This is a genomic window from Scytonema hankhaensis NUACC26, from assembly GCF_045865695.1.
GTDB lineage: Bacteria > Cyanobacteriota > Cyanobacteriia > Cyanobacteriales > Nostocaceae > Scytonema.
On sequence record NZ_BAACAP010000241.1, the window covers coordinates 1 to 57671 of the forward strand.

Consider the following 57671-nt stretch of genomic DNA (forward strand, 5'->3'; position numbering starts at 1 on the left):
GGCGCCTTCGGGACGCCGACGACCCGAGCGGCGTGGCGGGGCAGGCCCTCGACGTACCTCGTCTGCACGGAGGACCGCAGCACCTCCCTCGCCCTGCAGCGCTTCCACGCTGGTCGGGCCACCCGCTCGATCGACCTTGCTGCCGGCCACCACCCGTTTCTGTCCCGCCCCGACCTCGTGACCGAAGAGCTCATCCGAGTGCTACGCACCGATTGACGGCACGACGACGATCGGCGAGCCAGCGACCGGCACCTTCGCGCTTCGTCGCTGAGCATTCTGCTGACGGCAGATCCAGCGCCCCGATCTTCGGCTCCCTACTCGCGCTTGGAAATTAATTGAATGGAAACCATCTAAGTATTGGACTTTGTCCAAAGTCCAATCACTTACTAGGTGCAATATTCCCAACCTGATGACCGTGTGGCGAACTCTACATTATATATAGTGGTTGCAAAGGCACGACTAACTGTCGAAAAAACGAACTACAAGTGTCCCTTGCACCATTTGAGTTTGAGGGTTGAACGTCACACTAAAGTCAGTTCGAGTTTGATTACCCGCTCCAAGTTCTCCTGGGTAGCCGAAGTTAAGTTTCAAGCTATAAAATTCTTGGAGAGTAACCTATTGAAGGGATTGAAGCCACAAGTTGCAAGAATGTATTTACAGTTTTACCTCTCTAGATACTTCTTAATACAGTGAACCGAACCAAGATTTTGTGCAAAGGGGTGAAAGTCGGTCAATTCGTAGACCTTGAAACCAAGTTCTTCCCATATGCGCTTGTTTTCCGCATCAATAGGAACTAAGTCTGCCCAATCACCATGACCATAGGTTGGTAGCCATACAGAATTACCACTATTTGGAGCTATTTCTATCAAGCAGTTATTAGCAGTAGCAAAATACCAGGTACGAACTTTAATATCAGGTAGATCTACATAGGTAAGCGGCATGGGATTGCGAATCACTTCAAAGCCCAGATTTTGTAGAGTGTTAGCAACATCATCAAAAATTTCCCCTAGAGCATGGTCTACAGACTCTTGCCCTAAAATTTTATCGGCATAAGTGGGCGACCCTACCAATAACCGGTATTTGCCAGAAGGGCTGCGTCCTGCTAGCGAAATAAACATATCGATGTGAAATATTGGCTGTTTCTCTCCAGTTCCTGTATATATCTCCTCAGTCCATTCCTCACCGTCGATAGTAATCGGACGTGTTTGTGGTTGAGGAACTGGTAATTCCGTACCTACGTAAATGAGCTTGCGATTGGAGTCGAAGGTTTTAATGTATAAATGTTTAACAAATTCATCAATATTTTGAACGTCTTCGGGGACTACAATATTCTCTGCTTCTTCGATGAGTTTCTTGGTCTCTTCTGGATAATCTGTACCGATGAACACAGAATCATCCCCAATCAGTACATTTCCACCTTGGAAATAGAGAGGAGATTGAATGCTTTGCAGATGGGTTGCTTCTGCTACTAACTCAGCAATTGCTGCATCACCCGATCTGCTAAAGACGTGAGGTTCAACCAAGAAAGACGTACCTTCTGCTGTTGATATATCTTGGACAACAACATAAGGATCTTCCGCCCAAACAAGAAAATTCAAAAAATCAGGTGCTTCTACTATGGTTGAGCGCTCGGAAGCATTGGTGGAATTCAGGGCTTCTAGTAAATCGTTAATGACACTTGGATGAGTGAGGATAGTAAATCGAGTTGTTTTGGGTAACTTACGGAACAAATCTTCGTAAACCTGCTTGTAGCTAAACTCTCCACTCGCATAAGCAGGATAACAAAAAAGAATATGCTTGAGTGTACCGTGAGCGGTGGAAACAATTTTTGGTTCGCGAGGTCCTGGTTTAGTTATCTTAGCAAGTAAAGTCGTTTGAACTGATGCACTTCTAGAGGTCGCACCTAAATCTACATCAGACTGATTGCGTCGTGCCAGAGTTGCAGGTAGTGGCAGAGGATTTTTCCGTATGGGGTTGTTTGTAGCCATAAGTATTTTTTAGGAGTTGTCAATTCCAAATTTTCTTGCTCAACTAGCAAACATTGCTACGGAGAAATTTTAGACCACTACGTAAAGTTCTATTTGTAATGTAAGATTCTCTTAAGATAAAGATAATCAGCCCTTTCCTACATCTGTAGGAAAAATTATTGTGCTGGTGTTTAAGAAAATGAACTCAAACACTCATTCCTTGAAGATTGTAAGTAACGATAAAGACGATTGACTGCATTGATATAAGCATAAGCTGATGCAACAACAATGTCTGTATCGGATGACTGCCCAGAGAAAATACGGTCTTGATGACGTAAGCGAACAGTAACGGTTCCTAAAGCATCTATTCCTTCTGTCACGGATTGAACAGAAAACTCAATGAGTTGACTAGATATCTGTATCATACGAGCGATCGCTTTATACACCGCATCCACTGGTCCGGTACCCACTGCCGCATCTGTCAAAATTTCTCCACTTGGAGTCACAATTGTGATAGTTGCCGTTGGGCAAGTGCAATCTCCACAAGTCACTTGTACGTGTTCTAACTGAAAACCGCTCTCGACTTGAATTTGGGTTTCGTCTCGCACAATTGCCTCTATATCCCAATCGGACATTTCTTTTTTCTTATCAGCAACTTCTTTAAACCTGATGAAGGCTTTGTTAAAGTCTGCTTCATTTAGGTCAAACCCCAATTCTTGCAGCTTGCTTCGGAAGGCGTTGCGCCCTGAATGCTTACCTAAGACGATCCGATTTTCTGGCAATCCAATATCAGCAGCATCCATGATTTCGTAAGTTTCTCGATGCTTAATCACACCATCTTGATGAACTCCCGATTCATGAGCGAAGGCATTAGCTCCAACAATCGCCTTATTGGGCTGTACTGTAATACCTGTCAATTGAGAAACCAAGCATGAGGTTTTATAAATTTCTTGAGTTTTGATATTAACAAGAGGTGCAGTGCTCTCCACAGGACGACCCAAGTAGGGATTGTAATAGGGTTTGCGAACCTGCAAAGCCATGACAATCTCTTCTAATGCAGCATTACCCGCACGTTCTCCAATACCATTAATGGTGCATTCGACCTGACGCACTCCATTTTCAATTGCAGCGAGTGCATTGGCTGTGGCTAAACCTAAATCGTTTTGAGTGTGAACGGAAAGAATCGCCTGTTCTATATTGGGTACATTCTTCCGAATCCCCTGAATCAACTTTTCCATTTCTTTTGGCGTGCAGATGCCAACGGTATCGGGGATATTAATTGTCGTAGCACCTGCAGCAATTGCTCTTGCCAAGACTTGGTACAAAAACTCTGGATCGGTACGGCTTGCATCCATGGGTGAAAATTCTACATCTTGCACAAAGGATTTGGCATAAGCAACCATTTCTTCTGCTATTGCCAGTACTTGGTTGCGAGTCTTTTTCAACTGGTATTGGAGATGAATATCTGATGTGGACAGAAAAACATGAATTCTGGGATGAGCAGCCAGTTGCAATGCTTCTGCTGCAGCTTTAATATCCTCACGAATGGCTCTTGCCAAACTACAAATGATTGGTCCACCTGGTATCCCAACTTGTTCGGCTATGGTTCTGACAGCTTCAAAATCACCAGGACTTGCGATCGCAAACCCAGCTTCAATGACATCAACTCCTAGAAGAGCTAGTTGGTGAGCGATCGCTAACTTCTCTTCTACATTCAGTGTAGCTCCAGGTGATTGTTCTCCATCTCTAAGAGTGGTATCGAAGATAACGATTCGGTCTGTGGAGGAAATACTCATAACTAGCTCCAAGAGTCTTTACTTTGTATATTGTATACAGAAAATCGTATACAATATACATTATGCATGAAAAAAGTTATGAATTTAAACGACCTAGCAGCCAACGTGCTGCAACAACAACGCAGTACCCCAGATTTAATTGCCAACACCTTACGAGAAGCGATTTTACGAGGAATTCTTCAGGAAGGGCAATCTCTCAGACAAGATGAAATCGCTACGCAATTTGGAGTTAGCCGCATCCCCGTAAGAGAAGCGTTGCGACAACTAGAGGCAGAAGGATTAGTCACGTTTCATCTCAATCGAGGAGCGATGGTATCAGTCTTGTCACCCAATGAAGTGCAGGAAATTTGCGAGATTCGTTCCGCTTTAGAAGTGACAGCCATTCAACTTGCGATTCCCAATTTAAGTGAATCCGATTTAGAAAAAGCAGGTATGATTTTGGATGAAATCAATCGAATTACAGATACCACTGACTGGGCAAAGCAAAATTGGGAATTTCATGCAGCACTCTACACCCAAGCAAATCGACCGCGATTACTGAAAATAATTCAAAATTTACACACCAATCTTTTCCGCTATGCCCACCGTCAGATGGGACAAGATTATTTAGAGCGCACCCAAAAGGAACACTATCAACTTCTAGATGCTTGTCGGCAAAAAGATACAAAAGCTGCTGTTAGGATATTAAAACGACATATTGATACAGCTGCAAATCAGTTACAGTCTTCGATATAGTCTAGTTATTTTAATTGTCTTGCATTGCAAGGCATACTAAAAGTAGTGAGCATAATTATAATCCCGAATCATGAGGAAAGAAAATATTACTTTCCGCCTTGAGAGTGACAAGCGTGTTATTTTAGATACTATTGCAGCTGGTCTTGACCGCGATCGAACTTACGTGCTGAACGAAGCCGTTGACCTTTATCTTGAGGTTTACCAGTGGCAGATAGCAGAGATTAAGGCAGGGGTTGCCGAAGCTGACGCCGGAGACTATGCTACTGACGAAGAGGTTCAAGCTGTTTTTGCAAAGCTGACCAAGATATTTTCTAACATTTCTGAGTAACTGTTAACGGAAAAGTATCAGGTAGTTTCTTCGGCAATAAACTCATGCTGACAATGGAAACTTCCTTGCAATTTAATTATAGTCTTCAGTACGATTCGGTTATTTGTCATTTGTTGCTAATCTCTGTAATACAAACTTTTAGGCTATAATCAAGTTGGAAATATCTCAATAACATAGCTATGTCAACCAAAACACTCGATCTTAAAGAATTACAAATGAGTGTGACAGAATTACTCTCATTGATTCAAGCTGACCAAGAGATAATCATTACTGAGGGGAACACACCTGTTGCTCTGTTAACAGTACTTAACCCTGTAAATAAAATTCCTTCAGAGTCAGGAAAAACACCTCAACCAGGATTAAATTTAGGTGCAATGAGAATGAGTAATGATTTTGACCAACCATTATCAGATGATTTTTGGTTACAAAATTCATGAAGTTACTATTAGATACACATACGTTTATTTGGTGGGATAGCGAACCCTCAAAAATCTCGAAAAAAGCATTAGAGTTGTTAATACCCACATTCCGCAGATGTGAATTATATTACTGATATTTTTAAAAAATCAAAGACAAATAAATTTTATCAGTCTAATCTTTTGGGTTTGATTTTCACTTTTCATTCAAATAAACAGACATAATAAACAATTTAATTTCACTCTGATTAAAAAATAGATTCACTTCTTCAATCAACTGACTTATTTATCCTAAATTCAGCCAGATAAATAAGAGCAAAGCTCATGGTGTTCTTCGCCCAAAAATTCGGGTTATTAAAAAATATCTCTATCCTTTTATTGAAAATCAGCCAATTCAAATCATTAGATAATATTGGCTATAAAATGAGCCTAAGTGATTCAGAATTTTTCGACGCTGCTCTGTTAAATTACTCATTTGCTTCTGTCCATTTATCATGAGCAAATGTACTGACTGAAATAGCTGAAATACCCACCTCATTGTCGGCTTATTTGTTAATTTATTTACCTGATTCCTGATACGATCGCCGGATGTTGCTAATTCTTGTCTCAACTTTCTTTGTGCTAGATTATAGACTAATAAACACAGTCCCATTATCATTGCTATTGCTTCTACTCTTTCTGGAGTTTTGACATATACACTCTTAGTAAAAAACAATGGGTCTTTTAAAAATCTAAATCCTCTTTCATGGCATTGTTGCGCTTTGTATTCCTCTAGCATCTCCTCATTACTTAATTCATTTTTATCTAATATATTCGTTGCTAAAATAAATCTTCCAGCTTTAATCTTCTCCGTTTCAATCACTTCTATTCTCGTTTCTATTTGACCTTTAACTTGATATTTTATTTGGATTGTTTCTGTCGATTTTTTTGGTCTTCCCACTTTGGTATACTCTGGTTGTTCTGAGAATTCAATTTCTTTTATTTGGTGATATTTCCATGAATTTGATAGCTTTTCTATCGCCTTAAGCGCGTCGGCTTTACAAGCAAACTCCTGTCTAGACAGTTGACGTAGAGACGATTCTGCTTTTTCTTTCTGCTTTTCTACTTGTTTATTTACCTGCTGAATACTTGATTTTTTTCTCAACTCACTTTCTATGATTAGCCATCTTTGCTTAATGTTTCCATATTCCGCTTCTCTTTCAACTATTCTATATCCTGATATTCGACTATCTGTCCATTCATTTGGTTCAATCTCTAAGATTTTATTTGGCGCTGATTTTATACTCAATGGGACTCTAGTTATCCATTTCAATCCTTTCATTGCTGACGCATTGTCCCCAGAGAGAGGGGAAGGTTTCAAGCCCCTTTATTAATAGAGGGGTATTAGGTCATATCCCAAATAAACCTTCCCCTCTCTCTACGTGTAAGACCCCCGTGACAGATTATCTGCTGTGTATAATGCACTATCTGCTATACATATTCCATCAAATTTCCATTGCTTTTTAAATTCTTTTAATCTTTCTACAAATCCACTTTTATCATCTACGTTTCCCGAGTCTATTTTTAAATATAATGGAATATCTCCATCTCCTGTTACAATCATGTCAACAATAAATTGTTTTAGGTCTGGTCTCTTATCTCTTGAGTATCCATGAACAATTTCTATTGGTTTCATCTCTGTCTCTAGTTCTTTTTTATTTAATTCTGCTTCTTGATTGATTTCATTTATTTCCTCCCCTTCTTTTTTGTACTCTCCCTCTACACACATTGAAGTCCCATCTAAATGAACACTATTCATTTCTACTTGGAACTTATGAGCAGCTTTTATAGCGATCGTTGTAAATAATTTGGTTGTCCCCGCTTCGTAATATTTGTCCAATGCTCTCCCTAATCTGTCATCATTTAAATGCTCTGGTAATACTCCCGTTCCTATTAGATGTTCGGTTGCTTTGCCTGTAAAAAATTCTTGAAATAGATATAATGGGGCGCTCAAAAATCCTAATCCATTCAAAATCATCGCTTTCATTACTTGTCCTGGACTTAAGGTTTCTTTTTCTTTTATTCCTACTTTTTTATTCACTTCTTCTACCAATTCCATCTCGTCTATTATTCCTGCTATTATTCCTAAATGGTCTATATTTAAGACTTTTATTGCTTCAATTGGCTCATTCATCGTTTTTTTCACATAGCTACCTAACTCTATTATTTTATACGAAAAAAGCCTGTAATAATTACTAGTCAATCATTACAAGCTTTTATTTTTTAAATTCATAATTACTAAATCCGCTTGAATCTGTGCGGAATGTGGGGTTTAAGCTGCTGACGAGTCGCCATTTGATAGCAGTACATTCACTGAATAACAATTATATTATGTACTTTCTGGTAGAGAATTGGCTAAAAATCTAAACTCAAGCACTTACGATAAATGTAGAACCCATCTTTACTAGCTAATGAGTACATACAGCATTTTGAGCCAAACCGAACGCCAACGAGTGAGTGATGGAGAGTTTATCTCTATCTTGAGCGGTTGCGAATCCTCTCCCTGGCAACTGGTGCTAATATTGCCACAATTAGGAGATTTCGACAGCCTTGAGTATGCTTGGTGGTTGCAGCGAGATGCCAAACGCCTTCAAGCACAAGGGATAGCAATTCGAGCCGTGGGAATTGGCGATCGCACTTCCGGTCAGCGATTCTGTAGTTATACTGGATTTCCAGCAGATTGTTTGTTTGTAGATCCCACCGCTCAACTGCATCAAACGCTCAACCTGTATTCAGGTTTATCTCTCAGACTACCTGGTTTATCGCCCGGAGCGAACGCTTGGCTCAACCTGATGTTGATGTGTGCGGGAATTGGGAGCCCTTGTACTCTGGCGGAAGTGTTTCGCGGATATAAGGGCGACGCAAAAGCACCTCAGTTAATTGGCGATGAAGAAATCGTTCGGGCTGCTCCTTTACCTCCACTGAAAGGTTCATTCTTCAAATGGGTGGGTGGTAAAGGTTTTCAACGTCCGTTTGAGCTAGCAACTTTGCGATTGCGAAATATGGGAGAAGTGCTGACTAACTGGAAGACATATGTTCCCAATCCTGCCTATCTTACCCAACGAGGAGCAACTTTCTTGTTTAACGATCGCGGAGAATTGCTTTACGAGCATCGCGATCGCGCTATCCTTGGCTTTGCTGCTGATATGAGTCATCCCCTGTCTTTTCTCCAGAGTTTGCCGATGAAAACAGGAGAAAAACTATAGCAAACGATTGGGAGGAGAATATGCGCGCGTTACAGGAAATACAAGTTTTCTCTGCCGTTATTAAAGATTATTGTCTAGAGGAATTTCTTATTGAAACATCTGCTCAAGTATGTATTCCATATTTTTCACTCGCTTGGGAAAATATGACTTTTCACAAAATATCTGCTTGTGGAAGCTTTTTTGATGGTACTTATACTCTCCAAAAAGACACTTATAATGATTGGATTTTAATCAACACTCAATCTGACTTATTAACTCCATTTATTACCAATCACCAAGTCACGCTGATTTCTCTAGAAAAAGCTGACCTAATGTTCAACAATCCTGATAATAGATGGTATGTTTTCCATACCTTAACTCGTCCGGGATTTGCTCCAGATTTTTCTCAGGCTTTGATTCAAATCACCGCCTATTGTCCAGCCGGTCCTCCGCAGTATGGTAGTCTACTTTATCTAGAAAGAAATAACGAACAATGGCAAGTTAAGTCATCTTATGGTCTTTATAATCAGTAATCTTTTTGATTACCTGTTGGTATTAAAACTTTCGGGATAAATGCTGATTTTTCAAAAAAGATAGAAGAATCTTATAAAAAAATATACATAAGTTGACCATTGAAAGTTGGAGGTTATTTGAAGAGTTATAAGCGCTTGCTTCGGTCACTCTTTGGAAATGAACCCAGCAACTTCAATAGCGATCGCATAAATCATTATTTTGTTGGCTATATATTTCTTCATAAAAACACACATTTTATGTTATAAATAACCATAGCGTCCAAAATAAATTTCAAAATAGCAGCGATGAAAGTCAAGTACGCTATTAATCTCAGTAAAGGGCTAACTTTCCCTTTTATTCTAGGGCTGATGTTTTTCTATCAAAACTTCACGTTAGGACCTTATGTCTACTTAGCGTTACACGGTACTTATGGATTTCTTTGGTTACTCAAAGACCTCATTTATCCAGATAAGCAATGGGAGCAACAAATTCCTGTAACCTCAGGTATTTTTTCCTTTATACTAGTGTGTTTGTACTGGATAGCACCATTTATTCTGATTAGCAGTGGCAGTACACCATCACTACCTTTAGTAGCGATCGCCATATCCCTCAATATTTTAGGTGTGTTTTTACATTTTGCAAGTGATGCTCAGAAATACTTTACTCTTAAGTATCAGCGCGGACTCATCACAGAAGGCTTTTTTGCTCGCTGTCGCAATACTAATTATTTAGGAGAAATATTTATCTATAGCTCTTTTGCCATACTAACTCAACATTGGCTCCCATCCTTGATTCTTGGAAGTTTTATCGGCGGAATTTTCATTCCAAATATGCTGAAGAAAGACAAGTCTCTTTCTCGTTATCCTGAGTTCGCTGAGTACAAAAATCAATCGGGGCTAATATTTCCAAAGTTGTTTGGTTCTACAACTCCCAAACAAGAGGACTCTACAGCACAAACATAATAACTTATCTTACAATAAATAATCCTGTGTGTAGACACTGAAAGTCAGATCGAGATAGTATCGTGCGATCGCGTTAAAAGGGTAATCTAAAATGCTTTATTTGGCTCAAGTCAATTTTGGTGCTAATGTAGCAAGCTTAATAGGTTTCGCATATATACTTCTTAGTCTAGTTTATTTGATTTTTATGATAGTTTGGCTCGTTTCACGTGCCAGGAGACTCAATAGCTCGTCTTTAGTTCTTTATATTATTCAATTGATATTTATACCGATTATTTTGCTATTATCAGGATTCATTTTAATTTTTCAAGGTTGGCGATTAGACCCCATTCTTCAGTTCTCACAACTTTTATTAACTCTATTAATTCTTTATTTAGTTGTGAAAGATATTTTTATAAATGCAATTTATAAGAACAGATGACCAACTCTAGCATTTCCCAGTTTGCCGAGGCACAAACTTATCAGCGTCCATCTGCTACAGACTGCGATTAATTCTTTCCTTCCTGTACCTTAACCTTACGAAAACGGGAATTACTTCTGCCGTGGCTGGTTGAAAAAACATGGCAGCCACGGTCAAAAGCCCTAAAGTGGTAAGAGAGGTTTCTCGTTGTACCTTAGAACAGCGACAAAAATGCTATCGTATAAAAACCTTCTTACAATGTGGAGATTAAAAAGGTTTTTGGGTGAAATACGTGCAGACTGAAGTCTTAGAAACAGTAGTAACATTTGCAACAGAAAAAACTTTGCCTTCACTCAAGGCTCTTGCAGATGCTCATCGTCGTGAGATAGGTTTTGTCAATAGAGCAACCCTGGCAAAAGCAATTGCTCACCAAGAAATTTTATGCACATCTTTTGGCTTTTTACATTTTCATCATAGACGTGACAGAATATCAACGCTTTACCACCTTTGTGTTTGCCCTTCCCAACGCGGAAAAGGAGTGGGTAAACAGCTAGTTAACGAATGGGAAAAATATAGTAGAAAATGTGGAATGACAACTCTACGCCTTAAGTGTCCATTAGATTTAAATGCCAATGGTTTTTACTACAAAATGGGATTTACTCGGATAGATATTGAACCTGGAGCAAAACGCAGTTTGGTAATTTGGGAAAAAAAATTACTGTACCGCAAATCATTACCTCCTCAATTTGTAGCTGCTATTACTGCAAGCGGTTCAGAGTTAAAGCGTCTTTTCGAGTTATGGAAATCAGGAGGTGACTTAGACCGCAATCCATTTCGACATATTATCTCTTCACCGATTGCTTGCCGTCCATCTACAATTAAGTTTTTGAAGCAAGAAAAAAACCAAGGAAATATAAAAACTGTTTGGTTAGATTGCGGAGCTTATCAAGTTCAGCAAGGAAAAAGAACTTATGATGAACTTCTCACGTTTCTAGATAAGTTTTATCGAGAACATCTTTGGGCAGATGGATACGTATTGCCTGACATTGTACCTCTAACTACAGATTCTGATAAGATTGTAGAGTCTAAGGTCTGTGACACACTGTTCTATTGCGAAAGATTTTTTAAACAAATGCCAAGCTATGTGCAAGAGCGAGCTATCGCACCCGTACATGGGCGTAACGTTAATCAAATCAATCGTTGTGTAGAAACTTATGCCAAACTTGGTATTCAACGGATTGGCTTTGGCTCTTGGGGAACTTCTGGGCCTAACGGTAGTGTCAATATGCTTTCACGAGACAGTTTAGCTTTGTTTCAGGACGTTTACAATATAGCCAAAGAAAACAAGATGGATGTTCACTGTTTTGGTATTGGTGGCCCAAACAGCTTTAATCGTCTCCACCGAAATAATTTAGTGCCTGATTCTCTTGATAGTACAACTTGGTGGAAAGCAGGAGGTTTTGGTAGCATATTTTTCCCTAACACATCTCAAATTCAAATTACTCAGAGACGGGGTATTGAAACTACCAAAGAAGGTTTGGAAAAACTGAAACGAGACACGCAGCATTCGTGTTATTTTTGTGAAAGTATTGAACAGCTAAGAACAAGCCGAAATCATCGGATTATGCACAACTTAGCAGCTTGGTTGGATACATTAGAACGCGCTCAATGACAAAAAGATTAACTCTCCATTTACAACAAAATACAACTTTAGAAAGAGTAGTAGCTATTCTCGAATTTTTAAATAGTTCTGAAACCGATTTCGAACAATTAGCGACTAAGTGTCAACTAGGTGTAAATGTTCTACAAAAAAATGTTTTTCCATTTTTACGCAACCTTTCTATTCTTGACAAAAAAAATCCTCCTAGCTTGACTACGACGGGAAAAATAGCAGCAGGAATTCAACAGTCAAGCCCTTCTATGCTTGGGGATTTTTTACATTTATTACTATATCAACTACATCTAGAAAAACCTGAAAAACGGTTTTCATGGGCTTATGCTACGGTTGTACAAAAACTCTGGTTACGAAAAGAAGTAGTCCTATCACCTGTAGAAAAAAAGATGTTAGTTGGAGAAGTGATTGAAACAGCAGCTTCTAAGTTTAAACTATCTACAAGTGAAATTGCCTTTAGCGATAGTAGTGTTACTGGTGCTCTTAACTGGTTGCGATCGCTATCACCAGCTGTCATTGAACCACAGGAAAAATACGAGAACTTCAGCCGTCGATATTTCTGTGCTGCTCCACTTTTAGTAAAAGCGGTGGACATAACTTATAAACAACTGCAACGAACCTACGGAGTTAAGATTTTCTTACGCGCAGAGGTTCAAGAACGTCTTTGTCAGATGCTGATACTAGATCCTAGTGGATTGGATGGAGCTTTGGACAATGCTAAACGTACCTATGATTATGAGCAAGGAAGCTTTTTTAATTGGGGTTATGAAGGTGGTTACGGGCAATGGGTAATGCTGACAAAATCTCCATTATGGAATGAGTTGTTATAGTTAAGTATTTAAAATATGTTTATACTAAGAGTTTTTGTTTAATAAAAATTCTATTTCTAGTTAAGCAATTATACATAAATATAAGTTATAATAAATACAGATTATAACTTGTAAAACTATGGTAGACTAAGTTGCTTGCTGTTAATGAGTACCAAGTCAGTCAGATTTTGGTTAAGCTTAACCAGAGTCTCTACTAACTTGGAATTGAAAGTGTAAATCAGTAAGAGACACTTCGCACGATTGCTCTGTTTATCTTGGCTACATTTAGAGAGTAACTATTTATGAAACGGCTATTAGAACAACTGGACTCGATTGAGGCAATTATCGATACAGTTAGCCCATCTCAGATAGAAGACGACCCGCAAGACGTAGCCAGTCGTTATGATTTATACGCTAGAAGTTACGATCCACTTGACCGAGTAACGATTCTTCGAGACCGTTTAATTGCTGAAATTCATAAAGGAAAGCCTGTAAATGGCTATCTAAGTGCTGATTATGGTTATGGTAAGACCGCAACGCTCATTTATTTGTGGCATGAGTGTCAGCAACATAAGATTTTAGCAGTACCACCATTCAAGTTTAAGGAATTGGGAAACCTGATGGTTGCCACTTACGGTTGGATGAAAGCTTGTGGTTTGCCCGACGAAGTAGCTGCTCAATTAGAAAAGCTATACAGCAAATACAATTTGAAGTCTTTAGGACTTCAAGCGGCAGAGATAGCACGCAAGTACAAGGTATCTGAAGACAAAGCTCTCAAAATTGTTCAAGAATTAAAGCCTGATACTACAAGTACTGATACCATTTTAAATTTTTGGCAGGAGAGCATTCCTATTCTCCGGCAGGTGGATTGGGTTGGTTTAGCAGTTTTTGCTGACGAAAGTCAGGAATTTTTACGAGCAGAAGAGGGTTCTAGTGCTCGAATTCAGATTCTAAGCGATTTAGTCAAAGGAATGCGGGCTTTAGGTTCTACACCTATAGCGTTAATTCTAAGTATGCCTACAACTCCTACAGAATCAGCCATTGAGGAGCAAGCAAGTGATATTATCCACCGCATGAAGGAACAAAAAGTCTCCTTGAGATTAGTTGATGTGTATAACTATGAATTTCCTGCTAGACTTTGGTATTCTTTGTGTGAAAAGTTTTTAGACGATAAATTAGAAATTGATGAGTTAGCACATCCGGCATTGATTGAAAGTTTAGTGCAGCTGTGCGATCGCAAAGACCTAACCTGTGGCCCTCGTGCGCTGATCGAAGTATTCAAACGCTTAGTTCAGTTTCGTCGGGAAAAAGGACGTGCATATACTCCGTTGGATTTGATTCAGGATTATCTAAATGGAAAAGTGCAGTTTTATGGTGCTCAACAACATAAAATTAACAATGCAATCGATAGCTTAGAGCAGTTACCATCAATTCAAAAACACCCTAAAGGGCGAGATGTCATAAAACTTCTAGCTTTATTTCCAACCGGGGTTTCTCATAACGTTGCTGAGGAATTTGGACTGTTAGATAGTCTCAAAGAACTAGCAGACAACGATGATTTGTACGGATATCACATTACGCGACCCACTGAACATAGTTTTGCTTTAGATGCGCTCAGTAAGCCAACTAATCCCACAATCATCGATCAAATTCTCAATCGATTTCGTCAACAGTGGTTTGGAGAATGGGATAGTGCCAAAAAAGAAGAAATGGCAACAAAAATTTTTAAATCTGAAATTATTACTTCTCTTTTTCCCGTTTCTAGATCTGGTCAAAAAACTAATTGGGTTTGGCGTACTAAGGATAAATGGAAACAGGATAGATTTGGGATTTATAATTTCTTAATAGGTGCTCCTGAGAAGTACAGCGCTGAATTCCCTAACCGTTCTTTAGTCATTAGTATTGGTAATGAAAAAACAAAGTTGATGAGATTTATTCCACCAGAAAAGACTCAATTAGATTGGCGGTTTTATTTAAGTTACGAGCGAGAAGCAATTGCTGAACCACAAAAACTAACTTCAATTACGGGTACAGGTCAAGTAGACTTTTATATTCAACTAGGTCGCAGCTTTAAACAAGAATATCCTACAGCCTTCGGCTTACTTACTAAAGTTATATCTGCCAAACATTGTTCAGCTTGTACTCTACTTTCCTTATCTTATTTCATTCAGGATTGGCTGGGTAGCAATCCTGAGGTTAGCAAAGCAGATCGAGCTAGATTAGAACATCATCGTCAGGAATGCCACCAGTTTGCTATGGGATTGTTGTTTCCTGCAATTCAACCAGATACTTGGATTATTGAAAGTTTAGAGGGTTTAAATAGTACAGCAACTAAATTGATAGAATCTGTGTTTTATCAGAAATGTAAAGTTCTGTTTCCTAAATATAAGTCTTTCTATAACAATCTGCGTCCAACCTTACTAAAATATAAGTTTTTACTTGAGAAACTTCCTCTAGCTGTTCGCCAGGGTCATCAATTACATCAAGTAACTAAGGAAGAATTTGAAAAGTTATTTGAAGCAACTGGTTCAGGTTTGCCAAGTATGCTAGCAGTACTTAAACAAAATAGTTTGATTGATGAATATAAGATTGCTAGCAAGAAGGAAGAAAAGTCACAAGTCAATTTTTCTGAACATCCTTTAGAATTGTTTATTCAAGAACAATTGAAATTTAGAGGAGAGAAGCCAACAGTAGAGACGCCAACTAGTTGGCAAGACGTTAAAACTTTAGAATATCAAGAATTATGGGAAGAGGCTAAAAACCTTGGATATCTTCAAGAAGAGTTTGAGGAAGCTATTGAATGGTTACAAAGACGACGCCACGTCGAGTGGGATCGAGTTACGGGAGTTATTCAAACTTGTGTAACAGAAATAGACTCTACAGCGTTAAAAGGTATATTACATGAACATCGGTCTCAAATTGCTTTATTATTAGAACTATTTGATGAAAGAATATTGCATGAAATTAACGAAACCATAAATGAGACTGAAGCAAGTTTCGTTAATAACTGTAACTCCGAGCTAGTGATTGACCAAGTTCAGAGAAATATACAATTAATAAAAGAACATATTGAGGTGTATAAAACTCAAAAATTTTCTGTACTTCAAAAAGAAGTGCTAGACATCAAATTCAAACTAGGTAATTTGACTAAAGAATTACATTCTTCTAAAGTTAGTCAGCCAATTAGTAGTAACAGTGGTTTAGAAATCTGTTTAAACGACTATCAAAAAAATTTAGAAAGGCAGATTAATCAGCTAGATAAAGATTGCCAAAAGCAAGTGAATTCAATAAAAAATGATGGCTTAGATATCAGGCAATTATATTATCAACTAAAGCAATACAGTCAGTATTTGAAAGATTGTGAAGAAACGAAAAGAAGACTTCAGCCTTTAGTTGCAGGGTTAGAAAATTGGAGAATTATTCTGGCACGGGCTAGTGTATTGCGAGAGAACCTTACTAGTAACCCAGAACGCTTAATGTGTTATGAAGATGAATTTATCGATCGCGTTGTCAAACATTTTAGCATTCACCAAATAGAAAGTTTTAGAGAATATGAGCAGTTGCAACGCCCATTAATTGAACTTGAAGAACAGGTTAAAGGAGAACAGCAATCGCGCCGAGAGGCTTTTGCTCAACAGTTGAGTCAATATGAAAGTTTACTCATCCAAGTGGTTAAGAACCATGAAATTGATTTGAAAGAGAGATGCAAATTTGATGATGAAGATCGGAATGGTTCATATAATACATTAAGACAAGTTGTTTATGAAAAGCTTGCTCAGGAGTACAACAATCATCTAGGAGAATGGGAGCAAATAGAAAGAGATTTATTGTTCATCGAGCAAGAATGCAAGTACGATGTGACCAAGTTATTAACGCAAGTTACGAATGGTAAGGCAGAACTGTTATCTGAAATCAATTTGCTAACATTTCTGATTTCAGACTTAGAAAAGCTTGAAAAATGGATTAATAAACTCAAAATTATTTTTGACAAGTATGAGATTTTGCGTGAAGAATTCAGAAAGATTAACCGACAAAAGAAACAACAGCTTTCAGAGGAAGAACAACAAGTTTTAACTGTCATAGTCCCAGTTAACAATGGTCTAACGATTAGCCAGCTTCGTAAACGCTTGTCGTATAATCGTGATATATGGGATATTATGAGGGTTTTGTATGAAAAAGGACATCTGGAGATTACACTTCACCAGCGAGATTAATTTTTTCTTCATGCAAGAATCAGTAAGTATGCACAGTACTATAAAAGTAATGCTTTCAGAATACCCCAAATTTAAATTTTTGCAGGTTAATGACTGGTTACTTCTGTCATAGATAAAACATTGAGAGTACAAGCTTATGAGTACTACTTCTAAGGTAATTCCAAAGTTCTACTTGCCAAAAGAGCATCCAGAAGATATGAAACTTCTGGTAGAAGGACTGGTAACTAATAACGGACAGCCCTTAAAGTCAGCTGTATCATGGCTGCAAGAAAAATTGACTGTACATGAAGGTAGGACAACTGGAAAAACTATGTCCGCTACTACCATTAAAAACTATCTTGCTGGATTTTACGTTCTTGACTTATTCAAAGCTGACAATATTCTCTATTCTGAATCTCAACCTTTAGAAAGAGCTTCCGTTCCTAGCAAAGCCAGAATAGAGGTAATAGGTTCGCTAAAACTTATATTAAATTTTCAATCTATAGAGACATTTAATGAAAGTTTAACTCGGATTTGCTTGCAATATTCAAAAATTGTTAGAGACTATAACTCTGACCGAAGAGTACTTCAAGCAAAATTTGAATTAGAGGACAAGCCCAAACCTACAAAACTTCAATATCTGCTGATAAAACACTGTGATTACAGCTATGTAGGTCATCCCGGCGTAGGCTATCTTGATATGTTTTATCAAGATAAAGTCCAGATTGACAATTCATTAAAGCTTTTACAATTTATTGCAGAAAATTATCGGGATGTAGCTCAGAGAAATTTGGGGTTAATTCCGTTAGATAAGATATTTAATCATCTTAAGGAAGTTACAGACTATCGAGAAGAAGATTTTAAAAAATACTTAACACAGTTACAACTTACTAATCGAATTGAACTAAGAACTACTAAATCTCAACTTGCTCAAAATATGGGAATTGATTTGGTCGATATTCGAGGTATTCAGTATGGATTTGTCAAAATTGTAGAACCTGCTATTGCTATTTAAAGATGCCTTACAAAGATATTCATAATAACCCTATACCTCCTGCTCGAAATCCTTACGTTAGTTCTGGTTCTGCAATGTCAGTAGTAGACCAAAACTTTACTTCTAGCATTGTTCGTACAAAGTTTATAGATGAGTTACTTGAGGATGTTAAACGTTCCCTTAAACTAAGAAGCCCAATAAAGCTATTTTTTGTTGGGGATTATGGTTATGGTAAAACGACTCTACTAAATCTTATCGCGCAAGAGTTTCGCAATCAAAATGGTATTTGTATACCCATTAAATTTCAAGAGATTGTTACACCAGTAGCAGCCTCTAGCCAACCGGACAGGCACTTTGAAAGTCTTTTGGGAGCCATTTTAAGAAAAATGTATAACTTTTTAGTGCGAGAAGGAGTTTTGACAAAACAAGATGCTGTGTTATTTGAGCAGATAGAGTACATCGATTTATTTGATGGCTTTTTTAAAATGCTTGAGCGGGCGCAAAAATATAATATCCTAATTGCTTTTGATGAAGTAGAAGCGCTTTTTTCTACACTAAAAATCAAAATTTCATATTTTATGAGTTTTTTACACAGCCTGTCGGAAAAATTCTCCATACGTCCTGGTTGGGGATTATGCATAAGTATGACTCAAGAATACTACAGCCAAGTTTATCAAGAAGCACGACAATTGCCGGAAGCAAGATTTAACTTTAAAATTCTCAATCCTTTGCTGGTTTCAGAAGTTAAAGAGTATGTAGAAACTAAAAATAGTTCTGTTACCTTAAGAGTGACTGACAAGGTTTATCCCTTTGAAGACGATGTAATTGATTTTGTAGCAGTAGTTTCTGGAGGAATACCAAGGTATGTAGAAACGATATGCCAATTGCTTTGGGCAGAAGCAGAGCAATTTTATGAATCAGTTAATATTGAAACGGCTAGAAGAATTTTTAGTAATAGTTATCGAGTTTATGCATCTAATTATTTTTTACAGTTACAGAGAAATTTTGATTTCTCGTCTGATGCAAAGGCTTTTCTCGATCTTTTATTCTTTAGCGGTGGTAAACGAAAGTCAATTCCGGAGCTCCTAGCAATTTTGAAGGATACTAGCCCTATTTCATATTTTCATAATCTTGCCAGTAATCAAGTTGAATACAGGCTGAAAAAAGCTAGTGAAGAACTCAGGAATAACCCGGAGATGAAACTATTATTAGAGATTTTTGGTCAAAAGCCATATAGATATACGCTCACTGATGAGGTATTTAAAACTATTTTTAGCAATCGAGAAAACATTTAGGTATAGAAAGCAAGATGCAGGAAAATACAAATAGCTCGAATCATCAAGCAATAAAACATTTTAGAATAATTAATGATGATATCAAATTCTGTCAAAGAAAACTGTCAGATTTAATATCCCCGTATAATAAACCTCTTGCCTCAATTTTGCCTGAAGAAAGGCAGGTAGAGCAAACTTTATTATTTGATGAGGGCATAGATATAGATGAGCATTACGATCGCCTAAGGGGTTGGGAAGGTTCTATATCAAAAATTAAAATTCGGAATTGGTTAAATCAGTTTGATACACCCTTAGAGAAAAATATAGCACATTTATTATTAAGTAAAATTCAGTTTTTTTCAAGCGATAAAATAGAAATCGCTACTCGTAGGTTACAAGAAAAGTTACTGCAATTTTTAATGGAAGAAGATAGGCTTCGTCAAGCTTTTTTTTCTGTGTCCAAGCCGGCTGTTAAGAATGAAGCTGAATTCCAAAAATGGCTGCGAAACAAAATAATTCGATATGCTATGTTACCGTCACCTACTGACACATCTGTAGAGAGCCAGCATAGGCTTTGGAGCATTTACGAGAGGTCAGCTCTTACTACTACCAGTTCACAGGGAGAAAAGAAGTTTAAACTTCTAAAAGAATATTTTGAAGCTAGAAAAGGTGAACCAGAAAACTCTGTTTTTGTATTTATGGACTACACAAATGGTTCTGGAAATCAGCTAACTAAATGTATTCGGGAAATTAATAAACTTCTAGCGGAATATCCTGCATATCAAAATTCTTTTTTTGTTTTTATGTATGTTGTCCAATCAAAATCATTTAGCTTGGATAGTATAGAATTTGCTCCGTCCAGAAGTGATACCCTCTTCTATGAGGAAATGCTTGACTACAAAAATTCTGAAATTATAGAACTTTTGACTAGCTATAGAATTTCTACAGATGAATATGATGCTTTTATAGAAAAATACTGCCTACGCGCCTCAGGAAAACTATCTGCAGGCTACCGTGAGTCAGGAGCCTTAACTTGTCATCATTATAGTTGCCCCAATAATACCTTACCTTTTTTTCATAAATCTAGTCAAAACTGGGAGCCATTGTTCAGAACTAGCCAGACCCCCAGTGCAACGCGCTATAAGCAGGGACAAAAATGAAATTCCTTAGTTAGAATTTCTTTCTTGAGCGTAGTCAACAAACATCAGGCACTGTCTCCAGGTCGTCGGAGTACCATAAACGGATTTGCAGACTCAATTTGATGATTGGGGTATTGTCTCTGGGCGGCTGCTACAGCTGCAATCCACTCAGGATGGTCATCTTGCCATAATGGATGGCGCAAGATTCGGATTCGCCGAGAACTTTGGTGAACAAATCCAATCAACGTTCCAAAATGCGTTGGTGAACTATAACCTAAACGCTGCAACGAAGCGGGAATAGGTGCATTAGCTCCTTGAATTAATCTCAGCCAAGGATTAGGGTAACTGCTCCAAGGGGTATGCAAATCAATAGTTGCCGAAGCATCAGATACTAATCGCGCCATATCTAAAGCAAGTCGCCAATCTAAAATTCCGTGGTAAGGTAGATTTCGGTAATCCCGCAAACATAAATTACATGACGTATCACAATCCCCCTCGTGCTTTGGAGATAACCATTTCCACGCAATGCTATTTTGAATAGCACAGTCAGCTTGAGCCAGAAGATTTTGAAACTCCTGTGGCTGTGCCAAAAAGCGGCAGTATCCCGCACCATTTTCTAGCCGATCGCACAAAAATGCTTGACCAATCACCATTCCCGATTGATCCTTTAGCGAGCGAAATCCAGCCTGTAACTCTTGCGAATCAATATCCAAGAGCGCGCCTGCCGCTACCCGTAACCAAAAAGCAAAGGAATACCAAGCAGCACGCCCTTCTACTGTTGTTGGTGGCGCAAAAACTCCATTTTGCCAATAATTAAAATTAACTAACAAAATGTCTGTCTTACGTTTAGACAACAGTGCAATACGATAACAAGCACCTGATGTCCTCACAGAATCATTATTTGTAGCGATCGCATACGCTCCTGGTTTCGGTTGTCCGTAAATCCTGACCGTTTCGTAAAAATCAAACCCACCTTCACCACCATTATCATTGATAGAAATAATATTTTCATAAAAATCAGACACTGAGGCGTTAGTATTTGCAATTGCTGAAGATTGTGGCACATTAGCTCTTACACTTAACGATGGTCGAGTAGAGCGTGGTTGCCACTCAAATTGTCCATCAAAGTCTTCAGGATTTAAGTCAGCAAAAAATCCTTTGGGTTCTCGTGCGTCTAAATAACGCAGTTCATTCGCACCACAAACCGGACAGTGAGTTTTTTGCGCTTCTTGACCACCAGGAGGAGGCTGATTTAGTCCAGTGTGGGGAAATACCACTGCTTGACAGTTACCACATAGTCCTACAGATTCATTACCATTAGGTAGTGCAGGAAATAACCCAGGAGCAGAAACCACTGTATTACCTTGAGGATACAATTCAACTACACCACAAGCATTATGAACCGCTTTATCTTTAACAGTTTGCGACTTTGGAGCAAATTGGCTAAGGGCAATATCTAAATCCCGATCTACCACTCCCGTTTCTGGTGGCCACGGTTCGGGAGAAAAGGGCCAACTGGTGTAAAGCAAGCGGACTCGCGTAGGAAAGCCAAACATGGGTAATAAACCAGCATTTGCCAAACGCTCACTCAGCTTATTTTGAGTGTATGAGGGGTCGTTAACAACATTATTAATACGCGGTATGAGATTATTACGTAAATCAGCAAGCATCTGGGCGTCACCTGCATGGGGTAAGTTAGTTTCAACCCTTAAAGCCGCTAAAACTGCTAAAATGTTTGATTCATTTGCTAGATTATTCAACCAAGCAGCAATTTCTGGTTCGTAGTTACTCCAATCACTGACAGAACCAAATTCACCATGTACGCTATCATTACCATCATTGGTTAACCCAACACCTATTGCTTGCAAGCTTGATTTTGCTATGGGGAATGCTTGTCTCAACACCTCCTTAACTAGAACTCGCTCAAAAATTTGTTGACTTCTCATATCCACATAAGGCGGCGGTGGCGGATCGCCTGTCATACTTTCTAGACGTTGGAAGTAGAAATCATCATGGCTTCTTCCTCGACAAAAAGTAACGGCTAAAGAAACACCCGCAGCCCGTCTTCCGGCTCGCCCCACCCTTTGTTGATAGTTGAAGCGACGGGGAGGCATATTCGCCATCATTACTGCTAATAGCGAACCAATATCGACCCCTGCTTCCATTGTGGTTGTTACGCTTAACAGATCAATCCCTTGAACGCGAGGAATTTCCTGATTGATGAAAATGTCCTGAAACCATCTTTGGCGTTTAGTGCGATCGCCCCGATCAGTTTGTCCAGTCAATTCAGCAGCATTCATGCGGAAAGGCTGACCTGCTTCTTCTGAAAGGTAAGTATAGTAATCAAAGTCTGTAGTTGTTGTGTCAGATATTAATGGTTGAACAAGTGCATTAGAACGGCGATCGCTATTACAAACCGGACAAATTCCAGATGCTTGATGGAGATAGAATGCATTACAGCGATTACAACGATATCCAGGGCGAGAACCATTGTTATTTCTTTGCGGCGGTGGGACTAGATAGAGACTATTGGGATTGAGGTTCAAACTATTACCACCAGAAATTCCCACTTGTGATTGTAGTAATTGTTGCCGTATATCTTCTGGAATTATACCAGCACGCTCAATATACCTTTTAGCAAAACCGGGTAAATCAGTATTTTGACCAGGGTAAAACGTATTGCTACTAAAATTATGTAGTTTTCTAATCCCTAATTCTCGGATCGCTGCATCAACTGCCTCAATAACTCTGGATGGAGGATTTCCTTGAGATTGATAGCTAACCCAACCCTGTCCTAGCCCCTCTAATGTCCGAGCAATATGAGGAAAAAGAGCATACATTAATTCTTCAGTTAGCCTTGCTTCCATTACACCAATATGACGATTTTGCTCATTGGTGAGTGGGAAAACTGGCGTTACAGGGTTTACTGCCCAGTTATAGCAATCAAACCAAGGTTGCCTTTGTCGCCCACGTCCTTGCCCCATAATATAGTAAAGAATATCTAGGCTTGAACCTCCAGGGCAAATACCATATTCCAGTAGGGTATCTCGAACTTTTTGTCGCAATTCCAATAGGCGAACACGAGATGGATAACGTTGTAGTAAAGCCATCCATTCGTTATAAGCTTGTTGATTGTTGGGGGGCAAACCCATAATCCAGAAAGATGCTTCAGCTACTAATGTTTGGTTAGCATTAGTAAATCGGTTACGCCCAATTGTGTCGTTAGTCTGTGTTGGTTGAGTGACAGCAGCATGAAGATTGGAATTCAAAGCCTGTAACTGAGTTAAAATCGCTTGGTTAGCACCACAAGTAACCCGCAAAAACGATACAAGGTCTTGCCAATATTCATTGAAAGATTGAATTAATATTGAGCGAGCCATGTCACGATAATGATCTCGCTCCATCCCTGCAGCCAATTTAGCAGCATCTTGACGACTATCCGAGAAAATAACTAGCTTTTGAGAGGAGCGACTTTGCTGCGTTGGGTTTGCAGGTGCTGGCATTTCTCGAAGCAAACCACTGGCTAGTACCTGGCAAGCTTTCTGAAAGCCAGTGCGATGGAAGCGAAGAGGAGTAGGAAATTTTTCTCTCCTTCCGTAGTCAGCATCACAACGGGGACACTTCGTTGGTAACGCTCGTTCTTCTGGATGATTACCCACGACTTGGTACGCCCACCCTGGTATTTCATCAGGCTGAGGTGCGCTACTATTTTGTACTAGTACGCCTGTAGTCCGGTTGAGCTTTGCACGAACCCATTTGCGTTTTATCCTGTCAACAGTCCAGTCTACACTTTGAGGTTGGGTGTCCCAAGGTGGTGTATCCCAAGGTAAAGGCCAAAACACTCGATAATTTCCGTGGCGTTGACTCAGCGTAATATTATCAGGAATTCCCTCTAAATCTGGTTGGTCTGGTGTAATAATTTCTACGTTAGTATTGCCTTGCTTACGAGCTATCCTGTAGCCTCCAACAAGAACCTCTCCGCAGACTTCACATACAATCAAATCTAAAACGCGAGAACCACAGGAGCAACTAAGGCAATGGGTTGCGTGAATCGCTCCAATAGTGGGGCGATTTTGATTATTTTGATTATTTTGTCTAAGGGTTTGATCGACTCCTGGGTCGTTACAATCAGGATTACAACAAGCCCAAAGGTTTTGTAAATTGTGGAAGAATAAATGTCCTCGCACTGGTTGCGGCGATCGCCCATCAGCCTTTTGAGACATTGCCAATGCTAGAAGTAATCCTCGCATTGCATCCGATACAAAACCACTCCCTACAGCACCTGGGAAAAGTTGACGGTCTAAATCTGTAGGGTTATTTGCGTCTGTTACTTTTGTTGCTCGAACTGTAGGATTATTCGTAGGCTGAACCAGGCAATCAACTTCTTGACAGGCATCTCGCATTGCATCTGAAGCGCCAACTCTTACTAAAGCTTCTGCCAAAGCTTGCTTTACAGTCAATCCAGAAGTTTGAGTTTGTCCTAGCTGAGTTGCTAGATTCAGCATTGCATTCCGTATCTCAGTTGCTTTTTGCGTATTGCTGTCTGGATCGTCAGGTTGCGTCATTGGGTTGAGCGGATCGGCTTGCATTGCTTGTGCAAACTGAGCAAAAGCATTTGCGTAGGAAGAAAGGGAAAATCTCGCTCCTTTCTTTGGAGCTTTTTGCGTTCCGGTAATAAACTCAAAATTATCCCTTCCAAAAAATTCCCGTAAAAACGTTCTTCCTTGAGGCGAGTCATCCAAACTAGCAGTAGTCGTCAGAATTCGTAGTTTAGGTGAATTAGATGTTAAACCCAGACGGGAATACAGTAGTCTCAGGATATAAGCAACTTCTGTCCCTGGTGTTCCCCGATAAGCGTGAAGTTCGTCAATAATCAGGAAAAATTGGCGCTCTGGATGATTTGGTTCACCCAACCAATCACGAGTTGCATCAAATATATTATCTTCAATGCTCCGCATCATCATGATGTTGAGCATCGAGTAGTTAGTAATCAAAATATCTGGCGGGCTTTGTTGCATATCCCATCGAGAGCACATCTCACCACCATCTAGTCGCGGAAAGTAGTAGGGCAAATCCGGTATATGCTGAAGTAAAGACGGATTGTTTTGTATAACTGTATCTACTTGTAGCCGTTGCTGCTCAATCTCTCTTAACTCATTCCTAAGTCGCCGGACGCTATCTGGTTTTTCTTCTCCAGAAACAGGGGTTTGTCCTGTATAGCGACCAAAAGTAATTCTGTTGTTATCTCGTGATTGATTCAACCAATTGTGTACTGAGGGCGCTTCAAGAGCTTTTCTCAACCTACGCAACTGGTCTTCGACCAGGGCATTGAGGGGATAAAGTATCAAGGCGCGGAGGGCTTTGGGTCGGCGTGTGTGGTTCCATTGAGAAACTCGGTTTCCATTACCATTCCACCAATGATGATTAGTAGGTGCTGATTGATTGGGATCCCAAGTTCTAGATTCATTTGCTAGTTGTGCTATCAGTGGTAACAAAAAGCACTCTGTTTTTCCTGAACCAGTACCTGTTGTGACGACTATATCTCGTTGGTTAACCAAAACTTGATACAAACTTTCCCACTGATGTTGATAAAGGGGAACTCCTGGATCGAAAACCTCTCGTCCCAAGTGTGCCAAATCTTGGTATTCAGAGGGCAATTGATTGGCGGAGGCTGACAAATTCATTCCCGATGAGGGGTAAATGGGAACTGGCTCAACTAAAGGAGGCTGGCTTAAAATACCTGGTTGCTGTAGGAGGCGATCGCGTTCTTCAGCCAAAGCGCGATAACGTAGCGGAAATGCGCTTTTAATATAAAGTTGATAGATCCGGTCAAGTCTTTGATACGCGCCTAATAGGTCATGCATAAGTAAATTCCTTGCTAACTTTGACGTTAAGTTTGTTGCTCAGTTGACACACTACTTCTAGTTGAACGTTGTCATAAAGCAAGTAAGAGCTTTGAAAAATTGGTAGTTTTCCCGATGCCAATACCAGTACGCGTTCATAAATTTCGGGCCACCTTTGTAATATAGGTACTGCCAAACGTTCTGTATTCACATCGTAATAAACAATACATTCCTGTCCATTGTACTGTAATGAAAGAAATCGAAGACCGTACCAGTCGCCTTGTAGCCAGCTATCACTTTCTCTATCATAAAAAAGTGTATAGAAAGGGCGAGTGCTTATTCCTTGTTTCCACATTTGGTACATACCAGTTTCAGTGGGAAAAAGACACTCAACAAAATTATTCCTGTCAAAATACTTCCACTCATAGAAACTTGGTACAATTCCTTGTAGATTTCTGAGGCTTTGCTTCCAAGCTTCCAGTGTAGGCAAAATACTAGCTAGGTGCTTTGATACTTCACCTACATTGGTAAGAGAATACCCACTACTGTTATGTTGAAGCAAATTAAAGAATATGGCAGGGTCATTTAGCTGAAGATAAACACAAGGAGGCGCTTCTCCCGTTGCTTGATTGCTAAACTCTAACTTCGTGTACTGTTCCAGTAACCGAAGTAAATTTATATTTCTTTGACCACAAAGTATAAATTTTTGACAATCTGATTTTGACGCAATTTTAACAAGAGTAGTAGGTGCAGTAGACCACCGTAAACCGTTTAATGAAGTCTCAATATGTCCAAGTAACCTCAGTCTTCGTAAAATCTTTTTAGGTTCTTTAAGATTCAGCACATCGCAAGCTTTTTTGAAAGATTCCCAAGTTCCACTGCCAAAAGCGGAAAGCCAGTAGAGCAGTTGTTCGTAACAGTGTGAGAGAGACTGAATTTCGACGAGTAATACGTCATTAGCAGGTGATAATGGTGTAAAGTCAAATGGATGCTCATAAATCACCTTTTGTATGAGTTGGTAAGGAATTGGGTTCGTATAATCATGAACATCATGGGTCGCACCTACCATTGGTTTAATTTGTTCATAGGTGAAGTTGAAGTCTCCTCGTACTGCTGGAAATTTGAAAAATGGTAGTTGTAGTAAATTTGAAGTATTTACATCTGGAGGAATTGCTCCTATTTGCTCGCTTTCAATAGCAAGAAAAAAGTAAAACTCCTTTCTTGATTTGGCTCCTTTTTCTATGCGTAAAAGAGGTATATATTGACTGACATAATGTTCCTGAACTTTTTTAGAAATTTGTTCTACAAGTTCTTTAGGATTTCCCTTATATTTATATCCTTTGTACCAACGGACTCGTGTCATGATGTAGTTGCTTAAATCTCAATAGGCTCAGTAATTGGCTTAATTACAGTGCCACATATATGATGCCCACAACCAACAGGAATAACTTCATGGCACTTCAGTTTTTCTATAGAAAGACTACTCCAATCAACTATCCTGACAAAACGTTCAGTTGATTCATTCCCACAAGTCGCTTGAATTAGGAAGTCACCTGAACTGGGAAAGTCCACTAAAGTTGGAGTGTTCGTATTTTGCAACTTATCCAGTATCTGGGAATTATCTGATACTTGAGTTATTTTTAACTTAGCCGTGGTGTAAAAGCCAAAGACAGTTACCTGAAGGCTGTAGCCTTGCAGCCATACATTTTGTTTGGGTACACGCAATCCACCTGAAATACTGATAGATAGGCGGGTACTTGGTTGTAAAGCATCCTTGAGTTCTGGATTTTTGATAAAAACTCCATCCCACGCCTGCGATACTACCATGCAGTGGTGAAGCTCTACCCAATTTGAATTGTCAAAGATAGGTTGGGCTTCTCCATACCAATCTATTAAACGCTCATCTCGCAAACGGTTGATATCAGAAAGTAACTCTTTTTTACATAACAAAATAAACTGAGTACCAAGTGATGGTTGTCCCCAAGTAGCATATGCTCCAGTGTCAGGGTCATCTGGATCTGGAATTAATATCCAGAAGTTACGAGAAGGCAAAACTAGAGAATCAAGCTCTGGTGGAAAAGTAATTGGGTATTTAGCACCACATTCCAATTCCTTTATTTTGAGTAGACATTCCAAAGGAAAATACCAACCGGGACGTTCATTTCTTAGCTGGTAAACATTGTTATCTTCATACTGAACTTGTACTAGTTCTAGCTGTCGTCCACGTATCTGCCTAGGATAAAGGTAGTAATTTACTTCGCCTAAAAATGGGTCTTCAGTACGATATAAGCCAACAAAAATATGACGGCTCCAACTTTGTACTTCTGTTCTTTGCTTAACAGAGAAACTATTATCCTGCCACTGCTCGTAAATTTCGTGAATGGCTTCGGCAACTGCTTCATAACGTTCTCTGTTGTTCGTTAGCAATTCTTTCAGGTGTTTAGGTAATCGTGGCGCTTCGCGACGGACATTCGTAAATAGAGACATAGCATCCCACGGTGCTGTCCATTGCTTATCACTAAATAGCTGCATCAGTCGGTTTTTATCAGCACGCCGAAGCAGAGATTGAGAAATTGGATAATTAATGTATGTAGTTCGTCCCCCACGACCTCTGTATGCTGAAGCCATAAATCCATTAGCCATTAACCAACGATTCCAATACAGCCACAAAGGTTCTTCTGCATCAGAACCAGATTTCATACCCGGTGGACGGCCCTTATCGATTGTAGGCAAACCCAATACCGCTCGCAAACGCTTTAAATAATTCTCTTCTGAGATTTCTTCTTCATCTGCCATCTCATTAGCAGCTAATACCATTGCTCCTAAAAAAGCGACTCCTTGCGGTAAGCCATCAGCACCCACTGGTCGCAATTTGCTTAAATTCACGTATCCTTCAACAATAACCTTTTGCTTAACAGCTATACGAAAGTCGTTACTCCAGCTACCATCTGTAAACTTTTGGTTAAGTTTTGAACCAAGACGTTCTAGGAGTTCGTCGTCAACACTCAAATATACTTTTGTACCGCGTGATATACCACTGGTAAAGTAAGTTACTAAAGCTTGGTTCCAATCTTTATAGCTTGCCATTGATGCTTAAGCCTATAGCTTTTCCTGTGTAAAGGTTTGGTCTTCTAAGGCGTTGCTCAAAATCATTTCTGGTTTACGCAACAATTTCCCAAAAATAATGATAATTAAGCACAATTTAACTGAAAAAATTTTGTGTTGCAAGTCAGTCTCTGAAAATTCTGTGTTGTACGTAGCTAAGTGGTTACAATCTCCGTTATAAAATTTTTGGCTTCAGTTTTCAGATATTTGTTATAATAAAATTATAAAAATCTACAAAAATTATTAAACAAACGGGTAAAATGTTTAGTATGGGGCTGTTTGTTGCCCGTACTTAAAACAACACAAAAAATATCTACTTCTTGCTATTCCTACTGTGTACATACACGCTGTTAAATCGTTCCCTGAGAAAACTAGACTCATCTTCCCAAACCAAAGCCCTACACTGGGTGCTTATAATTAACGGATATAACCAGTTTCACGGAAAAACTTACGTAAGTCGGCAAAATAGCTGTTGCGAGCGCTTCCTTTATATGCCTGTCTCACTTGTACCCAACCGTCTTCGCCTCGATCCAACATATACCGATGTGCTAAGGTTTATCATAATCATTATCTTTCGCGAGGGGGTTTGCGATCAAAAACAGTTTTGCCTGCACGAATGATTTTTAGACGAACATTTTTATACTGGTAGTCTTGTGCTTTTTCGTAGGAGATTTCTGCCCGGACATTACCCGATTGTCTGGTTATAGTTCCTGCCGTGGCAGGTGCAGAAAACACGGCAGCCACGGTCAAAAGCCCTAAAGCGATGAGAGAGTTCCAAATTGGACGAACAAATAGCGATCGCACTGAGTGTTGTACGTACCTCGTTCTACTTTATACAACACTTCAGAGATTAATATCGAAAAATTGCTGCTACAGGCGCACTAAACGGAATTTGTTCCGAGCCAATAGTATAAACTGTACCACCGTTAAGCACAGTGTAGGCAGCAGCAAAATCCAGTAAATCGTCATCACCAGTTTCTTCTTCTTGATGCAAGAAAACTGTATTTGAGGAAGGGTCAAACAATCCCCATTGCTCCTGGTTAGCCGCAACTATCAAAGAATCAATTCTTTGGTAATAAGCTGCGGGGATGATTTCTTTTAGATCGTTAGAGGCTTTGCCAGTGTTGGAACCATAAAGCATATTAAATCTTTCCACAACTTCTTGCTGCGATTGATAAAATAGAGGCTCAACAATTGGCCAAGCTCGTTCGTGCAACTGGTCTGCACTCATAATTTCTTGATTTCCAGAGATACCATCTTCGATTAAATGCTGGTAAGTATTTGCCTCTCTGTACAATGGCATCAAGTACTCTACCCCGGCTAGCATCAAAGGCGCTGTTTGATTTCGGAGTTTCTCTTCCAATGCACCGTTAACAGCATGGAAGAATTGCAAAATACTTTCTTGATGCTTATCTCTGTCAGGGCTACCCTGTCCGTGAAACGATCCTGGTTGTTGAGAAGAATTAGCAGTTCCTCCTTTTGAGGTTGCAATACGGAACTGACCGTCTTGGGCAGTGTCATCGTAGTTAAGGGCTTCATCCAAGCTCTTCGGTATATTTTCTACCTCAACCTCTTGAAGATTATAGCGATCGCCCTCAAAGAATCGTACATCTTTTTGACTCAAAGCCAAGAGATAAAAACGCCCATCGCCATTTAAAATTGGCAACAGTGGCTTAATATGAAATCGGTCTGTTACCACAACCATTTCATCAAATTCTAGAGGCAAGGTATAGTAGCGAAAAACATCATTAGAAATAAAAACTGCCAGTCCTTGGTCTCCTGTTTGCTCCCAAAAATCCGTGCAATCGAGTGAATGGGATTGCGCTAGTAATGCAACAGCATCACTATGTTCAATACCAGCCTCAATTAAGCGAGCTTCTGCATCTTTCACCAAGTTTTTAAACCGAATAGAGTTTTGTCTCACCTCCGGTCCGGCTGTTTGCATTGGCATATAAATTGAAACACAATTTTGTTTTGGCAGTTCTAGTAATGTTTTGATTTCCTCTCTAGAAATTAATGTCATGCTATATACCTCCTAAGAATGAGAAAGCACATACCAAAACAGACCGTTAGTATTCCATCAGTCTGATAGGATGTTTTTCCCAAATGACTCAATCTGGTTTTATTTCACGTCAAATAAGGCAAATTTTCATCTTTCTTATGGTAGGCAATAGATATAAAACTAACCATGTCAGCAAAACTGTTCGGTTTTGAGAGCAGGTTTGAGAGTGATGAGAAGCAGAGTAAGCAATGGTGAGCTTCCTACCTACTTGTTTAGGCAAACTTTTGGCGGAAAGAGAGTCAGTAAATGATAAAGTTTAACAAATTAAGCTTAACTTACTAAACTTGTCTTGTGTCTGTAGGAAGAAGGGTGCAATAATTTCATCAGTTTTTGCTGGACTAGCCCAATTTTGATAATGAAGTAAAAAATGGCTAGAGAGAAATACGGTTAAGTTGTTAACCGTATTTTTTTACTACATTAAGAGACTTCTAAATAAAAAACTTTTTTCCGACTACACTCACCTATCTTCTGGTAATTTTTAATCTTTAAGCAGATCTCCAGATAATTAAGGGATGTCCAAGAAATAAATTATCCATCTTGTGGTACCTGATATCTTGCACCTACACCCTAGAAGGGTGAGGCTATACAAACGAAGCCTACCTACGCAGGCTAGAATTTCTACTTTTTGGTATTGTTGAGAAAAATATATGTTTATTAAAAACGCAAAAACTCAGTATTAATACTTTGGTGCAAGATGTGAGGTACGGGCTTCTAGCCCGTCACTTACAAAGAACGGGCTAGAAGCCCCGCAGTCGCACGCCACTTGCTACAACGGGGGGAACCCAGAGCAGTCGCCTCAACGGGGGGCTTTGGGGTCCCCTCTGGGGTTGGGGGGAGACCCCCCTATCTCAGAGCCGGAGACGCTACGCGAACGGGTTCACCAGTCCCCTGGGCGTGGGAAACCCCTCGGGGTTCGCCAGTTCCTTACGGCGGGAAACTCGCCGTAAGGAACTGGTCTCACCGCCTACAGGGCTGGATTCACCGCACGGCGCTGCTCTCCGTACCACAAGAGAAAGTTGATTATTTTTTTATCTGGAAGTCCCTAATTATGTAAAAATCTTGGTAGGGGCGCAACGCCTTGCGCCCTTGTATCTATTTATCCCCACAGAAGCGAAGATAGGAGATGACGGTGTTTTGGTTAAATATTAGTCGTATCCGAGTGAATATGCTTTGAGTTGATAACTAAATTACCTTTGCCTTGCCTGGTAAACCCCAAAGTCACGCGCTTCATAATCCAATGCAACACTGCTAGTACTCCAAAAGTAATAGCAATAATGACTAAAGGTTGCTTACCCAAAATTTCTTCTATACCCTTGGTTAGTACGGTATCCAATTGAGTGACAAAATCCCAACTATTAAAGCGCAAGAATCGTCCCCAATACACACCAACAGCACACAGGGCATGAGTTACCATTTCAACCCCTAAAATCCATTGGCTTTTGCCTATCCTATGTAGGTAATAACCTAAGTTGATTAGGGATATAACATAAGCTTCAAATCCTGCTAGGATGACTAATAGATACAATGGAATAAGTACGAGGGTAATCATCCATACTGATTGGATTGTACGGATGTCATCTATCAAATGGATGATATCGGTTAACAAGTAAGGTGCATTAGGTAGAAAAGCAAAGAAAACCAGGAATCCAAGCCACCAAACCCAAGATCTTCCTCGTTTAATGCGAAATAACCAAACACTCAAAGCCAAGGGTATAAATGCCAGAAATAGATTCCAAGTCATCCAACGCATATTGATTTGCAGGACTTGTATGACTCTCAGTATCAATTCAATCAGTTCCTCTTTCATAGCTGCTTCCTGAAAAACGTATAAAGGGATTGGGGACTGGGGATTGGGGACTGGGGATTGGGAAAACTATCCTCTTGCCAATCACAAACACAATTTAGTAGTTGGTTTCACAAATTTTAACTTCTGATATATTGTCTTGACACTGGCTGTTATACATACTTCATCACTTCTTGATTAAGTTCCTGAAAGATCGTCAACGAAGCATAACTCGACTGCGAGGACCGATTGTTTGTTTGGGTGTCGATATTTTTTTATCGCATTGGGTTGAATTTTTTATGTTGTTTCTCGAACATATACCGGAAGCAAGGGCAGAGGGGTCAGTTTGATTCGTGTTTAGGAAATTTCCATTGCTAAATTCTACTTGAGGCAAAGTAGAGGGGGATGGAGAATTTGTTTCGTTGACATCTATGGTGGGGATTGAAGAAGGAATCTCATTGTTGTTGTCAACAATCGGTGTGCTCGGTGTCTGTGCGGGATTGCTAACGCTAGGTGTGTTTGGTGTCTGTGCGGGATTGCTAACGCTAGGCGTGCTCGGTGTCTGTGCGGGATTGCTAACGCTAGGCGTGTTCGGTGTCTGTGCGGGATTGCTAACGCTAGGCGTGTTCGGTGTCTGTGCGGGATTACTAACGCTAGGCGTGTTCGGCGTTGGTGCGGGATTGCTAACTGGTGGTGGAGTAGTGGGTGGTAGGGTAGGATTGCTAATAACTGGTGGTGGGGGCGGTGGTGTGGGTGTGGGATTTGTAGGAGGTTGTGGGGATGGTGGCGTAGGATTGCTGACTATTGGTGTGGCGTCTGCAGGTACTTTAATCGTCAATCTCACTAGAGGACTATTTGTCATTTTGAGAGAGGTGACGCTTGGTTTACCAGGTATATCGGATCTGAAATCAAAGACTGTGGGGCTTTGACCGCCGTTGCGATCGCTATATCGAGGTCCTTGTCCGTTAACTTCAAATTTTCCTTGGTATTGCTGTCCTGTTTTTGGATCGGTTACTACGCCTGTGTAAAAAGCTTTTGTCAGTCCAAATTCATCTTGGACGACACCTTGAAACTTGGTTCCTGGAATTTTGCCTTGGTAGATATAAGCCTCTAACTGACCGCCTGATAGTGCGGGTGAAGAGAGAATGCCATCTAATGAGATGACGGGAATTCCTTTGAAGTCAACGTAGTACCCCAGGCTACCATCAGCGCGTGTTTGAACTTTAACAAATTGGGATGTGTATATAGGAACATAATTGGGGTTTTGTTTGGTTCCTATATTTCTCATATAAGTACCGTTGGTGTCGGTATCTATACGGGTGACTCTGTTATTGAAGTTGGGGTTAAAGCTAGGAAGTTGAATCGTGCCTGAGAGTGTGCCGGTGCTTTGAATTGTTAGTTGTGCGATGACTTTGGAGGTTTCAAAACCAATGATGGCTGATGTTAGGCTGCAACTGCTAATGAGGAGCAATCCTAATTTGGAGATTTTGTTTTTTGAACCGCAGATGAACGCGGACGGACGCGGATAGTTGGAATTTATGTTTATTTGCGGGTATGGGAGATTGTTTTGTTGAATTGGTTTTTGACCAGACGGTTGGAGGTGCATTGGGAATGTGTTACTGAATTATTAAGTTATAAAAGTCACGTCTGATTCTATAGGAAGTGTTGGGCTTCCCCTTAGTTTGCTGCTGATTGTGTAAGTAGTATTTAAGGTACTTGATTCTATTTACACAAGTATGAAATTAAAACCGGAAGGTTGCTCTTACTGTTCCAATAACTAAAGTGTCGTTAGCTGAGTTGTGGTCTGGGTTGAAGAGAAGTAGTAATCCGGGAGTAATTGATAAATACTCGTTTAATTGAGCGCGATAAAACAGTTCTAAGTGTAATGTACTGTCGTTGCGTCCTCCTGGTGTTCCTCCTTCGGAGAAGTTGGGAAGGTTGTATCCTTCTGGTAAGGTGCTAGAGGTGATTTTGGGTGGTTGACCGATGAGAATTCCTCCGAGATTACCTTGGCGAAGTAAGTTGGGAAATGCCGCAAATACCATCCAGTTGTTTGTTTTTACGCTTCCAGAGAGGTCTTCTGGATTGGAAAAAGTCCAGCCTCCCCAACCACCTAACTGAAAGTTGGGATTGATGCGCCATGCTACTGTTGCTCCTACAGCATGGGTGTTGAAGGCGACGGGTGGTGCAAAAGGAGAGATTAATTGAGCATCTCCAATACCGCTTCCTAGTAAGCCATCGGGTGAGTGGGAGTAAAGGTAGTGAACTCCTATATCAATATTGTTGGTTGGTGCAAGGCTTAACTGAGCACCAGCTGTATATCTACCACCAAATAGTCCTGCAGCTTGACTGTTACTGGGAAAACTGGGAATTTCAGCACTGTAAACTCCTTGTAAACTAATGCGATCGCTTATTTGCCAATCAAACCCTATGCCACCCGTACCATTACCGATTGCCAAAATAGGATTGCGCTGACCAAATAGAGAGATAGCGCCTTCTCCAGAACCTTCTAAAGGGTTGATACCACGGAAGGTATTGGTTGGGTTAACACCTGCTGTACCAACGACAATGCCAAAGTTATCAGAGACAGGAAATCGGTAAGACAACTCGTTGAGCACTAAATCTTTGTCTGTATCTAGTTCATAACCCAAGCGTCCCATGTTGGTAAAAACATATGGTGCATTAGAGCCTAAGTTTCCTGCAGTTAAACCAGTTAATAGTAAATCTCTTCCCGCGAACGAAGTCGCAAGTGTTAACTGTAGGTTACTTGCAAATGTGAAATTTGTTTGTGCGCTCCGTTCTGGTACACCGTCTCTTGGAAATAAGTCAATCTCAGCTTCATTGGAGCCTTGTAAGCTAAAAATGACTTGTCCAACTAGTTTAGTGGTTGTAGAAAACTGATTTTCTGCTATTTGCGATGTTCGACCTTCCAAAGAAGTCACGCGCTCTTGAATCGCGTTTAACTCCGCCTGAAATTCTAATTGCAACTTTTCTAGGAGAATTAAGTCCTCGTTAGTTAGAGTATTTTCGGTACTCTTGCCAATCAATTCGTCGATCTTCTCCAAGCAAGCTGCTAATCCCGCAGCAAATTCATAACGATTGATAGCTCGATCGCCTTGATAAGTGCGATCGGAATACCCTGCAATACAGCCATAGCGTTCTACTAAAGATTGCAAAGCACTAAAAGCCCAATCAGAAGGTTGAATATCACCCAGTTGCGACACAGATGTGACTTGTGACATCGGATCTTCTGTCCGTGTTTCTACTGCTTGTACTAGACTGTAGGGGGTTTGAGGATGTTTTTTTTCAGTAATTTTATTAGTTATTTTTTTAGTTTCTATTTTTATAGCTAACGAGGTAAATTGAGAACTACCATTAAGTGGCATAAATTCGGGTGGAGTCATTTCAGGAGATAGAATAACTTGAGTTACCCGATCGATTACTGATTGCTCCATCCCATCTTTTACTTTAACTAGTGGCTGCTCTGGTACTTTTGGGAAAGATGGTTGCCCTGCTGCAAACATACCTGTCATTAGCAGACTAATATTGCTCATTGTATTTAAAATGTAAATAAAGACTTACATTCCTTTTGACAAGTGCAACCTTTATAAAACCGGAATATTTCTTATTAAGAATTAGTCATATAGCAATCAAATTTAATTTATGAAAAAATCTCATTCCTATAGGATGAGTATTGTCTACTTAAAGTTTTATATAGTAAGTAATACCCATCTATATGCATTTAAAAAATAAATAGATTTCTATATAGGGAATAGTATTAAGTAGTATTTTTAGGTCGATTTTTCTGATAAATTCTATTCTGTAGATAGTCTAAATAGGAGTTAATATTAAACGCGATTAAATACTGAAAGTTCTTCTATAGGAGAAGCAAGCTTGTCCAACGATTTAGGTTCTTGTTGAGGATATAGAGCCGATTTCTGTTCAGCAGACACACTTGCTGATGTCTCTTCAGGAACGTCCATGTTAAGGATAGCAGTAGGCGCGTTTGTAAGAAATTGAACTCCACCTGCCACTTCACGATATGGACGGTTTTGAAGGTAATTGAGCAATGAATCACGTTGTTGCTCAGTCAGAAAATAAACTTTTTGTTGAACTTTTGCCATAACTTTCTACGTGTTTGTCCTTATGATGTGGATTTTGCTGAGAAAGTGTTACTCGAAGACTTTCTCCATCAAGTATTTAACGACTCAAGCAGTGTTGTAATCCGTGAAATAACGGAAATTTTCAGAAGAGCCTTTTGGCGATCGCGTAGCGTCTCCGTAATCACAAATCAAATAGGAGTCCTATAGTTAGCGCCCTTTGTGACGACCTACTTGTAGGTGCTAAGCTCATTCTGGCTGGTTACAGTACTTATTTAAATCTGATGCTGCACCATCTAACTGCTTGGCTGCACCTGCAGCTGCTGTCAAGGCTGTATCGATATCGCCTCTTGCCTTTTGAATTCTGACTCGACCTTCTGATGAGTTTTTTGCTATCTTGGCAGAACCTAAAGCTTGACCTGCTTTCGCAATGGATTTGCTTACAGTCTCAAACACCTTGACAAAACGGTTCCGAAATTCCTCCAACTTCGGATCTTTGAAGTTCTGTTCTTCGATCTCTTTACTCACAGCTTGCAAATCTTTTGAGAGTTGTATGCTGGTCGTAACCTGCTGAGCTTTGTTCTTATCGATCAGCTCGGTTCCTTTGTTAACCACTTCCATCAACCGTTGACACTGATTGACTTTGCTTTCATTGCAAGCGGTTATTAGAAAAGCAATACTCAAGCTAACAGGAAAAATAACAGTATATTTACGTAAGATAAGCATATTTAGTCTCGTTATATATCAAACCCAGATAATAATACCCAAAGATTTAACCGTTCTTACCATTATTCCTGTGATTGTTACAAATTCACGCTTTAATTACGAATTACGAATTACAAATTACGAATTGGTATAAATCCCCCCCCATAGCATTGAATTCTAAAGAAAATCTAAGCTTAACTAGAAGTTTATAGATATCGCATAATCTGTCTAAAGAAAATCGTTAAATTACGGATACACAATCGTGTTGGCTTTTATTTCATACTCAAGATGGATGCATGGGATATTTCAACCCCATCCAGCAATGCATATTCCAGATGGCTTTTTGAATTTACCTGTTATTCTTGTCACTTGGGCGATCGCGATCGCACTCATTGTAGTTTCGCTGTCGAAGTCGCAAGCAGAATACCAAGAACGAGCTGTACCCTTGATGGGCGTCTGTGCGGCTTTTATATTTGCTGCTCAGATGATCAATTTCCCTATTCCTGGAGGGACATCCGGGCATCTTTTGGGCGGTACTTTAGCGGGGGCTTTATTAGGTCCTTGGGCTGGTTCCTTAGTGATGGTAGCCGTCTTTATTGTCCAAAGCGTCTTTTTCCAAGATGGCGGTTTGACAGTATTGGGAGCCAATATCTTGAATATGGGCCTAATTGGGACATTTGCAGGTTATTACTTATACAAAGCCATTAGAGTCGCTATAGGTCGAAATAAACTGTCAGGTATGGTGGTTGGTGCGGCTGTTGCAGCTTGGACAAGTGTAGTTATAGCCTCTCTTGTCTGTGCAGTGCAACTGGCTATATCTGGAACAGTTCCATTATCAGTAGCATTGACAGCAATGGTAACTTGGCACGTGCTTATTGGTATAGGTGAAGCCGCAATCACCGTCATCGCACTTTCGTTTATTTGGCGGACTCGACCGGATCTGCTCTACGATCCCCCACGCAAATCTGTTGTCTCTCGACCTTTGTCTCCATATCAATAACGATTAGAGAGTAATTTGAGAAATCTTATGAGCCACAATATGATACGCGATCGCAATCGAGCATTTGTCATAGCAGGTTTGGGTGTCGCCCTACTGATTGCAATTTTCCTCTCTCCTTTTGCCAGTAAAGATCCCGACGGGTTGGATCGAGTCTCGCAGGATCTCAAATTTGAGAATAAAGCAGTTGAAGATGCACCAGCTAAAAAGCTTCCCTTCCACTCTTTATTTGACGAATACGCTCTTAGAGGTGTCCCCGAAGGCATAGCTACCCCTATAGCTGGGTTGGTGGGAACTCTAGCAACTTTTGGTTTGGCTTGGGGAATCGGCAAACTTGTTGTCCGTGGTTCGAGTTCACCTCACCCAGAGTATGATGATTCTAACGAAGTATGAAGTATAAAGTGTGAAGGACAAAGTAAAGTAAAAATCGTTAGATGCTGCTGCATATTGGGGCAATAGCTCTTGATGTCGATAGTAAAAAAGTTACACTTTGGCACAAACTCGCTCCTCGTACTCGCATCCTATGTACGTTGATGCTCGTTTTTGCCACTGTTATCACCCCTAATGGACATTGGTGGACTTGGTTAATTTATGGCTTGGCTGTGGTAAGCGTCATATTACTCAGTCAAGTGACTCTCGGCGTTCTATTAAAACGGTTAGCTGTTGAGTTTGGGTTTGTTGGTGTCGTACTTCTAGGAACTTTATTTCGTAGAGGCGGTAGGGTACTTTGGGCTTGGGGTCCTTTACAAATCACTACCTTGGGGCTGATTATTTTAGGTAGTGTAATGTTTAAAACATTACTGTCACTGTTGATGTTAAATTTGCTGACTTTAACAACTTCAGTACCATCGCTTCTCAATGCTTTGATTGAACTGAGAATCCCACCACTGTTAGTAGCAATTTTGGCATCAATGTATCGCTATATTAACGTTTTGATTAACGAGTTTAACACCATGAGGCGAGCAGCAGCATCTCGCAACCTCATGAATAGCAACCGTACTATCAGGTTAGTTGTTGGCAACACAATTGGATCTCTGTTTATCCGCACTTACGAGCGAGGTAACCGCATTCATCAAGCAATGCTCTCACGCGGTTATCAAGGAGTCCCACCTATAGAACAAGTACCCCAGGGCGGACGACTTGATGTAATAGCTCTTACCACAACGTTCCTTGTGTCACTTTTTGGACAAGTTATTTATTTAGTTAGTAATGCATCATAATCCAGTTACTATTACAAATCTTAGCTATACGTATCCTGATGGGACTCAAGCCCTTAAAGGAATTAATCTATTTATCAAACCAGGAGAACGAGTTGCATTAATTGGGGCAAATGGGTCGGGAAAATCTACTTTGCAGTATCACCTCAATGGTATTATCTTACCTCAAGAAGGAGAGATAACGATTGGTGAGTGGGTTGTAAAACCTGAAAATTTGCGAGAAATTCGGAATTTTGTAGGACTGGTATTTCAAAATCCAGATAACCAGTTATTTATGCCAACAGTATGGGAAGATGTTGCTTTTGGTCCAATGAATTTGGGCTTGCGAGATATGGAACTCAAAGAGCAAGTTCTTCAAGCAATGGCTGCAGTTGATATCGATCCCGAATGGTACGGACAACGCAATACTGATAATTTGTCTGGGGGTGAAAAAAAACGTGTTGCGATCGCAGGCGTTTTAGCTATGAATCCGCAAGTTTTGGTATTTGATGAACCTTCCGCTCAATTAGATCCGCGCTCGCGCCGTCAGTTAATAGATTTACTACAAACTCTACCTCTAACTCAACTGATTGCCACTCACGATTTAGATTTAGCCTTAGAGCTTTGTTCGCGTACTATTGTATTAAGTAGGGGACAAATTGTGTTTGATGGTCAGACGGAGAAGGTGATGAACGATTCGGAATTTTTGCAGGCTCATGCTCTAGAACCACCTTTAAGTTACAGCCGTCCTTATTGTCTCATTGAACACAGTCAAAACAGACCTCACCCCTCTCCTACAAGGAGAGGAGCTTCAAATCCTGATTATAACCCTAATAACTACAGCTAAAATTAAAAGATTCCTTTTTAAAAGGAGCGCCTACAGTAGAACGAGCTATACCAGGCGGTAGTCGTCGCATCATAGTGTGTGCTACTCCCCCGACCCCTCTCCTCGTAGGAAAGGGGAGTATTATTATCCTAGCGTCAACACTCCAGAAGGCATATCAACAACAAGTCGTCGAGTTGTAAGCCATTGACGACCGAGTAAAACTTCTGTTAAACCTTGTCCAATATGTACAGGTATTTGAAATTCTTGAGAATCAATTCGTACTTTACCTAAATATAAGTCAAATACTGCTTCTCCCCTCGCAGTAAACATCTCCTGCTGTTTTATATATATCCAACTAAATCCATCTATGTCTTGATTATTAATAGCTAAATAGCTAGAAAAGCCAGTATCAAAAAGTGCATCAGTTGGGAATTCTAAATTTTTAGATGCCAATAAATCAATCTCAAAAAACAAAGCATCCTCTACACCGAAAAATCCAGTTATCATATAGTTCCACAAACTCCGGTTTCATTGATGCGGAAAGTATGTAACTTACAAGAAGGATATTTTTCATGCGCTTTTAATGCTCCAGCCATTTCATCCTTATCAATAAAATATTCACCACTCAATGGCTCAATTGTGATGTACCAATTGTAGTGAGTTTGCATTAACTCTGGCTTTACACGGTCAAAAATAACTTGACAGCGTTTGCGGATTTCCTCACGCTCAGTTCTCCATTGTGCTTGTTGTTCAGAAGTCCATTGAATTTCAGGGAATATTCTTCCTCTTCTAGCTGTGCGGGTTGGCTTGGTTTCTGTCATAATTATCACCGCTGTTTATACATATATTAATATTAAAACATTTTGTCTCATAAAATAATGAGGCGCAGGTATACGAATTTTGTCTGGGAAATGTATCAAAGTGCTTTGGATCGGAGTATGCCATTTACGATAGTGGCGAGGTTTCTTCTTCACGGATGCCAAATACTCACCTAAATTTTGTGCATCGGGTAATGGAAATTCAAGGAGAGCGCCACAAGCTCAAGAAAGGTTCCAGTACTACCACTGAATATGATGTTCCTCCTCAACCCTAGGTATTGGAAGATTTGAGAGCGAGGCAGAACTGCGACTGTAATTAATGCAGAGAATTAAGTAATCATAAGGTAATTAGCCTTCAAAAGGCTGCGATCGCGACTTGATTTTGAGTTAATGTCGTGCGATCGCTGTATAGTTGAGGAAGAAGCAATTATTGTTCAGCTAACTTCGACAGTTTCGGCACAAACCTGATTCGAGATCGGTTGCAGTCGAAAGGCAACAGTAACAAAGATTGAGATAATCCGTATGACCCTCTAAAATTTCTCCAGCGTTGCAGTCATAGTCTTTAGAGGCAATCTTAACGATTTGGGTAATGACTTGGTGGGATTTTTGCAGTCCGATGATATTTAACACTTGTTCGTCATTCAGCAGTTTAATAACATCATTGAGCATATAACTCCCAGTATGATTTGACATAAAACCTCCTCCAGTCTCAATGCTCGTTAAAAAATTGAATAGATTGAGTAAATAATATCATTAAATAGGACAAAATAACTAATACATCGATGGCAATTATGCGTTATTTTGACAACTCCCCGTACCATTATCGCCCAGTACCAAAAACCGATTACTAAACAAGAGTACCAGTTGTTTCATAAGACTTACATGGCTGAGGGTCTCATAAATAACGAAAAGATTTCAATATTTGTTGTCGCAACTGTTCTAAAGCAGGTTCTTCTTCAAGAATTTTGTTAGTAAATAATAACTCATATATGAGCGGTACTCCTAACTGTAACTCTTCTAAAATATCCTGTTTGGCAAATACATCTTGTGGCTTTCCTTCTAAAACAAGTTGCCCTTTATCCATAACAAAAACCCAGTCTGCCCAACGGTAAACTAAATCTAAGTCATGGGTTGCCATCAGAGTTGTTGTTCCAGAAACATGAATCTTTTTGAGGGTTGCTATTAGGTTTCTGGTATGTAATGTATCTAGGTAAGCTGTAGGCTCGTCTAGTAACAGTAACTCAGGTTGTAACACCATAACATCTGCTATGGAAACTCGCTTTTTTTGTCCCAAACTTAGGTGATGAACTGGTCTTTCTGCAAGTTCCGTTAACCCAAATTCGACTAAAGCTTGTTTGACTTTATCTTGAATTTCTACTTCTGGCAATCCTAAGTTACATAAACCATAAGAAATATCTTCTTCAACGGTAGAGGCTACTAACTGTTGTTCTGGATCCTGAAAAATCAACCCAACTTTTTGTCTCAATTGTACTAAAGAATTGCGATCGTATTTCAGTGGGTTACCTTTCCAAAGTATACGTCCTTTTTGGGGTTTGTATAAACCATTAGTTAGTAAAAATAGTGTGGTTTTGCCACAACCATTTAAACCGATTAATGCACATCTTTTATTTGCAGGAATTCTAAGCGATAGCCCATTCAAAGCAGGTTGTTTTGCGCCTGAGTAGGTATAGTAAACTTGCTCAAATTCGAGTAACCATTCCTGCATAGCGTCCCCATTCCAAACTGATTAATAATGCACAGCCAAAAATTGCTTCCATAAAGAAGCGCTTGGATTGATGATAACGATGGGGATGCCAAACCCGCAATTCTTCACTAAATCCTCGTGCAGCAAGACTTAAAGAAACTTGACGATAATTTTCTATAGTTCGATTAAGTAACTGTCCTATCAATAGGGCTAAGCTTTTCATCCCAACAGAGAAGGTACGATAACCACCACGGGCTTGTTGAGCAGTCCATAATTCAGTTGCTGTATTTAAAAGCACAAAAATAAAGCGGTACATGAGTAATAAAAGCTCGGTTATAAGCCCTGGTACTCCAATACGACGCAGGATGTGTAGCAGTTCGGTGAAGGGAACAGTTAGTATGATAAAGTATAGGCAAGAAAGAGAAGCAAGCGATCGCAACAAAATAGTCAATCCTTGCTCAATACCCCGATGACTGACATATAAATAATAAGACCCAAAAGTCAAACCAAACATTGAGTCTGTTTGCTGCATTATATCTATGTGAGAAACAGGAACCCCACCGATCGCTAATGCTGGAAAACTCGTCAGCCAAAATAAAGCTGCAAAATAGACTAGTGTTAAGTAAGTTTTAAGAGGGATTCCTGCATAAAGCACTATCCAAACACTTATCCAAACCGCAATCAAAACCTGGACAAGTGGATGAGCAACAGTAGAGATAATTAACAGGGTAGTAGCAAACAGTAATTTTTGCCCTGGTGGTAACCAGCGCAAGCGATTTGTATAAGCTAAGGTATCAATTTGAATTTTCATTCTTGTTATTACTGAATTCCGATCGCCCCTTATACAATCCAATAACATAGCCAATCGCGCCTGCACCTGCTGCTGCTTGTACGGCAAACAATAGACTTTCTACTTCTCCACCGGGTAATTGAATTAAAGAATTGAACCATGGTTTATACTGGGGCTGTATCTCTTTGATTGCTTCTTCAGCTTGACCATCTGCTCCGCCAAACTCCGAGCCTTTTTTAACAACTAACGGTGTAACTATTAATAAAACTACTGCTAGCAGCAATAGCCAATTATGCCATTTGAGATTTTTGTTATTTGTCATTAGTCAAGTGTCACTGGTCATTGGTCAAAACTCAATGTTGGGTTTCGTTCCTCAACCCAAGCTACTGGTCACTGTTAATTAGGTTTAACATTTTTAGTTCCTCTCGACCATAGCTAGAAAGCCAGTTCCATACCAACACGGTTAACAATCCTTCACTAATAGCTAAGGGTACTTGGGTAATGGCAAAGATTCCGGCAAATTTGGCAAATGAAGCGAGAAAACCACCTGTAGTTGCTGGAAATGCTAACGCCAATTGTATGGAAGTTATCACATATGTTATCAAATCTGCTACAGATGCGGCTAGAAATATCGCTAACTTTTGTTTGCCAGTTTTCATAACCAAGCGGTATATCCAAAAGGCAACAAATGGACCAGCGATCGCCATTGAAAATGCATTGGCTCCTAGTGTAGTTAATCCGCCATGTGCGAGTAATAGTGCTTGAAATAACAAAACTAAACTCCCCAACACTGACATGGCTAATGGTCCAAAGAGAATTGCACCCAACCCCGTACCTGTGGGATGGGAACTACTTCCCGTGACTGAAGGCATTTTTAATGCTGAGAGTACAAAGGTAAAAGCACCAGCTAATGCTAAGAGTAATTTTAGTTCTGGTGTGGCTTTGGTAATGCGCGTTAGCGATCGCAATCCCAGAACAAAGAACGGTAGTGCAACTACCCACCAGAAAATTGCCCACCCTAGTGGTAAAAAACCTTCCATAATATGCATCGCGTAAGCTGGTTTGGGTAGGCATACAATTAGGTAGAAGCTTACGACAGCTATTAAGAGAAGATTTACAAATTTTGAGGATTTTTTTAGTTTCAAGAGAATTTTTGACACAATATGTACCTGCAGATGCATCAATCTATATTAAATTGGTACGGGTCTTGACTCAAGAAGAATGATTTGAGGCAAAAGTTCCCCATCCCTGTTCTTCAGTAAGTTCGAGCAGAACTCAGTCAATAATAATAAAAAATTATAGTTTTTGCAAAAACTATAAAGTAATTAATTTTTTTATTGTAGATTTTTTTCGTAAAAGTCTGTATTCTCAAATAAGCGTGTGAAGCGTCTGTGAAGTGCATTCGCTCTAAATGAAGTTTCTCTTAAGTATCAGGGAACCCATTTACCTAATGGGAGAGGGCTTCTTTTAACAGTCATCAGTGTTCAGTTCACAGTTATCAGCTTTCTATATCTGTTCTATGTTCACTGTTTGCTGATTGAAGGTTTTCCTCCATCATCAATAGCTGTTTCTTGAACACCAGATGGAGATTTATTATGGTGCGAGATTCGTGTGTTGATTCAGGTTTTGGGGAGTTTCCAAAACAGTTGCATATTTCCAAAGTTTCAGTCTATCGCAGTCAAGCAACGCTGTTTTTAATAGGGTGGTTTATCAGTTGGATAATTCTCTCATTCATGTGGAGAACCCAACCAATTAGAGCCAAAACGATATTTGTTTGGATGTTGCTTTTAGTTATTGCTGCCACTGTTATGAGTTGGCATCCTCTATTCCCATCTCTACAAATAGTTTAGTAAAAATATACGGAGGATTTGAGGAATGCAGAGACAAACAAAACAAAGCTTGATTGAAACGATAAAGAAAAATATGTGGACTTTGATAGGAAGTTGCTTTCTTATACCTATGATGTATCAGATTGCTACAATTCCGGTACAACAGAGGGATCTTTTTAAACCCCATATCAACTATTTAATTAAAGAGGAGGTCAGTCATTAAACAACTTTCTCTCAAATAGCGTTCTTTTAGCACAACATATGGCATTTTATTTCTCCCAGTTTTGAATGTACCCCCTTAATGACCGAATTCGGCGGTTGTTAAGGGGTTTTTATCAGTAGGTTGGGTTGAGGAACGAAACCCAACATTTGAACGAAACCCAACATTTGAACGAAACCCAATATTTGAACGAAACCCAACACCAATGCAAATCATCTCATCTTGTGGTATGGACGTCCTCGCCCGTACTTTGTGAATGACGGGCTAGAAGCCCGTACCACAAGAAATTTCCAGCAATTTTAAGATATTTTTTATGTAGAAGCCTTTAAATTCTGAATCAATTTCTTTATTCCATGAATATTAGTTCTGCCCTACCTACTTTTGTCATCACACTACGAGAAGGAGTGGAAGCAGCCCTTGTGGTTGGGATTGTACTGGCTTTACTAGATAAAGCAAAACAATCTCGCCTTAATCCATGGGTTTATGCTGGTATCGTGACTGGTGTTGCTATCAGCGCACTGATTGGTTTTCTGTTCGCGTGGGTTATTCAAGCTCTGACCGCAATTAATCCTCAGTATACACCCGTAGTTAAACCGTTGATGGAAGGTGTATTTAGTGTATTGGCGATTGTGATGCTTAGTTGGATGCTGATTTGGATGACCAAACAAGCAAAATTCATGAAAGCTCAAGTTGAGGGATCGCTTTCCAATACCTTAAAACAAGACTCAAATGCTGGATGGGGTGTTTTTACTCTTATCTTAATTGCTGTTGTCCGTGAAGGCTTTGAAACTGTGCTATTTATTGCTGCTAACTTTCAACAAGGTCTTATTCCTACCGTTGGTGCTATTGCTGGTATCATAGTGGCAGCGATTGTAGGTGTGCTGTTGTTTAAGTTAGGTGTTAAGATTAACATCTGGCAGTTTTTCCAGGTCATGGGTGTTTTATTGGTATCGATCGTAGCTGGGTTAGTTGCAACAGCGTTACTTAAGTTCGATCGCGCCACAGGAGCTTTTTCTGCGAGCAATCCTGCTTCTGAAAGTCTTTGTTTCTATTACGATCGCTTTGCCGAAACCCATTCTTGCATTCTCGGTCCTATGGTGTGGGACACTTCTCATCTTCTTCCCGACCGAGAGTTTCCTGGTGTTGTGCTTAAATCTTTGTTTGGCTACAGAGAACATTTCTATCTCGTACAAGCGATTGGATATGTCGTGTTTATAGTGACAGTTGGAGGTTTATATTTCCGCAGTCTCACAACTCCAACCACCACCAACCAATAATTATCTACAGTTTTCAAATAAATGAACTAAACTATGCTCTTGTGGTACGGGCGTCTCGCCCGTGCATTAGAACCTACTAATCCCTACCCCCTACTCACTAAAATGATTTGCGTCAAACAGTTATTTGTTCACCCATTTAAAGGATTGAGTCCCCAGAAATGCGATCGCATTGAGTTGCGTTCCGGGCATGGTATACCGGGAGATAGGGCTTTTGCCTTAATGTTTGATGATGGGGACAAATACCTTGAACCCACAACAGTCCCGTGGATGAAGAAGCATCACTTTGCCATGCAAAATGATTGGTCGGGACTAGCAGCACTTAATTGTTCTTATGAGCCAGAAACAGGAACTTTGACAGTCAGGCGTAAAGAAGAGGAATTATTAGTAGCCGATACACATAGCTTAATGGGACGCGATCGCATTGGTAGTTTTTTCACCGGATACTTAGCAGGAATTTATCCCAGTCAAACCGCCAGACATCCACACCGCACACCCATAAAAGTTGTAGGAGATTTTGGCAAAACTCGCTATCCAGACAGAGAAGCAGTACACATTTCTTTAGTGAGTCAAGCCACTATTGATAACTTGAGCGAGTTAGCAGGTCGTTTGGTAGATGTGCGTCGTTTCCGTCCTAATATTGTTTTAGATGGCGTTCCTGCTTGGGGAGAATTTGATTGGTTGGGAAAAGAAATGCAACTCGGTACAGCCCGAATTGTTGTTACAGACCGAATCGGTCGGTGCTTAAATATAGAGGTAAATCCTGAAACGGGAGAGAGAGACACTGCCTTGCTTCCTCTGCTAAAAAAGAATTTTCAACATACGCAAACTGGTGTGTTGGCACGGGTTATTACTAGTGGTAGCGTAGCAGTTGGAGAGATTTTAGAATAGCACGGGTTGGTGTTTCTAGCGTATCGATTCAACAATAACTGTTGTTGCTATTAAACAAAACAAGAGAAGCGCTAACCGCCAAACACTGCCGAGCGCAAATCTTAAGAGAAAAAAAGCAATGTTTGCTGCTCCAAAACTTAGTGATAACACGTAAGCGATCGCAAACCCAAATAGAAATAGGAAAAAGTATTTGAGGAATATAGAAGCCAAGTCAAGTAAACGGCTGTGGCGATCGTTATTCATGATGCTACCCTCAGTGTAAAAGTGATTTAAACGTTTTTTCATATTGGTGGTGAAATTCTTTCATCGGTACTTCCCTCTGCCCTACTTAAACAAAAAAGTCGGTGAGTGGTTGAATCACCCTACCGGCTTGAAAACTTCTTGTTTCTTGAAAGCCATATGTTTCAATAACTACAAATATTTAGTTGTATTTTAAATTCTGCCCAAGCTGTCAGTTTTCTTAACTGTTATAAGTAGCTAGGTGGAAATAAACAGAACTACATTACAATATGTAGATCTACCGGAAATCCTTACCAATGACGAATGACACTTGACCAATGACGATCCTCACTAGTTAACTTTAATTGTGCTGACCTACGCTGTCTTCAAGAACGATTTTTGTGGCTGAGCCTCCATCCCACCCAATTTTCCAGCACTTTTTCGTAAGTCTGCTGAATTTTATCTAGTTCTTGTGTACTAAGATGATAGCGTTGGCTAATGTGTCCGCCCAGTTCAACGATAGTTTCGTAGTTGCCTTTTTTGCTGCGGATAATAAACTCCCCGTGTTGTGTCACTGATAGGGTTTCAATGAGTAAAAAGTTAAGGTGAGAAAAAACTGGATGCAATTCAATTGAGCAGGTTTGTCTTGGAATAATATCAATTTTTCCTTCATCTTGCAGTCGAATCGGCAATGCGTCCAGAGGTTTGTCTTCAAACTTCAAGTGCATTTTAATTCCATGAGAATCACTGAAGAATTCAGGAAATCTTGAGCGTGAGAAGGTCATACCAGTTCCTCCGTAACGTTGAGTGCCAATCGCTCTTAGCGCAAGCCGAACCCGACTTATCGCGACTACAGTTATTTAATCTATGGGTGGAAAGCTGCAAATTATGTATGTCCCAAGGAAACACTTTGAATGTTGTTACCTCACATATATATAACTTTTTTGTAATATACTATATATTTTTTTGTTCTGACAAGTATTTAGACTTATATCTACCTTAAGATATAGGTACTGTAAATTCTTCTGTAGTTTGTCTAGCGTTTTTTCTCACGTTGCTATAATCAGTGACCAGTGACCAGTAACCAGGGAAATAACTGTCCTCTCTGTGCTATGCACACAAGTCGAAATTACCCCCCTTAGTCCCCCCTTGGAAAGGCTACGGTGTACACACAAGTTAAACTTACCCCCCTTAATCCCCCCTTATAAAGGGGGGAAACTAGATTTCCAGTTCCCTCCCCTTTCCAAGGGGAGGGTTAGGGTGGGGTAAAACTGACGCTCAAATCTCCTATTTATAAGTATAGATATTTATTGGTAACTGGTTACAATGTTGGGTTTCGTTCCTCAACCCAACCTACCGGTCACTGGTCACTGTTATCAAAAGTTTGTCTCACATACTATTATATGTATGGAGTAAAGATCGTATGGAAAACGCTACCAATATGTCTCAGCTTCCAGAAACTTTTATCGTAGAGGTAGCAACCAGATCTGGTGTTACTAAAACAGAGTTAGACGCTCTATTGTTGGCACTAGATAATTTTTCAGGTACCGAAATAGCTTCTAAGTTGGAAATTTCGCAAGCAGCAGTGAGAAAAAGATTGGGAGAAAGCTATCGGAAATTTGGTATAGAGGGAAGTGGAAACAAAAAACTTAACAATCTCAAACAACAACTAGTAGCTCAATATCAAAATCAAGCAAATACAAATCCAGTTGCTAGTAAGATACTTCAAGAGGATTGGGGTGAAGCTGTTGATGTAGATGGTTTTTGGGGTCGCGAAGAAGAAATTGCTAAGTTAGAACAGTGGATTGTAGGTGAGAATTCTCAACGCTGTCGTATGGTAGCAGTTTTGGGAATAGGAGGTATAGGTAAGACCGTCTTAGCAGCACGAGTTGCTAAAAAAGTACGGGGAAGTTTTGATTATCTTATATGGCGATCGCTAAACAATGCTCCACCTATAGGCGAGCTTCTCACACAGTTACTCCGTTTTCTACCTAAAGATCCAGAACACGAGTTACCGGATAACGACAATAGCAAAATATTACGGTTAATCAATGTTTTGCGAGAACACCGTTGTTTGATCGTTTTAGATAAAGTGGAAACCGTGCTTCGCAGTGGTAAAGGTAGAGTATATGAAAGGGCGGGCGAGTATGAAGAAGGGCATGAAAAGTATGGCTATTTCTTTAAAAAAATAGCTGAAGCAGGGCATGATAGTTGTTTGTTGCTGATTGGTAGAGAAAAGCCCAAGCAAGTTGCCATATTGGAAGGGAAAAATTTACCCGTTAAGGTATTGCACCTTTTGGGGCTGAATTTGGAAGAAGCGAAGGCAATGTTGAAAGATAAGGGGTTTTCTTGTTCGGATGAACAGTTGAAGGAATTAGTCGAGCGGTACTCTGGTAATCCACTCGCTCTAAAGATCGTCGCTACCACTGTTTATGACTTATTTAGTAATAATGTTTGTGAGTTTTTAAACCAAATTTACCAAGAAACAGCAGTTTATGGTGATATTCGGTCTCTTTTAGACCAACAGTTCAATCGCTTGTCAGAATTAGAAAAACAACTGATGTACTGGTTGGCGATTCATCGCAAATATATTTCGTTTACAGGATTAAAAGCCAATTTAATTACTTCAGAACCTGCAACTAGAGTGTTAGAAGCTGTGGAGTCTTTGTTAAGGCGATCGCTAATAGAAAAAGAATCAGGTTCGGGTAGATTTCGTCAACAATCTGTGGTGATGGAATACGTTACAGAAAGAATCATAGAGCGAGCTTTTGAAGAAATCCGCCAAGCAAGAACTAACGAATTCTTGAACGCTTATCCCTTGATGAAGGCGAGATCTCTCGAATATATCCATAAAACTCAGGAAAAACTAATTCTGGAACCTTTAAAAAATAAACTACTAAATGTTTTTGGCAACCAATTAGAGCCTCACCTACGTAGAATGTTAGCTAGTTTGCAGAAATACCATCCCCTAAAAAAGGGATATGCAGCCGGGAACTTAATCAATTTATTGCGCCAAATTCAGATCGACAAAACTCAAATCGATCTTAGCGGACGTGATTTTTCCGACTTAACTATTTGGCAAGCCTATCTCAAGAACGTTAAATTACAGGATACTAGCTTTACAAATTCTGACTTAACTGGTTCGGTATTTACTGAAACAATGTCGAGTCTGGTTTCAGTAAGATTCAGCCCTAACGGAGAGTACTTTGCTATTGGTACAATTAGTGGAGAAGTCCGTTTGTGGCGGACTGCCGATATTCAACAAATTCGTATTTTTAGAGGACACACCGCTTGGGTTTGGGCATTTGCCTTTAGTGCAGATAATCAATTCTTGATAAGTGGTAGCGCAGACTACACTATCAAAGTGTGGGATGTACATACAGGTACGTGTTTGAGAACCCTAACCGAACACAAGAATAAAGTTTATAGTGTTGCTTTCCAACCCAAAAGCTCGATTTTAGCGAGTGGGAGTGAAGACGAAAGCATTAAAATATGGGATATTCTTACAGGCGAATGCATAAAAACCTTGAATGGTCATAAAGATTGGGTTTGGTCAGTCACTTTTAGCCCTACTGACTATGGTATTTTAGCAAGTGCTAGCGCTGACGGTAAGATTAAAGTCTGGGATATTAACACTGATGAATGCTTAAAAACGATAGAAGGTCACAAGGGTGAGGTTTACTCTGTTGCTTTCAGTCCCAACGGTCAACTGTTGGCTAGTAGCGGTGAAGACCGAACAGTTAGACTTTGGGATGTGAAGCAAGAAAAATACTTAACAACGTTTATTGGTCATCAGAAAATAGTTTATTCGGTACGCTTTAGTCCAAATGGAAAAACTCTTGCAAGTTGCGGAGAAGATCGCACTATTAAAATTTGGAATGTTTCTACGGGTGAATGTTTGAGAACTTTAGAAGGGCACAACAGTCAAGTTTGGGCGATCGCATTTACATCTAGTCCCGATGGACGTACTCTAATTAGTAGTAGTGACGATCAAACAGCAAGACTGTGGGACACAGAAACAGGAAATTGTTTGTATGTTTTGCAAGCGTACACCCGTGGAGTTTATTCAGTTGCATTTAGTCCTAATAACGAAATCTTAGCAAGTGGTGGTGATGAGTCAACAGTCAAGTTATGGAAATTAAGTACGAGTGAGTGTTATTCCATAAAAGGACATCAAGGACGCTTGCGTTCCGTTACTTTTAGCCTTGATGGGCAAATTCTTGCAAGTGCAGGCGGTGATAATACCATCAAACTCTGGGATATTACAAACATTAGTAACAGCAAATGCATCCGAACGCTCAAAGGTCATACAAACTGGGTTTGGACAGTTGTTTTTAGTTCGGACGGGCGAGTTTTAGCAAGTAGCAGCGAAGACAAAACAGTACGAATTTGGGATTCTCACACAGGTGAGTGTTTGAGAGTTTTAGAAGGGCATACCCATTGGGTTTGGACGGTAGCAATTAGTCCCGATGGTAATACACTGGCTAGTGGAAGTGCTGACAGTACGGTCAAGATTTGGGATCTTCACACTGGTGAATGTCTTGACACTTTAAACAAGCATAAAGATTTGATTTGGTCGGTAGCAATTAGTCCCAACGGGCAATTTTTAGCAAGTGGTAGCGAAGACCAAACGGTTAAGCTTTGGGACATTAAGACAGGAAAATGTCTCCAGACTCTGGAAGGACACAGCAAACAAGTTTACTCAGTAGCTTTTAGTCCCGATGGGCAAACCCTTGCAAGCGGAAGCGGTGATGCAACAGTTAAACTGTGGCAAGTCAACACAGGTCTTTGTCTGGATACCCTGACACGAGGACACACAGCAGCAATCCGTTCTGTCGCATTTAGTACTGATGGTCGGATTTTAGCAAGTGGTAGTGAAGATGAGAACATTCAACTTTGGGATGTTCAAAAGTGTAGCCGATTGCGACCTCTTAAATCCGATCGCCTTTACGAACGTATGGAAATTACAAATATCACTGGTCTGACAGATGCTGAGAAAGCTTCTTTAAAGGCTTTGGGTGCAGTGGAAAAAGGCGAGTAATTTTCTAATAACTGATAAATTTTTGATAAATTCATTACGGGAATGTTCTTGCTACCTATTTAACTCAATGAAAACAACTCGTCGAAAAGCCCCAGTCAATCCCCGCATGGTGAATCGGCATGGAAATTTCAACGTCGTGCGTAAAGGAATGTCTCACAAACATTGGCACGATCCGTACCATTTGCTACTCACTCTTCCTTGGTATTACACTTTATTACTCATCAGCTTGGGATATATCATAGCCAATGCTCTATTTGCCTTGGCGTATATTCTTGGAGGCGATGGTATAGAAAATGCACGTCCAGGTAACTTTTTTGATGCCTTCTTTTTTAGCGTCCAAACAATGGCGTCCATTGGCTATGGGGCAATGTATCCTAAAACAGCATATACGAATTTTTTAGTCACAGTTGAATCGCTACTAGGATTGATAGGCTTAGCCATCGGAAGTGGGTTAATGTTTGCGCGATTTTCTCTTCCTAGAGCCAGAGTCTTATTTAGCAATATTGCGGTTATTACACCGTATAATGATGCTCCAACTTTCATGTTTCGAGTTGCTAACGAACGAGAAAACTGGATTTTAGAAGCACAAGTTAAGGTGACTTTAGCACGGACTGAAATTAGCAAAGAAGGTGACGTAATGCGGCGGTTTTATGATATGCCTCTTATTCGCAGTCAGTCGCCACTTTTTGCTTTAACTTGGACAGTCATGCACGTTATTGATGAGAATAGTCCTCTTTATGGAGTGACATCTGAGGAGATGGTAGAAGATGAAATGGAAGTGGTAATGACTTTCACAGGGATTGATGAAACTGTTTCTCAAACCATCCACGCCCGTCACTCCTATATATCAGAGGAAATTGTTTGGAATATGAAGTTGGCTGATATTTTAGGTAAAACAAAGGATGGCAGACGCTGTATTAACTATACCCGGTTTCATGATGTTGTTTCTTTAGATGAAGAAACCAATGGAGTGGGTGGATGTTAGTGTCGTCAAGAAATCATAAGTATTTTTACGTGTATTTTTTTGAAAAATAAACAATTCATAAAACGTAAAAATATGACTCAATTCTATTGAAAATAATTATTTATATAACTTCAAGAATTTTTTCTATTTCAATAAATTTTAATTAAAACTATGAAAAAATTGTAAGTTCTGGAACCGCAGCCTGTAGCAGCCCGTAGCGGATAAATCTGTTCTTCATTTAAGTGAGAACCGCTAATTTTTTTTGGAGGAGATAAGTAGTATAAAAATAATCAAAATTTAACTTTTATTCAAATTTGTCTTCGGTTATTTCTTTCAAGAATACGTAATATTTATTCCTATTATTTAAAGTTACTTAAGCATCATGTTATATTTTTTCTGAAATAATTACACTACATAAAATTTCCGATCGCTTGTTAGTAGAGCAAATTGTAAGCGCCTCCTAATCAGCGATCGCTTACATAACAATTAACCAAGGAATATTTAACCATGAAAAGAATAAGCAGGCGTAAAGCGCTGAAGATTGCAGCGCTTGCGGGGGGTTCGCTTTTGCTTCCCGTGGGGCTTCAGTATCGGGGATACGCTCAAAGAACTGATGAAAGAGTTGAACCGTTTACACTACCCTTCCATATACCACCCGTGTTAAACCCTGTCAGTAGCGATTCGACGACTGACTATTACCAAATTGTGATGCAGAAGGCTCAAGTAGGAATATTACCGGGGAGAACAACGGAGATTTGGGGATACAACGGTACGTTTCCTGGTTCCACAATTATACAAAGAAGAGATCGACAATCAATTATTAGATATATCAACAATCTTGACGTAAATACTTCAGTTCACTTGCATGGTATGCCATCGTTACCTCAGTATGATGGTTATGCTGAGGATTTGATTCCTCCGGGGTACTACAAAGATTATGTCTATCCCAATCCTACTTCTGCCATTTTGTGGTATCACGACCACGCCCTCGGTCAAACTTCTCGAAATGTCTATATGGGTTTGGCTGGAATGTATATCGTTCAAGATAATGAAGAGCTCAGTTTGCAACTCCCGAAAGGCGATCGCGACATTCCTCTGATTATTCACGATAAACAATTCGCCTCTGATGGTTCACTCATTTTTGACGACCAAGGACAGCACAGCTTAATGGGGGAAGTCATTACAGTCAATGGTGTTCCTTGGCCTCGTATGGAAGTTGCAAACTGTAAATATCGTTTTCGAGTATTAAACGCATCAATTTCTCGCTCTTACAGGCTTGCTCTGAGTACAGGTGATAGCTTTACTATCATTGGAACGGATGCAGGATTAATGGCTGCACCAGTCAATACTCAGGATATGCGTCTTGCAATGGCAGAAAGATATGACATAATCATCGATTTTTCTAAATATCCACTTGGATCTCAGGTTGTACTGCAAAATCTTGGACTTCCCAACAATGACAATTTTGGAAACACAAATGTCATCATGCGCTTTGATGTGGTGCGTTCTGAAAGTGACAACAGTTCGATTCCTAGTACATTACGCAATATTCAATTTCTATCGGAATCCTCAGCAGTGCGAACCCGCGACTTCACATTTGACCATGTGAATAGTGTATGGGTCATTAACGGTAACGGTTGGAATCCAAATCGAGTCGATGCCAACCCACAACTAGAAGAGGTGGAAATTTGGAGACTGCATAATCCTTCCGGTCTTTGGTTTCATCCAGTTCACCTTCACCTCATTGATGCTCAAATTCTCGATCGCAATGGAACGCCACCTTTTCCTTACGAGCGGGGTTTGAAGGATGTGTTCTATGTTGGTGAAAACGAAACAGTACGAATCATTGGCAGATTCAAACCTCAAACAGGTAAATATATGTACCACTGCCACAACATGGTTCACGAAGACCACGACATGATGAGCCAATTTGAAGTAGGACAAGGTGGGATAAATCCAAAGTCAGCCCCAGCACAACCTCTTTAAAAGATAAAGTATCAAGGATAAAGGATGAAAAATTCATACTTCATCCTTTATCCTTGATGAAACATTTACCCAAAAGTCAGTAGTATTCACTTTACTATTGCACGGCTGTTAAGAAGCAGCCTTCATGTTACTATCTAAATTTGCCTCTTGACGTACAGTCATGAGTTCTTGCTTGTAAAAATCATCTAATTGAGCAACAAATTTGCCATTAATAATTTGAATTCCTAATACTTTGTTAATTGTAAGAAAGTCGAGAAAGCTAGCATTATGATAGTTTTTTTCTTCAAAAGCTTTGATTTGCTCGGGTGTGCGATCGCTTAATACTGCTAGCTCTTGTTGAGTCAGTTTGAAGGCAATTCTTGCTTTAATCAGTAAGTTAGGTAAATCGTTCATGTCTGAAATCTCAAGTACCAATGGGTTTGTGGGAGGGTGAGTAACTAATGTTTCATACTCGACAATTTCATCTATGAGTTTTTGTCGTAGTGCATTGTTAGAATCTTGGCTCAACTGCCAACCATCCGGGTCTTTTAATCGCTTTTCTACGTTAGTTCTTAATTTGCGGTTAGCCTCGGCAAACTTCTCAGCCCATTCCTTGGAATATGCTAATTGCTTGTCGTTTTTAATCATAGTTCCCACTCCAATAAGTTAATAGCTATAATACCTTTACGATTTTGTTCTCTATCGCGTTGAAAAAATTCTATTGATATTGTAGACTCATCTACAGGTCGATCTGATTGATAAATTTCTCCTTTATACTTAGCTTTTTGTGCGGTACTATCATAAAACTTTAAGATTAGTGGTGATTTTTCTCTCAGGTATTCTATATCTACATCATCTCTATCCCAGCAAGCGTCAAAATCGTTGGACAATGGTTCGTTTGTCACAAAGGAACCATTAA

Annotated in this window: 47 protein-coding genes and 1 pseudogene (1 of these 48 running past the window's edge); 24 read left to right on the plus strand and 24 right to left on the minus strand. The window is 39.8% G+C overall.

The annotated features are described in order from the left end of the window. The coding region (locus tag ACKTT2_RS40525; protein ID WP_407897154.1) for an alpha/beta fold hydrolase at positions 1 to 216 on the plus strand (216 nt) is incomplete at its 5' end. A gap of 446 nt (positions 217 to 662) precedes the next feature. Here the strand turns inward: ACKTT2_RS40525 and ACKTT2_RS40530 are convergent. Both ACKTT2_RS40530 and ACKTT2_RS40535 read right to left on the minus strand, forming a co-directional pair. Beyond that, positions 663 to 1988, minus strand: a complete 1326-nt coding sequence (locus ACKTT2_RS40530) for a hypothetical protein (protein WP_407897156.1) — start codon at positions 1986 to 1988, stop codon at positions 663 to 665. Positions 1989 to 2158: 170 nt separating this feature from the next. Next, positions 2159 to 3763 (minus strand): 2-isopropylmalate synthase, encoded by a 1605-nt coding sequence (locus tag ACKTT2_RS40535; RefSeq protein ID WP_407897158.1) that lies wholly within the window; start codon positions 3761 to 3763, stop codon positions 2159 to 2161. Positions 3764 to 3841: 78 nt separating this feature from the next. On the opposite strand from ACKTT2_RS40535, the gene ACKTT2_RS40540 reads away from it, so the two are divergent. The 3 genes from ACKTT2_RS40540 (at position 3842) to ACKTT2_RS40550 (ending at position 5263) form a co-directional block, all read left to right on the plus strand. Next, on the plus strand, positions 3842 to 4498 hold the full coding sequence (locus ACKTT2_RS40540) for a GntR family transcriptional regulator (RefSeq protein ID WP_407897160.1): 657 nt from the start codon (positions 3842 to 3844) through the stop codon (positions 4496 to 4498). Between the two features lie 70 nt (positions 4499 to 4568). Further along, complete coding sequence (locus ACKTT2_RS40545; RefSeq protein WP_407897162.1) at positions 4569 to 4826, plus strand: CopG family ribbon-helix-helix protein; 258 nt, start codon at positions 4569 to 4571, stop codon at positions 4824 to 4826. A 179-nt stretch (positions 4827 to 5005) separates the two neighbouring features. After that, the gene (locus tag ACKTT2_RS40550) at positions 5006 to 5263 is read left to right on the plus strand and encodes a type II toxin-antitoxin system Phd/YefM family antitoxin (protein WP_407897164.1); all 258 of its coding nucleotides are present in this window, start codon (positions 5006 to 5008) and stop codon (positions 5261 to 5263) included. A gap of 373 nt (positions 5264 to 5636) precedes the next feature. Here ACKTT2_RS40550 and ACKTT2_RS40555 read toward each other — a convergent pair. Continuing rightward, positions 5637 to 7415, minus strand: a pseudogene (locus tag ACKTT2_RS40555) (IS1634 family transposase). 277 nt (positions 7416 to 7692) lie between these two features. Between ACKTT2_RS40555 and ACKTT2_RS40560 the strand changes: the two are divergent. The 10 genes from ACKTT2_RS40560 to ACKTT2_RS40605 all read left to right on the plus strand — a co-directional run bounded on the left by ACKTT2_RS40560 (position 7693) and on the right by ACKTT2_RS40605 (position 20440). After that, positions 7693 to 8487, plus strand: a complete 795-nt coding sequence (locus tag ACKTT2_RS40560) for a peroxiredoxin-like family protein (protein WP_407897166.1) — start codon at positions 7693 to 7695, stop codon at positions 8485 to 8487. Between the two features lie 20 nt (positions 8488 to 8507). Next, a complete protein-coding gene (locus tag ACKTT2_RS40565) occupies positions 8508 to 8999 on the plus strand; it encodes a hypothetical protein (protein WP_407897168.1) in 492 nt (163 codons plus the stop codon). Between the two features lie 285 nt (positions 9000 to 9284). Continuing rightward, positions 9285 to 9941, plus strand: coding sequence for a methyltransferase family protein (locus tag ACKTT2_RS40570; protein ID WP_407897171.1), 657 nt, complete (start codon positions 9285 to 9287; stop codon positions 9939 to 9941). A 184-nt stretch (positions 9942 to 10125) separates the two neighbouring features. Next, positions 10126 to 10359 (plus strand): Ycf66 family protein, encoded by a 234-nt coding sequence (locus tag ACKTT2_RS40575; protein ID WP_407897173.1) that lies wholly within the window; start codon positions 10126 to 10128, stop codon positions 10357 to 10359. A gap of 262 nt (positions 10360 to 10621) precedes the next feature. After that, positions 10622 to 12010, plus strand: a complete 1389-nt coding sequence (locus ACKTT2_RS40580) for a GNAT family N-acetyltransferase (RefSeq protein ID WP_407897175.1) — start codon at positions 10622 to 10624, stop codon at positions 12008 to 12010. After that, positions 12007 to 12840, plus strand: a complete 834-nt coding sequence (locus tag ACKTT2_RS40585) for a ubiquitin family protein (protein ID WP_407897177.1) — start codon at positions 12007 to 12009, stop codon at positions 12838 to 12840. The genes ACKTT2_RS40580 and ACKTT2_RS40585 overlap by 4 nt, the downstream gene beginning before the upstream one ends. Positions 12841 to 13121: 281 nt before the next feature. Beyond that, entirely contained in the window at positions 13122 to 17033 is a 3912-nt protein-coding gene (locus ACKTT2_RS40590; protein WP_407897179.1) for a hypothetical protein, read from the plus strand. Positions 17034 to 17169: 136 nt separating this feature from the next. Then, positions 17170 to 18027, plus strand: a complete 858-nt coding sequence (locus ACKTT2_RS40595; RefSeq protein WP_407897181.1) for a hypothetical protein — start codon at positions 17170 to 17172, stop codon at positions 18025 to 18027. A gap of 2 nt (positions 18028 to 18029) precedes the next feature. Continuing rightward, positions 18030 to 19301, plus strand: a complete 1272-nt coding sequence (locus tag ACKTT2_RS40600) for a P-loop NTPase family protein (RefSeq protein WP_407897183.1) — start codon at positions 18030 to 18032, stop codon at positions 19299 to 19301. A gap of 14 nt (positions 19302 to 19315) precedes the next feature. Then, positions 19316 to 20440 carry a phosphoribosyltransferase-like protein gene (locus tag ACKTT2_RS40605; protein ID WP_407897185.1) on the plus strand — a complete coding sequence of 375 codons (1125 nt, stop codon included), beginning with the start codon at positions 19316 to 19318 and terminating at the stop codon, positions 20438 to 20440. Positions 20441 to 20484: 44 nt separating this feature from the next. On the opposite strand, the gene ACKTT2_RS40610 is transcribed toward ACKTT2_RS40605, so the two are convergent. The 10 genes from ACKTT2_RS40610 to ACKTT2_RS40655 form a co-directional block, all read right to left on the minus strand. Next, positions 20485 to 26283, minus strand: coding sequence for a DEAD/DEAH box helicase (locus ACKTT2_RS40610; protein WP_407897187.1), 5799 nt, complete (start codon positions 26281 to 26283; stop codon positions 20485 to 20487). Then, positions 26276 to 27625, minus strand: coding sequence for a hypothetical protein (locus ACKTT2_RS40615; protein ID WP_407897189.1), 1350 nt, complete (start codon positions 27623 to 27625; stop codon positions 26276 to 26278). Before ACKTT2_RS40615 ends, ACKTT2_RS40610 begins: the two co-directional genes overlap by 8 nt. 11 nt (positions 27626 to 27636) lie before the next feature. Beyond that, entirely contained in the window at positions 27637 to 29349 is a 1713-nt protein-coding gene (locus ACKTT2_RS40620; RefSeq protein WP_407897191.1) for a hypothetical protein, read from the minus strand. 585 nt (positions 29350 to 29934) lie between these two features. Continuing rightward, positions 29935 to 30171, minus strand: a complete 237-nt coding sequence (locus ACKTT2_RS40625) for a hypothetical protein (RefSeq protein WP_407897193.1) — start codon at positions 30169 to 30171, stop codon at positions 29935 to 29937. A gap of 46 nt (positions 30172 to 30217) precedes the next feature. After that, positions 30218 to 31390 (minus strand): baeRF7 domain-containing protein, encoded by a 1173-nt coding sequence (locus ACKTT2_RS40630; RefSeq protein ID WP_407897195.1) that lies wholly within the window; start codon positions 31388 to 31390, stop codon positions 30218 to 30220. 1177 nt (positions 31391 to 32567) lie between these two features. Beyond that, positions 32568 to 33236, minus strand: coding sequence for a DUF1361 domain-containing protein (locus ACKTT2_RS40635; RefSeq protein ID WP_407897197.1), 669 nt, complete (start codon positions 33234 to 33236; stop codon positions 32568 to 32570). 193 nt (positions 33237 to 33429) lie between these two features. Continuing rightward, positions 33430 to 34818, minus strand: a complete 1389-nt coding sequence (locus ACKTT2_RS40640; protein ID WP_407897199.1) for a RodZ family helix-turn-helix domain-containing protein — start codon at positions 34816 to 34818, stop codon at positions 33430 to 33432. A 136-nt stretch (positions 34819 to 34954) separates the two neighbouring features. Beyond that, positions 34955 to 36766: an iron uptake porin gene (locus ACKTT2_RS40645; RefSeq protein WP_407897201.1), complete on the minus strand. Its 1812-nt coding sequence runs from the start codon at positions 36764 to 36766 to the stop codon at positions 34955 to 34957. Between the two features lie 294 nt (positions 36767 to 37060). After that, positions 37061 to 37336: a hypothetical protein gene (locus ACKTT2_RS40650; protein WP_407897203.1), complete on the minus strand. Its 276-nt coding sequence runs from the start codon at positions 37334 to 37336 to the stop codon at positions 37061 to 37063. A gap of 225 nt (positions 37337 to 37561) precedes the next feature. After that, positions 37562 to 38038 (minus strand): hypothetical protein, encoded by a 477-nt coding sequence (locus ACKTT2_RS40655; RefSeq protein WP_407897205.1) that lies wholly within the window; start codon positions 38036 to 38038, stop codon positions 37562 to 37564. A gap of 241 nt (positions 38039 to 38279) precedes the next feature. Here ACKTT2_RS40655 and cbiM point away from each other — a divergent pair, with 241 nt between their 5' ends. From cbiM to ACKTT2_RS40675, 4 genes are read left to right on the plus strand one after another with little or no spacing between them, the layout of a single operon-like run. Next, positions 38280 to 39017: a cobalt transporter CbiM gene (cbiM, locus tag ACKTT2_RS40660; RefSeq protein ID WP_407897207.1), complete on the plus strand. Its 738-nt coding sequence runs from the start codon at positions 38280 to 38282 to the stop codon at positions 39015 to 39017. A gap of 27 nt (positions 39018 to 39044) precedes the next feature. After that, complete coding sequence (locus ACKTT2_RS40665) at positions 39045 to 39407, plus strand: PDGLE domain-containing protein (protein ID WP_407897209.1); 363 nt, start codon at positions 39045 to 39047, stop codon at positions 39405 to 39407. Between the two features lie 41 nt (positions 39408 to 39448). Further along, complete coding sequence (gene cbiQ, locus ACKTT2_RS40670; protein ID WP_407897211.1) at positions 39449 to 40234, plus strand: cobalt ECF transporter T component CbiQ; 786 nt, start codon at positions 39449 to 39451, stop codon at positions 40232 to 40234. Further along, positions 40224 to 41057, plus strand: coding sequence for an energy-coupling factor ABC transporter ATP-binding protein (locus ACKTT2_RS40675; RefSeq protein ID WP_407897213.1), 834 nt, complete (start codon positions 40224 to 40226; stop codon positions 41055 to 41057). Before cbiQ (ACKTT2_RS40670) ends, ACKTT2_RS40675 begins: the two co-directional genes overlap by 11 nt. Before the next feature lie 123 nt (positions 41058 to 41180). On the opposite strand, the gene ACKTT2_RS40680 is transcribed toward ACKTT2_RS40675, so the two are convergent. The 7 genes from ACKTT2_RS40680 to ACKTT2_RS40710 all read right to left on the minus strand — a co-directional run bounded on the left by ACKTT2_RS40680 (position 41181) and on the right by ACKTT2_RS40710 (position 45398). Further along, the gene (locus ACKTT2_RS40680; RefSeq protein WP_407897215.1) at positions 41181 to 41543 is read right to left on the minus strand and encodes an aspartyl protease; all 363 of its coding nucleotides are present in this window, start codon (positions 41541 to 41543) and stop codon (positions 41181 to 41183) included. Continuing rightward, positions 41540 to 41857 carry a hypothetical protein gene (locus ACKTT2_RS40685; RefSeq protein ID WP_407897217.1) on the minus strand — a complete coding sequence of 106 codons (318 nt, stop codon included), beginning with the start codon at positions 41855 to 41857 and terminating at the stop codon, positions 41540 to 41542. The genes ACKTT2_RS40680 and ACKTT2_RS40685 overlap by 4 nt, the downstream gene beginning before the upstream one ends. 435 nt (positions 41858 to 42292) lie before the next feature. Then, complete coding sequence (locus tag ACKTT2_RS40690) at positions 42293 to 42547, minus strand: hypothetical protein (RefSeq protein WP_407897219.1); 255 nt, start codon at positions 42545 to 42547, stop codon at positions 42293 to 42295. Positions 42548 to 42749: 202 nt separating this feature from the next. Next, the gene (locus ACKTT2_RS40695) at positions 42750 to 43580 is read right to left on the minus strand and encodes an energy-coupling factor ABC transporter ATP-binding protein (protein ID WP_407897221.1); all 831 of its coding nucleotides are present in this window, start codon (positions 43578 to 43580) and stop codon (positions 42750 to 42752) included. Beyond that, on the minus strand, positions 43555 to 44370 hold the full coding sequence (cbiQ, locus tag ACKTT2_RS40700; protein WP_407897223.1) for a cobalt ECF transporter T component CbiQ: 816 nt from the start codon (positions 44368 to 44370) through the stop codon (positions 43555 to 43557). Before cbiQ (ACKTT2_RS40700) ends, ACKTT2_RS40695 begins: the two co-directional genes overlap by 26 nt. After that, entirely contained in the window at positions 44354 to 44671 is a 318-nt protein-coding gene (locus ACKTT2_RS40705; protein WP_407897225.1) for an energy-coupling factor ABC transporter substrate-binding protein, read from the minus strand. The genes cbiQ (ACKTT2_RS40700) and ACKTT2_RS40705 overlap by 17 nt, the downstream gene beginning before the upstream one ends. A 61-nt stretch (positions 44672 to 44732) precedes the next feature. Continuing rightward, entirely contained in the window at positions 44733 to 45398 is a 666-nt protein-coding gene (locus ACKTT2_RS40710; RefSeq protein ID WP_407897227.1) for an energy-coupling factor ABC transporter permease, read from the minus strand. A 546-nt stretch (positions 45399 to 45944) separates the two neighbouring features. Between ACKTT2_RS40710 and ACKTT2_RS40715 the strand changes: the two genes are divergently transcribed. From ACKTT2_RS40715 to ACKTT2_RS40725, 3 genes are all read left to right on the plus strand, one after another. Next, positions 45945 to 46199 (plus strand): hypothetical protein, encoded by a 255-nt coding sequence (locus ACKTT2_RS40715; RefSeq protein ID WP_407897229.1) that lies wholly within the window; start codon positions 45945 to 45947, stop codon positions 46197 to 46199. Positions 46200 to 46751: 552 nt separating this feature from the next. Continuing rightward, complete coding sequence (locus ACKTT2_RS40720; RefSeq protein WP_407897231.1) at positions 46752 to 47675, plus strand: FTR1 family iron permease; 924 nt, start codon at positions 46752 to 46754, stop codon at positions 47673 to 47675. A gap of 102 nt (positions 47676 to 47777) precedes the next feature. Beyond that, positions 47778 to 48563 (plus strand): MOSC domain-containing protein, encoded by a 786-nt coding sequence (locus ACKTT2_RS40725; protein WP_407897364.1) that lies wholly within the window; start codon positions 47778 to 47780, stop codon positions 48561 to 48563. A 15-nt stretch (positions 48564 to 48578) separates the two neighbouring features. On the opposite strand, the gene ACKTT2_RS40730 is transcribed toward ACKTT2_RS40725, so the two are convergent. Together ACKTT2_RS40730 and ACKTT2_RS40735 are read right to left on the minus strand one after the other, a co-directional pair. After that, on the minus strand, positions 48579 to 48848 hold the full coding sequence (locus ACKTT2_RS40730; protein WP_407897233.1) for a hypothetical protein: 270 nt from the start codon (positions 48846 to 48848) through the stop codon (positions 48579 to 48581). A 320-nt stretch (positions 48849 to 49168) separates the two neighbouring features. Then, on the minus strand, positions 49169 to 49567 hold the full coding sequence (locus ACKTT2_RS40735) for a hypothetical protein (protein ID WP_407897235.1): 399 nt from the start codon (positions 49565 to 49567) through the stop codon (positions 49169 to 49171). Between the two features lie 638 nt (positions 49568 to 50205). On the opposite strand from ACKTT2_RS40735, the gene ACKTT2_RS40740 reads away from it, so the two are divergent. The 3 genes from ACKTT2_RS40740 (at position 50206) to ACKTT2_RS40750 (ending at position 56773) form a co-directional block, all read left to right on the plus strand. Then, the gene (locus tag ACKTT2_RS40740; protein ID WP_407897237.1) at positions 50206 to 53823 is read left to right on the plus strand and encodes a WD40 domain-containing protein; all 3618 of its coding nucleotides are present in this window, start codon (positions 50206 to 50208) and stop codon (positions 53821 to 53823) included. 67 nt (positions 53824 to 53890) lie between these two features. Next, positions 53891 to 54808: an ion channel gene (locus tag ACKTT2_RS40745; protein WP_407897239.1), complete on the plus strand. Its 918-nt coding sequence runs from the start codon at positions 53891 to 53893 to the stop codon at positions 54806 to 54808. Positions 54809 to 55294: 486 nt separating this feature from the next. Next, positions 55295 to 56773, plus strand: a complete 1479-nt coding sequence (locus tag ACKTT2_RS40750; RefSeq protein ID WP_407897241.1) for a multicopper oxidase family protein — start codon at positions 55295 to 55297, stop codon at positions 56771 to 56773. Positions 56774 to 56881: 108 nt separating this feature from the next. Here ACKTT2_RS40750 and ACKTT2_RS40755 read toward each other — a convergent pair whose 3' ends face one another. Further along, positions 56882 to 57400 (minus strand): hypothetical protein, encoded by a 519-nt coding sequence (locus tag ACKTT2_RS40755; RefSeq protein WP_407897243.1) that lies wholly within the window; start codon positions 57398 to 57400, stop codon positions 56882 to 56884. Beyond that, positions 57397 to 57671, minus strand: partial view of a DUF6932 family protein gene (locus ACKTT2_RS40760; RefSeq protein ID WP_407897246.1) — the 3' portion only. 169 nt of this gene lie beyond the right edge of the window; 275 of the gene's 444 nt are visible here — the last part of the coding sequence; the start codon falls outside the window, past its right edge; the stop codon is at positions 57397 to 57399. The genes ACKTT2_RS40755 and ACKTT2_RS40760 overlap by 4 nt, the downstream gene beginning before the upstream one ends.

Coding starts and splice junctions, on each gene's coding strand:
- ACKTT2_RS40635 (WP_407897197.1), bottom strand. CDS start 33,236: ATGAAAGAGGAACTGATTGAATTGATACTGAGAGTCATACAAGTCCTG.
- ACKTT2_RS40575 (WP_407897173.1), top strand. CDS start 10,126: ATGATAGTTTGGCTCGTTTCACGTGCCAGGAGACTCAATAGCTCGTCT.
- ACKTT2_RS40750 (WP_407897241.1), top strand. CDS start 55,295: ATGAAAAGAATAAGCAGGCGTAAAGCGCTGAAGATTGCAGCGCTTGCG.
- ACKTT2_RS40645 (WP_407897201.1), bottom strand. CDS start 36,766: ATGAGCAATATTAGTCTGCTAATGACAGGTATGTTTGCAGCAGGGCAA.
- ACKTT2_RS40685 (WP_407897217.1), bottom strand. CDS start 41,857: ATGACAGAAACCAAGCCAACCCGCACAGCTAGAAGAGGAAGAATATTC.
- ACKTT2_RS40570 (WP_407897171.1), top strand. CDS start 9,285: ATGAAAGTCAAGTACGCTATTAATCTCAGTAAAGGGCTAACTTTCCCT.
- ACKTT2_RS40720 (WP_407897231.1), top strand. CDS start 46,752: ATGAATATTAGTTCTGCCCTACCTACTTTTGTCATCACACTACGAGAA.
- ACKTT2_RS40705 (WP_407897225.1), bottom strand. CDS start 44,671: ATGACAAATAACAAAAATCTCAAATGGCATAATTGGCTATTGCTGCTA.
- ACKTT2_RS40565 (WP_407897168.1), top strand. CDS start 8,508: ATGCGCGCGTTACAGGAAATACAAGTTTTCTCTGCCGTTATTAAAGAT.
- ACKTT2_RS40630 (WP_407897195.1), bottom strand. CDS start 31,390: ATGACATTAATTTCTAGAGAGGAAATCAAAACATTACTAGAACTGCCA.
- ACKTT2_RS40695 (WP_407897221.1), bottom strand. CDS start 43,580: ATGCAGGAATGGTTACTCGAATTTGAGCAAGTTTACTATACCTACTCA.
- ACKTT2_RS40665 (WP_407897209.1), top strand. CDS start 39,045: ATGAGCCACAATATGATACGCGATCGCAATCGAGCATTTGTCATAGCA.
- ACKTT2_RS40615 (WP_407897189.1), bottom strand. CDS start 27,625: ATGACACGAGTCCGTTGGTACAAAGGATATAAATATAAGGGAAATCCT.
- ACKTT2_RS40725 (WP_407897364.1), top strand. CDS start 47,778: ATGATTTGCGTCAAACAGTTATTTGTTCACCCATTTAAAGGATTGAGT.
- ACKTT2_RS40590 (WP_407897179.1), top strand. CDS start 13,122: ATGAAACGGCTATTAGAACAACTGGACTCGATTGAGGCAATTATCGAT.
- ACKTT2_RS40740 (WP_407897237.1), top strand. CDS start 50,206: ATGGAAAACGCTACCAATATGTCTCAGCTTCCAGAAACTTTTATCGTA.
- cbiQ (WP_407897211.1), top strand. CDS start 39,449: ATGCTGCTGCATATTGGGGCAATAGCTCTTGATGTCGATAGTAAAAAA.
- ACKTT2_RS40545 (WP_407897162.1), top strand. CDS start 4,569: ATGAGGAAAGAAAATATTACTTTCCGCCTTGAGAGTGACAAGCGTGTT.
- cbiQ (WP_407897223.1), bottom strand. CDS start 44,370: ATGAAAATTCAAATTGATACCTTAGCTTATACAAATCGCTTGCGCTGG.
- ACKTT2_RS40540 (WP_407897160.1), top strand. CDS start 3,842: ATGAATTTAAACGACCTAGCAGCCAACGTGCTGCAACAACAACGCAGT.
- ACKTT2_RS40755 (WP_407897243.1), bottom strand. CDS start 57,400: ATGATTAAAAACGACAAGCAATTAGCATATTCCAAGGAATGGGCTGAG.
- ACKTT2_RS40735 (WP_407897235.1), bottom strand. CDS start 49,567: ATGACCTTCTCACGCTCAAGATTTCCTGAATTCTTCAGTGATTCTCAT.
- ACKTT2_RS40550 (WP_407897164.1), top strand. CDS start 5,006: ATGTCAACCAAAACACTCGATCTTAAAGAATTACAAATGAGTGTGACA.
- ACKTT2_RS40715 (WP_407897229.1), top strand. CDS start 45,945: ATGGTGCGAGATTCGTGTGTTGATTCAGGTTTTGGGGAGTTTCCAAAA.
- ACKTT2_RS40690 (WP_407897219.1), bottom strand. CDS start 42,547: ATGTCAAATCATACTGGGAGTTATATGCTCAATGATGTTATTAAACTG.
- ACKTT2_RS40530 (WP_407897156.1), bottom strand. CDS start 1,988: ATGGCTACAAACAACCCCATACGGAAAAATCCTCTGCCACTACCTGCA.
- ACKTT2_RS40560 (WP_407897166.1), top strand. CDS start 7,693: ATGAGTACATACAGCATTTTGAGCCAAACCGAACGCCAACGAGTGAGT.
- ACKTT2_RS40605 (WP_407897185.1), top strand. CDS start 19,316: ATGCAGGAAAATACAAATAGCTCGAATCATCAAGCAATAAAACATTTT.
- ACKTT2_RS40620 (WP_407897191.1), bottom strand. CDS start 29,349: ATGGCAAGCTATAAAGATTGGAACCAAGCTTTAGTAACTTACTTTACC.
- ACKTT2_RS40655 (WP_407897205.1), bottom strand. CDS start 38,038: ATGCTTATCTTACGTAAATATACTGTTATTTTTCCTGTTAGCTTGAGT.
- ACKTT2_RS40680 (WP_407897215.1), bottom strand. CDS start 41,543: ATGATAACTGGATTTTTCGGTGTAGAGGATGCTTTGTTTTTTGAGATT.
- ACKTT2_RS40535 (WP_407897158.1), bottom strand. CDS start 3,763: ATGAGTATTTCCTCCACAGACCGAATCGTTATCTTCGATACCACTCTT.
- ACKTT2_RS40600 (WP_407897183.1), top strand. CDS start 18,030: ATGCCTTACAAAGATATTCATAATAACCCTATACCTCCTGCTCGAAAT.
- ACKTT2_RS40595 (WP_407897181.1), top strand. CDS start 17,170: ATGAGTACTACTTCTAAGGTAATTCCAAAGTTCTACTTGCCAAAAGAG.
- ACKTT2_RS40610 (WP_407897187.1), bottom strand. CDS start 26,283: ATGCATGACCTATTAGGCGCGTATCAAAGACTTGACCGGATCTATCAA.
- ACKTT2_RS40745 (WP_407897239.1), top strand. CDS start 53,891: ATGAAAACAACTCGTCGAAAAGCCCCAGTCAATCCCCGCATGGTGAAT.
- ACKTT2_RS40640 (WP_407897199.1), bottom strand. CDS start 34,818: ATGCACCTCCAACCGTCTGGTCAAAAACCAATTCAACAAAACAATCTC.
- ACKTT2_RS40675 (WP_407897213.1), top strand. CDS start 40,224: ATGCATCATAATCCAGTTACTATTACAAATCTTAGCTATACGTATCCT.
- ACKTT2_RS40710 (WP_407897227.1), bottom strand. CDS start 45,398: ATGCATATTATGGAAGGTTTTTTACCACTAGGGTGGGCAATTTTCTGG.
- ACKTT2_RS40730 (WP_407897233.1), bottom strand. CDS start 48,848: ATGAAAAAACGTTTAAATCACTTTTACACTGAGGGTAGCATCATGAAT.
- ACKTT2_RS40585 (WP_407897177.1), top strand. CDS start 12,007: ATGACAAAAAGATTAACTCTCCATTTACAACAAAATACAACTTTAGAA.
- ACKTT2_RS40650 (WP_407897203.1), bottom strand. CDS start 37,336: ATGGCAAAAGTTCAACAAAAAGTTTATTTTCTGACTGAGCAACAACGT.